The sequence below is a fragment of the Pseudomonas sp. Hz4 genome, from assembly GCF_054898165.1.
The window spans coordinates 1,024,127-1,081,797 of the sequence record NZ_CM142719.1; the positions used below are offsets into that span (position 1 = coordinate 1,024,127).

At 56.0% G+C, this 57,671-nt stretch carries 43 protein-coding genes, 1 other RNA gene and 3 pseudogenes (2 of these 47 running past the window's edge); 19 read left to right on the forward strand and 28 right to left on the reverse strand.

Features of this window, described 5'->3' with window-relative positions:
• On the reverse strand, positions 1-700 hold the 5' portion of the coding sequence (locus ACYZTR_RS04545) for a LysR family transcriptional regulator (protein WP_461976799.1). It extends 206 nt beyond the left edge of the window; only the first 700 of its 906 coding nucleotides appear in the window; it begins with the start codon at positions 698-700; its stop codon lies beyond the left edge, outside the window.
• 227 nt (positions 701-927) lie between these two features.
• On the opposite strand from ACYZTR_RS04545, the gene ACYZTR_RS04550 reads away from it, so the two are divergent.
• The gene (locus ACYZTR_RS04550) at positions 928-2,151 is read left to right on the forward strand and encodes an OprD family porin (protein ID WP_461976801.1); all 1,224 of its coding nucleotides are present in this window, start codon (positions 928-930) and stop codon (positions 2,149-2,151) included.
• Between the two features lie 162 nt (positions 2,152-2,313).
• Here the strand turns inward: ACYZTR_RS04550 and rimJ are convergent, their stop codons facing one another.
• From rimJ to ACYZTR_RS04575, 5 genes and pseudogenes are all read right to left on the reverse strand, one after another.
• Complete coding sequence (gene rimJ / locus ACYZTR_RS04555) at positions 2,314-2,901, reverse strand: ribosomal protein S5-alanine N-acetyltransferase (protein WP_461976803.1); 588 nt, start codon at positions 2,899-2,901, stop codon at positions 2,314-2,316.
• A gap of 57 nt (positions 2,902-2,958) precedes the next feature.
• Positions 2,959-3,981, reverse strand: coding sequence for a sensor histidine kinase (locus tag ACYZTR_RS04560; protein ID WP_461976805.1), 1,023 nt, complete (start codon positions 3,979-3,981; stop codon positions 2,959-2,961).
• Positions 3,982-3,990: 9 nt separating this feature from the next.
• Positions 3,991-5,451, reverse strand: a complete 1,461-nt coding sequence (locus ACYZTR_RS04565; protein ID WP_461976807.1) for an ATPase domain-containing protein — start codon at positions 5,449-5,451, stop codon at positions 3,991-3,993.
• Positions 5,448-6,098, reverse strand: a complete 651-nt coding sequence (locus tag ACYZTR_RS04570) for a hypothetical protein (RefSeq protein WP_461976809.1) — start codon at positions 6,096-6,098, stop codon at positions 5,448-5,450. The genes ACYZTR_RS04565 and ACYZTR_RS04570 overlap by 4 nt, the downstream gene beginning before the upstream one ends.
• 36 nt (positions 6,099-6,134) lie before the next feature.
• Positions 6,135-7,396: pseudogene (locus ACYZTR_RS04575) on the reverse strand (DUF2252 domain-containing protein).
• A gap of 516 nt (positions 7,397-7,912) precedes the next feature.
• Between ACYZTR_RS04575 and ACYZTR_RS04580 the strand changes: the two are divergent.
• The 4 genes and pseudogenes from ACYZTR_RS04580 to ACYZTR_RS04595 all read left to right on the forward strand — a co-directional run.
• Positions 7,913-8,271: pseudogene (locus tag ACYZTR_RS04580) on the forward strand (helicase-related protein); the annotation flags it as partial.
• A gap of 279 nt (positions 8,272-8,550) precedes the next feature.
• Positions 8,551-9,960, forward strand: coding sequence for a DUF262 domain-containing protein (locus tag ACYZTR_RS04585; RefSeq protein WP_461976811.1), 1,410 nt, complete (start codon positions 8,551-8,553; stop codon positions 9,958-9,960).
• Positions 9,953-11,926, forward strand: coding sequence for a GmrSD restriction endonuclease domain-containing protein (locus tag ACYZTR_RS04590; protein ID WP_461976813.1), 1,974 nt, complete (start codon positions 9,953-9,955; stop codon positions 11,924-11,926). Before ACYZTR_RS04585 ends, ACYZTR_RS04590 begins: the two co-directional genes overlap by 8 nt.
• A 618-nt stretch (positions 11,927-12,544) precedes the next feature.
• On the forward strand, positions 12,545-12,754 hold the full coding sequence (locus tag ACYZTR_RS04595; protein WP_080290876.1) for a hypothetical protein: 210 nt from the start codon (positions 12,545-12,547) through the stop codon (positions 12,752-12,754).
• Positions 12,755-12,865: 111 nt separating this feature from the next.
• Here the strand turns inward: ACYZTR_RS04595 and ACYZTR_RS04600 are convergent, their stop codons facing one another.
• Together ACYZTR_RS04600 and ACYZTR_RS04605 are read right to left on the reverse strand one after the other, a co-directional pair.
• Positions 12,866-13,516: a HEPN domain-containing protein gene (locus tag ACYZTR_RS04600; RefSeq protein WP_047579498.1), complete on the reverse strand. Its 651-nt coding sequence runs from the start codon at positions 13,514-13,516 to the stop codon at positions 12,866-12,868.
• Between the two features lie 37 nt (positions 13,517-13,553).
• Positions 13,554-14,567, reverse strand: coding sequence for a helix-turn-helix transcriptional regulator (locus tag ACYZTR_RS04605; RefSeq protein WP_461976816.1), 1,014 nt, complete (start codon positions 14,565-14,567; stop codon positions 13,554-13,556).
• Positions 14,568-14,943: 376 nt separating this feature from the next.
• Between ACYZTR_RS04605 and ACYZTR_RS04610 the strand changes: the two genes are divergently transcribed.
• Both ACYZTR_RS04610 and ACYZTR_RS04615 read left to right on the forward strand, forming a co-directional pair.
• On the forward strand, positions 14,944-16,425 hold the full coding sequence (locus ACYZTR_RS04610; RefSeq protein ID WP_461976818.1) for a hypothetical protein: 1,482 nt from the start codon (positions 14,944-14,946) through the stop codon (positions 16,423-16,425).
• A gap of 63 nt (positions 16,426-16,488) precedes the next feature.
• Complete coding sequence (locus tag ACYZTR_RS04615; protein ID WP_461976820.1) at positions 16,489-19,890, forward strand: TM0106 family RecB-like putative nuclease; 3,402 nt, start codon at positions 16,489-16,491, stop codon at positions 19,888-19,890.
• 140 nt (positions 19,891-20,030) lie between these two features.
• Here the strand turns inward: ACYZTR_RS04615 and ACYZTR_RS04620 are convergent, their stop codons facing one another.
• A complete protein-coding gene (locus ACYZTR_RS04620) occupies positions 20,031-20,906 on the reverse strand; it encodes a WYL domain-containing protein (protein WP_461976821.1) in 876 nt (291 codons plus the stop codon).
• A 119-nt stretch (positions 20,907-21,025) separates the two neighbouring features.
• On the opposite strand from ACYZTR_RS04620, the gene ACYZTR_RS04625 reads away from it, so the two are divergent.
• The 6 genes from ACYZTR_RS04625 to ACYZTR_RS04650 all read left to right on the forward strand — a co-directional run bounded on the left by ACYZTR_RS04625 (position 21,026) and on the right by ACYZTR_RS04650 (position 28,500).
• Complete coding sequence (locus ACYZTR_RS04625) at positions 21,026-21,283, forward strand: hypothetical protein (protein WP_047579489.1); 258 nt, start codon at positions 21,026-21,028, stop codon at positions 21,281-21,283.
• Between the two features lie 10 nt (positions 21,284-21,293).
• On the forward strand, positions 21,294-22,346 hold the full coding sequence (locus ACYZTR_RS04630; RefSeq protein WP_461976823.1) for an ADP-ribosylglycohydrolase family protein: 1,053 nt from the start codon (positions 21,294-21,296) through the stop codon (positions 22,344-22,346).
• Between the two features lie 240 nt (positions 22,347-22,586).
• Positions 22,587-22,856 carry a hypothetical protein gene (locus tag ACYZTR_RS04635; protein WP_047579485.1) on the forward strand — a complete coding sequence of 90 codons (270 nt, stop codon included), beginning with the start codon at positions 22,587-22,589 and terminating at the stop codon, positions 22,854-22,856.
• Positions 22,857-22,878: 22 nt separating this feature from the next.
• Complete coding sequence (locus tag ACYZTR_RS04640; protein ID WP_461976825.1) at positions 22,879-25,914, forward strand: DUF726 domain-containing protein; 3,036 nt, start codon at positions 22,879-22,881, stop codon at positions 25,912-25,914.
• The gene (locus ACYZTR_RS04645) at positions 25,914-27,626 is read left to right on the forward strand and encodes a LeoA/HP0731 family dynamin-like GTPase (protein WP_461976827.1); all 1,713 of its coding nucleotides are present in this window, start codon (positions 25,914-25,916) and stop codon (positions 27,624-27,626) included. The genes ACYZTR_RS04640 and ACYZTR_RS04645 overlap by 1 nt, the downstream gene beginning before the upstream one ends.
• 106 nt (positions 27,627-27,732) lie before the next feature.
• Positions 27,733-28,500 carry a hypothetical protein gene (locus ACYZTR_RS04650; protein ID WP_229635663.1) on the forward strand — a complete coding sequence of 256 codons (768 nt, stop codon included), beginning with the start codon at positions 27,733-27,735 and terminating at the stop codon, positions 28,498-28,500.
• A gap of 95 nt (positions 28,501-28,595) precedes the next feature.
• On the opposite strand, the gene ACYZTR_RS04655 is transcribed toward ACYZTR_RS04650, so the two are convergent.
• From ACYZTR_RS04655 to ACYZTR_RS04675, 5 genes are read right to left on the reverse strand one after another with little or no spacing between them, the layout of a single operon-like run.
• Positions 28,596-28,946 carry a YkgJ family cysteine cluster protein gene (locus ACYZTR_RS04655; RefSeq protein ID WP_080290875.1) on the reverse strand — a complete coding sequence of 117 codons (351 nt, stop codon included), beginning with the start codon at positions 28,944-28,946 and terminating at the stop codon, positions 28,596-28,598.
• Complete coding sequence (locus tag ACYZTR_RS04660; protein WP_461976830.1) at positions 28,939-30,573, reverse strand: dynamin family protein; 1,635 nt, start codon at positions 30,571-30,573, stop codon at positions 28,939-28,941. Before ACYZTR_RS04660 ends, ACYZTR_RS04655 begins: the two co-directional genes overlap by 8 nt.
• Positions 30,570-32,288 (reverse strand): dynamin family protein, encoded by a 1,719-nt coding sequence (locus ACYZTR_RS04665; RefSeq protein WP_461976832.1) that lies wholly within the window; start codon positions 32,286-32,288, stop codon positions 30,570-30,572. Before ACYZTR_RS04665 ends, ACYZTR_RS04660 begins: the two co-directional genes overlap by 4 nt.
• A gap of 52 nt (positions 32,289-32,340) precedes the next feature.
• Entirely contained in the window at positions 32,341-32,934 is a 594-nt protein-coding gene (locus ACYZTR_RS04670) for a hypothetical protein (RefSeq protein WP_461976834.1), read from the reverse strand.
• Between the two features lie 15 nt (positions 32,935-32,949).
• Complete coding sequence (locus ACYZTR_RS04675) at positions 32,950-33,816, reverse strand: GTPase (RefSeq protein WP_461976836.1); 867 nt, start codon at positions 33,814-33,816, stop codon at positions 32,950-32,952.
• Positions 33,817-34,057: 241 nt separating this feature from the next.
• Here ACYZTR_RS04675 and ACYZTR_RS04680 point away from each other — a divergent pair, with 241 nt between their 5' ends.
• From ACYZTR_RS04680 to ACYZTR_RS04690, 3 genes are all read left to right on the forward strand, one after another.
• Complete coding sequence (locus ACYZTR_RS04680; RefSeq protein ID WP_461976838.1) at positions 34,058-34,348, forward strand: hypothetical protein; 291 nt, start codon at positions 34,058-34,060, stop codon at positions 34,346-34,348.
• 728 nt (positions 34,349-35,076) lie between these two features.
• Positions 35,077-35,943 carry a hypothetical protein gene (locus ACYZTR_RS04685; protein ID WP_083350112.1) on the forward strand — a complete coding sequence of 289 codons (867 nt, stop codon included), beginning with the start codon at positions 35,077-35,079 and terminating at the stop codon, positions 35,941-35,943.
• Positions 35,921-36,343 carry a hypothetical protein gene (locus ACYZTR_RS04690; protein ID WP_461976840.1) on the forward strand — a complete coding sequence of 141 codons (423 nt, stop codon included), beginning with the start codon at positions 35,921-35,923 and terminating at the stop codon, positions 36,341-36,343. Before ACYZTR_RS04685 ends, ACYZTR_RS04690 begins: the two co-directional genes overlap by 23 nt.
• Before the next feature lie 3 nt (positions 36,344-36,346).
• On the opposite strand, the gene ACYZTR_RS04695 is transcribed toward ACYZTR_RS04690, so the two are convergent.
• From ACYZTR_RS04695 to ACYZTR_RS04720, 6 genes and pseudogenes are all read right to left on the reverse strand, one after another.
• Positions 36,347-37,234 (reverse strand): hypothetical protein, encoded by an 888-nt coding sequence (locus ACYZTR_RS04695; RefSeq protein WP_461976842.1) that lies wholly within the window; start codon positions 37,232-37,234, stop codon positions 36,347-36,349.
• A 682-nt stretch (positions 37,235-37,916) separates the two neighbouring features.
• The gene (locus tag ACYZTR_RS04700; protein ID WP_047295632.1) at positions 37,917-38,192 is read right to left on the reverse strand and encodes a hypothetical protein; all 276 of its coding nucleotides are present in this window, start codon (positions 38,190-38,192) and stop codon (positions 37,917-37,919) included.
• Positions 38,189-39,169 carry an integrase domain-containing protein gene (locus tag ACYZTR_RS04705; RefSeq protein WP_461979580.1) on the reverse strand — a complete coding sequence of 327 codons (981 nt, stop codon included), beginning with the start codon at positions 39,167-39,169 and terminating at the stop codon, positions 38,189-38,191. Before ACYZTR_RS04705 ends, ACYZTR_RS04700 begins: the two co-directional genes overlap by 4 nt.
• Complete coding sequence (locus tag ACYZTR_RS04710; RefSeq protein WP_169862799.1) at positions 39,147-39,506, reverse strand: hypothetical protein; 360 nt, start codon at positions 39,504-39,506, stop codon at positions 39,147-39,149. The genes ACYZTR_RS04705 and ACYZTR_RS04710 overlap by 23 nt, the downstream gene beginning before the upstream one ends.
• A complete protein-coding gene (locus ACYZTR_RS04715; protein ID WP_461976845.1) occupies positions 39,490-40,890 on the reverse strand; it encodes a YfjI family protein in 1,401 nt (466 codons plus the stop codon). Before ACYZTR_RS04715 ends, ACYZTR_RS04710 begins: the two co-directional genes overlap by 17 nt.
• Before the next feature lie 1,048 nt (positions 40,891-41,938).
• A pseudogene (locus ACYZTR_RS04720) lies at positions 41,939-42,079 on the reverse strand (integrase); the annotation flags it as partial.
• Positions 42,080-42,213: 134 nt separating this feature from the next.
• On the opposite strand from ACYZTR_RS04720, the gene ACYZTR_RS04725 reads away from it, so the two are divergent.
• The 3 genes from ACYZTR_RS04725 to ACYZTR_RS04735 all read left to right on the forward strand — a co-directional run bounded on the left by ACYZTR_RS04725 (position 42,214) and on the right by ACYZTR_RS04735 (position 48,723).
• Positions 42,214-43,698, forward strand: coding sequence for a type I restriction-modification system subunit M (locus ACYZTR_RS04725; RefSeq protein ID WP_461976847.1), 1,485 nt, complete (start codon positions 42,214-42,216; stop codon positions 43,696-43,698).
• A complete protein-coding gene (locus tag ACYZTR_RS04730; RefSeq protein WP_461976849.1) occupies positions 43,695-44,804 on the forward strand; it encodes a restriction endonuclease subunit S in 1,110 nt (369 codons plus the stop codon). Before ACYZTR_RS04725 ends, ACYZTR_RS04730 begins: the two co-directional genes overlap by 4 nt.
• A gap of 442 nt (positions 44,805-45,246) precedes the next feature.
• Positions 45,247-48,723, forward strand: a complete 3,477-nt coding sequence (locus ACYZTR_RS04735) for a DEAD/DEAH box helicase family protein (RefSeq protein ID WP_461976851.1) — start codon at positions 45,247-45,249, stop codon at positions 48,721-48,723.
• A gap of 154 nt (positions 48,724-48,877) precedes the next feature.
• Here the strand turns inward: ACYZTR_RS04735 and ACYZTR_RS04740 are convergent, their stop codons facing one another.
• From ACYZTR_RS04740 to ACYZTR_RS04775, 8 genes are all read right to left on the reverse strand, one after another.
• Positions 48,878-50,134 (reverse strand): integrase domain-containing protein, encoded by a 1,257-nt coding sequence (locus ACYZTR_RS04740; protein WP_461976853.1) that lies wholly within the window; start codon positions 50,132-50,134, stop codon positions 48,878-48,880.
• A 187-nt stretch (positions 50,135-50,321) separates the two neighbouring features.
• Positions 50,322-50,715: a transfer-messenger RNA gene (ssrA, locus tag ACYZTR_RS04745) on the reverse strand.
• A gap of 95 nt (positions 50,716-50,810) precedes the next feature.
• Entirely contained in the window at positions 50,811-51,089 is a 279-nt protein-coding gene (locus tag ACYZTR_RS04750) for a hypothetical protein (RefSeq protein WP_461976855.1), read from the reverse strand.
• A gap of 214 nt (positions 51,090-51,303) precedes the next feature.
• A complete protein-coding gene (locus tag ACYZTR_RS04755; protein WP_461976857.1) occupies positions 51,304-54,114 on the reverse strand; it encodes an FAD-binding and (Fe-S)-binding domain-containing protein in 2,811 nt (936 codons plus the stop codon).
• Positions 54,111-54,782 carry a LutC/YkgG family protein gene (locus tag ACYZTR_RS04760; protein ID WP_461976859.1) on the reverse strand — a complete coding sequence of 224 codons (672 nt, stop codon included), beginning with the start codon at positions 54,780-54,782 and terminating at the stop codon, positions 54,111-54,113. Before ACYZTR_RS04760 ends, ACYZTR_RS04755 begins: the two co-directional genes overlap by 4 nt.
• Positions 54,782-56,236, reverse strand: coding sequence for a LutB/LldF family L-lactate oxidation iron-sulfur protein (locus ACYZTR_RS04765; protein ID WP_461976861.1), 1,455 nt, complete (start codon positions 56,234-56,236; stop codon positions 54,782-54,784). Before ACYZTR_RS04765 ends, ACYZTR_RS04760 begins: the two co-directional genes overlap by 1 nt.
• The gene (locus tag ACYZTR_RS04770) at positions 56,233-57,057 is read right to left on the reverse strand and encodes a (Fe-S)-binding protein (protein ID WP_461976863.1); all 825 of its coding nucleotides are present in this window, start codon (positions 57,055-57,057) and stop codon (positions 56,233-56,235) included. The genes ACYZTR_RS04765 and ACYZTR_RS04770 overlap by 4 nt, the downstream gene beginning before the upstream one ends.
• A gap of 137 nt (positions 57,058-57,194) precedes the next feature.
• A protein-coding gene (locus tag ACYZTR_RS04775; protein ID WP_461976865.1) for a lactate permease LctP family transporter crosses the window boundary here: on the reverse strand, positions 57,195-57,671 show its end. 1,218 nt of this gene lie beyond the right edge of the window; only the last 477 of its 1,695 coding nucleotides appear in the window; its start codon lies beyond the right edge, outside the window; the stop codon is at positions 57,195-57,197.

The following is a 57,671-nucleotide window of genomic DNA, read 5'->3' on the forward strand; positions in this document are numbered from 1 at the left end:
CGACAAAGCTGCATGCGGCACCGACGGAGTGCACTTCGATCCGTACCAGCGGCGTCAGGTTCACTGCGCGAAAGACTTGATTGAGCTCAGCTCTCAGCGCCCGTTGGCGGCCCAGCAGGACCAGCGGCACATCACGTAAATGCTGAACCTCAATGAACGCGTGACGGGCCAGCGGATGGTCCGCCGGCATCACACAAACGCCTTCGGTCTCTAACACCGGCTCGACGTCAAAGTCCGGCAGTTCAGTGGGTAATCGTACGAACCCCAGGTCAGCCGAACGATCAAGCACCGCGCGCTCGATCATGTCGTAAGAGCCTGTCAGCAACTCGATGACAATGTCTTCGTGACTCTTGAGAAACGCGGCAACAATCTTCGGCAGCAATTCTTGGGTCATGCTGGTCGGCACTCCCACTTTGAGCAAACTCTTGCGCGAGCGACCGACTCGCAATTCGTCGGCCAGACGCTGGATACGCTGCATGCCGTCCACCAGTCCTGCGACCTCGGTGAGCAACTCTTCGGCCTCGGGGGTGGCCATCAGGCGACCCTTTTTGCGCAAAAACAAAGCGAATCCCAAGTGTTCTTCGAGCTGCGTCAGCAAGCGGCTGACCGCCGATTGGGACAGGCCCATTCGCGTCGCCGCGCCGATGGTCGAGCCGGTGGACATGATTGCCTTGAAGGCCTCGAGTTGCTTGAGATTCACGCAGGGATTTCCTTGGTTTCCAGAGACGCGACATGCCGCGCCACGAGCTTACGCATAGCCTGATGCGCTTCTCGCATAATGTTGTGGACGCGCCGATGAGTCGTTAGTGTCCGCCCCAATACGCCGCTGAGTCCAGCGCGATACCACATCAACATTGAGACATATCCCGTCAGCGGGACCTTTGCTACTGCCCATAAAATCGACAATACGGCGCTGAGGAAATGGTTATGCGTGATCTGTTCACGAGAGGCGTAATTGTGTCCGCAGGGATACTGGCGAGCCTGTCAGCGGAGCTGATGGCTCAGGGGTTTCTGGAGGATTCGCAAGGCAAACTGTCCCTGCGCAATTACTACTTCAACGACGATTATCGCGAGGGTGGCAATGACCGCAGAGAGTGGGCCCAAGGCTTTCTGCTCAACCTGCAATCGGGCTACACCGAAGGAACCGTGGGCTTTGGTCTGGATGCCTTGGGGCTGGCCGGACTCAAGCTGGATTCAAGTCCAACCCATGCAGGCACTGGCCTGTTACCCGTACACGACGATGGGCATGCAGCGGACGGTTTTTCAAGCCTGGGCGTGACGGCGAAGATGCGCATCGGCGATGTCGTTGTGAAAACCGGCAACTTGCTGCCGAGGATTCCAGTGCTGGTCTACAACGACGGCCGCCTGCTGCCGCAGACCTTTCGCGGCACTCAGGTCGAATACACCGGTATCCGTGACCTGTATTTGCACACTGGGCACTTGGACAAGTTCAAGCAGCGCAACTCCACTGACAGTGTCGACATTTTTCCCCAGGGTTATACGGGTGACAAAGGCACGGATTTCGATTTCGCCGGAGCGACCTACAAATTTACGCCGAACCTCAGTGGCACTTGGTACTACGGCGAAATGCGCGAGTTTTACCGTCAGCAGTTTCTCGGTCTGGTGCACAAGCTGCCAGTGGGCAGCGGCAGCCTGACCAGCGACCTGCGCTACTTCATCAGCAGCGATGCGGGCGAGGCGCGTAATGGTCTGGTCGATGCCGACATGTTCAGTGGTCTGTTTACCTACCGTCTTGGCGCTCAAGCGATCGGTGTCGGGTATCAGAAAGTCACCGGCGACACGGCGCTGCCTTACACCAGCGTCTCTACGGTCTACTCGTTCACTAATGCCGGTGTCGGAAAATTCATCCAGGGCGGTGAGCAAACCTGGATGCTGCGCTACGACTATGACTTCGCGGCCGTACCTCCCGGGTTGAGCTTCATGACTCGCTACTACAAGGGTGAGAACGGTGATTTCAAAGGACGAGAAGCCCGCGAGAGGGAATCGGATACCAACCTGCGCTATGCCATTCAGGACAGCGCCTTCAAAGGGTTGGGGATGGAAGTGCGCAAGGCGACTTACCGTTCGACCTACGCCAGCGATCGGGACAACTGGCGGCTGTACCTGACGTATGACATTGCGTTGTGGTGATACAACCCTGAACCCGTCAATTGACGAAACCCGTAATCCTGGTGGGGATTGCGGGTTTTTGTTGTCCGGGAAATTGCATAGGCTCTGGCTACCGAAGAGGGGATCGGGAAGCCCGAGCATAAGCGGTGAATGCTTAATGAACGGTGAACGGCAGACGATGTATTACGAGAGACGTCTGGACCAGCGCTGTTCCGGTGCTTCAAAGCGATCATTGATCAACGCCGTCAACACATGATCCTGCCAGCGCCCGGCGATACTCAGGTAGGCCTTGGCGTAGCCCTCACGTTCAAATCCCAGATGCTCCAGCAACCGCGCACTGCGTTCGTTGCCAGGGATGTAATTGGCCATGACCCGGTGCAATTTCTGCTCATCGAACATGTAGCCGATTCCCGCTTCCAGTGCTTCCTGCATCAAGCCCTGGCCCTGATGAGATTCGTCGATGTGGTAACCGAGATAGCAGGCCTGAAAAGCTCCGCGAGTGATGCCGCTGAAGTTGCAGGCGCCGATCATTTGGCCGTTGTCCGGATTCAGCAGCGCGAAATGCACCGCCAGGCCGGCCTGGAAAGCACTCGCTTGGACCTCCAGGCGCGGGCGGATGTGTTCAGGGCTGTGGTAATCGGCAGGGCGAATCGGCGACCACCGGGCGAGATGCCTCTGGTTGCGTCGGTAGAAGTCGCTTTCCAGCGTCGCCTGTTCAGGGGCGAGCACCGCCAGCGTCAAGCGTTTACAGGGCAGGGACAACAGCGGCATAGGGCGCTCCGGTTCGCGAGGATCGTCGCGCAAGCATTAGGTGGCCTGCGGAAAAACTCAAACCGCCAGCGGTAACGTCACGATAAAGGTACTGCCGCTGCCGTCACCGTCGCTCATCCCGATGACCGTGCCGCCATGGGCTTCGACCAGCTCGCGAACCACCGTCAGGCCAATACCCAGGCCTGCACCGTTGAAGCCGATCGCGTGAGCATCCTGCACAAACGGCTCGAAGATAAACGGCAGCGCCTTGGCGGAAATACCGATGCCGTCATCGCAAATGCGCATCTGCAGCACGTCCGCTTCAACGGTGACCGACAGCGTGACATTGCCGCCCGATGGCGTGTATTTGGCCGCGTTGCCCAGCAGGTTGCCGAGAATCTGCGTGAGGCGTATCGGGTCACCGTTTACCGCCAACGCGCACTCGGGCAATTCAGCGGTGAAGTGCAAATGGTGAGCGGTCATCACCGGGCTGCATACGTCGATGGTCTGATGGATGATCTGCACCATGTCCACGATGTGGCAATCGAGGCGCCACTTGCCGGTGCTGGCGCGGGAGACGTCGAGCAAATCGTCCACCAGTCGCGACATGTGTTGCACCTGGCTTTCGATCAGTGCCTGCATGCGCGGCAGTTCCTCGCTGGGGACGCGCACTAGGCGCCCGGCGATCATGCTGATGGGTGTCAGCGGATTGCGCAGTTCGTGAGCCACCAGGGTGAGAATGTTGCGTTGTTGTTCGAGGGTATGTTCGGCTGAGGCTTGCAGGTCTTGCGCGCTCAGGGCTGCGATCACCAATTGCGCGTTGGCTTCGCGCATCTCCAGGAACAGTCGTTGTTCTTCTTGCGTGCGTTTTGGTTTTTCTGCTTCGGACTGCGCCAGCAAAATCGCCAGCACCAATTGCTGATTGGCCTCGATCAGTTGCTCGACCTGCTGGCTATCGACCAGCCGGGTGTTGGCTTCGCTCAATTCTTTTTGCAGCGCCGCCAGCACCGCCCGTGCCTCGACAGTTTTCTGGCCGAGCAGGAAAAGTTCGCGAGCGGCAGTGGCCTTCGCTTCTTCGTTCTTGCTATCGGCCGTGCTCATGACCTTGAATCACGCATTGTCGTTTCCAAGGAACCGTTGGGTTGGCCGACCCCCAAGCAAACCTTCCTGCTCCGGTAACATCTCGCCGATCTGCAAACCTTTATTGTCGATGTGGTACTGGCGCAACTCATCGGAATGGGCGCTGGCCCGCACCTTGACCACGGCCATGATGCGCAGCAAACGGCTCTGCACTTCAATGTAGCGCTGAACGATGATTGCGTCGGTGAGAAATGCCGTGCCGTAAGGGCTGAAGCGCAGGTCGGTGTAGCGGTCTTCCAGCTCTGAGGTCATCAACACGCTGACCCCGGCGCTCGTCAAAGCAGTGACCATGCGCGACAGCGACTCGCGAAAGTCTTTGCGGAAGGTCGGTGCGAGCGCCAGTTCGAAACCTGACAGCGAATCGATGACTACGCGGGTCGCTTTCAATCGGGTGATTTCGCTCAACAGCAAATGCACGATTTCATCGATGGACAGGTCCAGGGCGCGGCTGTCCACCAGACCGACCTGTCCGCTCTCGATCAGGGCCGAAAGGGTGGCGTTCTGGTAGTGATTAGGCCTTTGTTCAAATACCGCGATCACACCGGTTTCACCATTGCGCGCGCCTTCGGCGAGGAAGGTCCCCGCCAGAATGCTTTTACCCGAGCCCGACGGCCCGGCCACCAGCAAGGAATAACCACGGGGCAGGCCGCCGCCAAGCATCTCGTCGAGCTGTGGCACGCCCATTTTCAGGCGCTTGATGGGGAACTCCGGGGGAGCTTCAACCGGGTTGAGTACCGCAGGCGCAAAGACCTTGATCCCCGACGTCGAGATGCGGAAGGTGTGCAGCCCTGGCAGCGTTGGCTGGCCGCGCATCTTCATGATTTCCATCTTGCGCACCATGGAGTTGCTCTGAACGCTCTGGCGCAGCCAGATCAGGCCGTCGGCCACGGTGAAAATCGGGTTGGTGTCGGTTTCGGTGAAATATTCGCCAATCAGGAAGGTCGTCGCCTGCCAAGTGGTCATCAACATGCCCAATTGCTGAACGAACTGCGGCAGGTTGTTGTTGGGGTTGTCCTGGGTCTGGCTCGCCAGCACCACCGAACGGAACGAGTCGACAAACACCAGTGACGGGGAGTGAGCCTCCACCTCGCTGACGATGCGCCGCAGCACTTCGTCCAGATTCCCGGCAAGGGTGTCGTCCGCCAGGTTGATGTAGCGGATCGACTGGTTGATCGCTTCGCTGTCGAAAAAATCGAATTGCTGCTGATAACGCAGCATCTTCAGCGGCGGCTCGCCCAGTACGGTAAAGAACAGCGCCGGGCGCTCAGGTGTTGCCAGGGCGAACATCATCTGATGCGCCAGGGTGGTTTTGCCACAGCCAGGCGGGCCGGCGATCAGGTTGAACGAAAACTCCGGCAATCCACCGCCCAGCACCTCGTCCAGTCCTGGCACGCCGGTGGCCAGACGGTTGATAGTCACTTTGGTGCTCATGGCGAAATTTCCTGCGAAGGGGTGTCGCTCAAAGAAGGTTCCCACCTGTCACGAAGCAAACGTTCGGTGAGCGAGGGCCCGATGAGCGTGGTCAGCAGCTCGTAAAAGGTAGTCAGCAACACTTCACCGAAAAACAGCGCATCGGCGTCGCTTTGCTCAACGATTACGGACTTGAGGGCAGTCAAATCCATGCCGGACGGCAAACTGTCATAGGTGCGGGCCAGACGCGGATGAGTGGAGGCGCACAGGCGGAGGCTGCGGCGATAAAGCGCTGCAACCCCTTGGTGGCCGATGATGGGCGTGAGGGCTACATCCATATCCCGCAAGGTCGAAATGATCGCCTGGGCGATCCTTGCGATGTCAGCGTTGGGGCCAACACGGTGCGCCAGAGAAGCTACGATCTGGCGGCTCTCTTCGCTTAGCGTGGACATAGCTAACTGATATCTGATGGACAGAGCCTGATGGTACACCCTATGGGGTCGTTGCGAGTGATTTGCCTCAGAGGGTTGCGGGAGGGCCTGAACATCGATGAAAAAAAGCAGCAGGCAAAAAAAAGCCCGCGGGAGGGGCGGGCAAACCGTAATTTCTTGAATGAGCGAGCGCAATGTACCCGTTGGTGAGAGGTTGTGGGGTGAAGAAAAATTCATGTCGATGAGTTCGCCGCTTCACGCTCTGACACACGCCTAAGGCAAATGATCAGCCGCAAAGTCCGCTTCCGAGCGCGCCCGCAAACGGCCCTTGCGGCAGGCCTGCTGGAATTGTTCGAAGTCGCGCTGATTCTGCGCGGTGTAGCTTTGCGCGTACTTGAATAGCGCGTCGGCCAGCGCATCGCCCTTGCCGATGTAGCCGCTGATCTGCGCGGCGTGGCCGGACGATTTGGCATGGGCGCGGGCCAGAGCGCGGCCACAAACGCGTCCGTAGGCGGCGAAGGGGTCCGCGTCGAACGTCTCGAGCTCAGCCGAGACTTTCATGTCGCGCAACTGACGCACATTGAAGTGTCGACCGCTGGGACCGGTGGTCCAGCCGAGAAACAGGTCACTGGCCGCTTGCATCAACCGCTGTCCATCGACCACGCGCTGACCGTTATGCCGCACACGCGACTTGGTCTTCACGAAACCGGCGAGCACCGAGCGACGTGCCTCCTTGAATTGCAGGAACAGCGGGTTCTCCTGATCATCGGTCAACAGCGCGACCAGACAACGAGTGCCGACACTGCCCACACCGACCACCTTGAACGCCATGTCGTGGGCATGAAAACGCGACAACAGCTCGCGGCGGTCGGCTTGCAGCGTGCCGGGATAGTCGCGCATGAACGCGTCGTAAAGCGGCCGCCAGTCCGACAGGCGCGGCCAGTCGTCGTCGGCATCCAGCAGCGTGGTGTTTTTGTGTAAATGGAAAATTTCCGGCAGATCATCGCTAATGATCAGTCGGCCATGTGCGTCACGTGTACTGATTTTCGGCAGCAGTTTGGCATGGGTGCGGCGTTCGGCTTTTTCGATGGAGCGCTCTACATGCTCCAGGGGCGCTTTGCTCGCCTGCTGCCGCAGGTGGTCGTAACTGATGGACTCGTACCAGTTTCCCAGGGCGCTTTGTTCGGCGCACTCGAGCATGGTCTGTTGGTAGGCGCCGACCACCTGGCGGCAGGCCGTTTCTTCGACCGTGTCGCCATGGAGCTGATCGCGCGCTGCCACCACGAAACTTGCCACCAGGATGTACCGGCCAAGTCGTGAGCTTGCAGCAGCGGGTTGCCGCGATAGAAGGTGACCGGCGACACCAGCATGCGCCCGTAGCGCAACTCGACCAGCGACTTGATCCGGCCTTCACTGGACGATTTGATCAGCGGCAGCGGGTCACGATTTATCTTCCCCATAGACGCCTGCGAACTGCGAGAGCAATTCTTGCGAGCGTCCTTGCCTTGCTTCAAACGGTCTTCGAGGGTGGTTATGGGGCTTGTTTTGGGGGTGTTTTTCGGATGTTTCAGAGATGAGTGTAGAAGGGCTTCGTGTCTTGATCCGAAGTGTTTGGGCATTGACCATAGGGCGAAAAAAAGGCACCTGCGATGGTCTCCTCAGGGCCTTTTTTATTGGAGGGTGCAGCATCGACCTCCGATGCTCGTTTCGTTAGGCCGCCGAAACTTGCATCTGCGCCGCCCCACCATGCGGCGACAGTGGCTTCTGTGGCCGCTGGGGATTTTTGCATTGGTAGGGCTGGTCTCTTCGCGGACAAATCCGCTCCCACAGGGAGGGCGGAGGGGCATGGATTGTCGAACCCCAGATGCAGCGAAACCCGCACTGGGCGGGCTTCGTTGGTGTTTCAAATGGTGGAGCCGGGGTAATTTGAATTGATCGCATATCTATTTGAATTTTATAGAAAATAATCGATTAGTTTTATTTCTGGAATACCCATTGGAATACCACTTCATCAAGGATGCTTTGAAATAGCCACCGATGAATGACATCGGTCCCATAGCCAGCAGCGGCTGATCAACCAATTCCCGGAGCTGCCGGGTTTCGCAGTTATCATTCTGTCGACTATCGCTGTCAGGTTTGGGGTGACGTGCAGGCAGCCAACCACGTCATTCACTTCACCCGTTGCTGGACCCCGGCCAAGGAAGATCAAGCAACTGACAGGGTTTATCGGATTGGGCAGGAGAAGGATGTCTATGTGTACTACCCGACGGTTCGGGATGCGCAGATGCCGACGTTCAAAGCGACACCCGATGAGTTGCTGAGTAAGCGGCGGGCGTTGGCCCGGGACATGTTGAGTGGGGTTTCGGATATTCAGGCTTCGGACTTTGAGGCGCTGCTGAAAACACGCTGAGCCCGACTTGCAGGAAAACGTTGCTCGGCGATATGTCAAATATAAGTACAGGTAAGTTCCTGCTCGGGTTTGCAAATAGGCAAAAACCAGCCAAGTGGCGCTTGCCTGGTGGATTAGTGCCAACATCCTGTGAGCGGATTGCTTACCTGTGCACACGTCCAGTATTGGCGCCGAAAGCTCAGCGGCTTACTGTGCGCGGCATCCGAGTCTGCCGCCCACAACCCGCTCTCCTGAGCAAGGCATGATGCAAGAACTCCTAACCGGAAGAACCCGACTGCTATGACCAATCTGAGCACGGAAGCGATTCACCTGCCGCAACCCACTGAACTGTCCAGCAAGATCGTCAGTGTCTATGAACTGCTTATGGATTCTGCGCTGGATGTTCCCCAGTACCAGCGTCCTTACAAGTGGACCGGGAAGAACATCAACCAACTGTTCTCCGATATCGCCATCCACAAGGACAAGTCCGCCTACCGATTGGGCACTATCGTTTTTCATCAAGAGGGTGGGACAAGGAACATCGTCGATGGCCAGCAGCGGACTGTCAGCCTGCTGCTGGCGGCCCGTGCGTTGATTCAGCGTAACAAAGAAAAAAAGCTCGAACGCAAAGACCTGCAAGAGCGCCTGCTAAACCTTGAGCAAGCGATGGTGAATCCAAGCTTTAGCAGCGAGATCTCGCAGAAGAACATCCACAACAATTACCTTGAGGTGGCCCGCATCGTTTCCCGCGCGGACTTCACCGAGGTGCATATCGACTTCTTCCTGAACAAGTGCCAGGTCGTGGCCGTGGCCTTGAACGATGTGTCGGAAGCTTTCCAATTCTTCGACTCGCAGAATGCGCGGGGCCGGGACCTGGAGCCTCATGATTTGCTCAAGGCTTATCATCTGCGTGAGTTCGGTCCGCATGACGAGCCATTGAAGGCGGCAACTGTAGCGCGTTGGGAGAACAGCGACTCCAAGGAGTTGGCCACACTGTTCTCCCAGTACCTATACCGCATCCGCAACTGGTCGAAAGGGGTTTCGGCTCGTTACTTCAGCAAAGATGACAGCGACTTATTCAAGGGCGTGAACATCGACACGGTGGCCAGCTATCCCTATGTGGAGCAACTGCGCATCGCTCACCATTTTGTCGATAACTACAACGGGCAGTACGAGCGCAAGATCGACTCGCGCGAGCTCGGTTTTCCCTTCCATCTGGATCAGATCATCATCAATGGCCGGCGCTTTTTTGAGCTGATCAGCCACTACCAGAGCAAAGTGGCGCGGATCAGCGCCGAGTCCTGGAACGGGCATGAACTGGCGGGGACTGAGGGGCTCGATGGCTATGCGAAAACTATCATGGATACCCTCAATACTTACCCGGCAAGAACCCGAACCGGCGATTGTTATGTACGGGCGATGTTCGATTGCCTGTTGATCTGTTACATCGACAAGTTTGGTCACGCGGATATCTCCCGCGCCATCGAAAAGGTTTTCGTCTGGGCCTATAGCCTGCGCCTGAAAATGCAGGTAGTGCAGCTGGCAAGCATGGATAACCATGTGCTGGAGAACAATCTCTTCAGGTTGATCAAGGAAGCCACACGTCCTTGCGACTTTATAAACTGCAGCCTGGCGGTATTGAGCGGTACGAAGTCAACCAGGACCGGTGAGATCGAGGCTCTGTTCAAGGCGATGAAATATTATGAGTAATGAAATCAGCCAGCTTTCCATCAAGGCGCTGCTGAGCGGTAGCGTTGAGTATGTTATCCCGATGTATCAGCGTAATTACGCCTGGGAGGAGGGTGAGGTCACTCAGCTCATTCAGGACGTGATCGACTACCTGCCAACGACCTCTGATAAAGCGCGCAATTACTACATTGGCACTCTAGTGGTGTATGAGCGCCCGGATAGCAAAACCCCGGTGTTTGAAACCATTGACGGCCAACAGCGGTTGACGACCCTGTCGTTGTTGACGTCGTATCTGAAAAACACCCGGTTGGTGGATCTCGCCTGGTATTCGACTTTGAGCATTCACTTTGACAGCCGCGAGAATTCGCGCGCGACCTTTGCGGCCATCTTCGAGGGGAAGTTCAACGACGATCCTGCCGAGTTATTAGTCGAGAGGCAGATCAATACCGGCATCCTCAATGGCTATCGGCTGATCCAGAAAGTCTTGCCTCAGAAGCTGAAGGAGAAGGGAATTTCGCCTCAGCAATTCGCCGACTACTTGTTTGACTACGTACAAATCATGCGGGTAAAGGTACCGGCTGATACGGACCTGAACCATTACTTCGAGATTATGAACAACCGCGGTGAGCAGCTGGAAAAGCACGAAGTGCTCAAGGCGCGGATGATGGAGAAGTTGCAGGGTTGCGAGCAGAGTCAGAATTGCTTGCACGCAGTATGGGAAGCCTGCGCCAACATGGAGCGCTATGTGCAAATGGGCTTCACGCCTGGCCAGCGAGGCAGCATTTTTGGCGAAAAAAACTGGGGACAATTTGAACTCGCTGACTTCGATTCGCTTCGGGCTGCGTTGCACAGTACGCAAGAGGTGGCTGCCCAGCAGGACAATCGCTTGACCCTTGATCAGATCATTGTCAAGGCACCAGTCGCTGCGAAGCAGGATGAGCCAAGTGAGGACTCGCCAGAGCGTTTCAACACGATTATCAACTTCCCGAACTTCCTGTTGCATGTGCTGCGCGTCGATATCCAAGCGGACATCCCTCTGGATGACAAGCGCCTGCTCGACACCTTTGAAGAGTACGTATTAAAACAACCCGACCCAGTGGCCGCGGTGAAGCGTTTTACCTTCAGCCTGCTGCGCTGCAAGTATCTGTTTGACCAGTATGTAATCAAGCGCGAGTTCATCAAGGGCGCTGATGGCTGGAGCTTCAAACGCTTCAAGTGGAATGAGGGCGGTGAACGCAGCCGCGCTGGTCGAGGAAGTTATGTGAATACCTTCGGCGAAGAGGACGGTAATGAAGGCATCAACCGTCGCATTCTGATGCTGCTGTCGGCATTTCATGTTTCTACGCCAACGCTGGTCTACAAACACTGGCTGAATGCGGCGCTGCATCACCTGTTTCATGCTGATCAGATTGACGCTCAAGCTTATCTTCAGCACATGGAGTCGGTCGCCAAGGCGTTTGTCTTTGACCGATTTCTCGCTCCAGAGACAGGCCTGGATTACTACGCGATCATTTATCAGAACAAGGGTGGATGTCAGACACGTCGCGAAAGCATTACCGCGGAGAAAATTGAGTCCAGATTGACGTTTGGCAACATCGAAAACAACCTGGTGTTCAACTTTCTGGACTACCTGCTTTGGCTTGAGCACGGCGCAAGCGAGCCGGTTAAATCCTATGAATTCACTTTCCGTAGTTCGGTAGAGCATTACTACCCGCAGCATCCATTAGACGGACAAGTTCAGCTCGACGCTGGCACGCTGAATTCGTTCGGCAATCTCTGCCTGATCAGCCATGACAAGAACTCACGCCTGAGTAATTTCATGCCCACGGCGAAGAAAGAGTTTTATAAGAACAACACCATCGACAGTGTTAAGCAGTATCTGATGATGGAAGCAGAGCCTTGGGAAGCCGGTGCTATATGCACACATTCCCAACACATGAATAACGTGTTGCTCAGGAGCCTCGCCACTAAACACGAAACCGAGTAAACCCTGCAGGATGCATCTGGTTACTCAAGAACCTCGCTCTGAACACCGCATCCGGAATGGCGCTCAGGCCCAGGATGCGGTTCTCAGCGAAAACTGTCGGCTCAACCGTTCACGACACTCCCTGTCGCGAAGGCCCCTCATGCTTGTTTCATCAATAGGAAAAACGATGGTTTTCATCGACCCGAGCCACTGAGATCTGTAACCCCGAGAGGCCGCACCATGAAAAATCTGTTCGCAATTGTTGGCGTCATCGTCGTCGCCAAGAAAGGCTACGAGTTCTTCCGTGAATACATGGAGATGAAACAAGAGCTGGAAAAACGAGCGGCTGAATCGGCCTGACAACTGCGGCACTGTCGACCGCGTTTTTTTCACCACCAGCAGGTTGTTCTCTAATGCCCTGGCCACCACATCCCTTCACATTCACCTGCCCCCAATGCCATTGGCATAAAACAACTGTGCCACCCAGCGATGCGCTGCGTGAGGGCAAAGACTGGTTTTCAGCTTGCCCTGCTTGCCAGCATGTCGACCTGGATGTCCGACCTGCGACGGGGCTAGAAATCTTCAAGGCCAAGCTGGCGCGACCGTTTAGCTAACGTCTCATTCAGTGCGAGGTTTGCGATGTGTAAAGATCAAGCTGAAGGTTACCCGGACACCCCATCACCCTCGGAAGTGGAACCAGAGGGTGAGGTCGAGTACAGCGAGGAATTCGCCGCCATGATCCTCGAACAGGAGCAGAACGGCTGTTTCCAGGAAATTGATGTCGATGACATGCTCGCAATGCTCGACCGCATGATCCTTGAGGCCCAAGGCTTGGGCAGTGTGCATTAGCTCTCCAGGCAGAGCGTCAACGATTGATCCAGCTTGTCGCAACACTTTGACAGGAAAGCGGTGCTTCCCTTGTTAGATGGATGCGGCAATCAGTGGTACTGACTGAGGGCGTCAGACCTGCACCACCGGGTAGCAGGCATCTCCCCAAAGGGTGTCCGGATTATCAAGCATCAACTCAATGATCAACGGGACCAGCTTGCCGAGCAGGCTGCTGCAGTCACGCAGCTGAGGTCGATTGACGCTGCTGTCACAGGTCGCACCGCCGTGCATGATCTGATTGCGCAAGGTGTAGATTCGGTTGAACAGCACCGCGAGTACTTCAGCAGTATCGCGTTGAGCCAGCGCCGCCTGTGCTCTGCGTCGGCCATCGGCAAAACGCTCGGTCCATTGCTGTTCGCTAATCTTGCCATTCTGGTAATCCCAGAAACTCTGAAAAACGTACTGATTGTCCAACAGCACGCGAATGCTTCCGGAAAATTCAGACCACACCAATTTCTCAATCTGCCGCCCCTGGTCCAGGTCGCACAGCTTGCGAAGAAAGGCGCGGAAGGTTTCCTGCTCCGAAAGTCGATAGTTCTCATCGATGTCAGTCGCATAGGCCGCGTTGAAGGCAATCCACAAGAAGACGAAACGGCCGTCGGCGTCGTCTGCCTGCTCTGCCCGCTGCAGCCAGCTCAAGGAGCGGTGTACACGCAAGGTGAGATTGACGTGGTGAGTGTCGCGTTCAAGGCGGTGACGCGCCTTAAGGGTGGGGTAATCCATGAGGGCTGACTCATTAAGACAGATAGATGGTTGTCGTTCAGATCGTGGTGTCGTGCAGTGCCAGGCTTTGGCGCTGACTGTCGATCAAGGCCTGGCGTAGAGTCTTTGGCTCGTCGATACGGATGGCGCCAGCTTGTGACAGCAACCACCATTTCAGCTCCCAGCTGTTGTTTATCGTGGCGGTCAAGAGAGCACCGTCCGGTTGATCAATCAGTTTCATATCCTCCGACAGGGGCGTCTCGCGAAGGCGTTTGGCGAGAGTAGGGTCGACCCATGCGCGTAACTGGATCATCTGGCCTTCGCCAAACTGCATGGCACCACTCCGGACGTAATCGGATAGCTTGAAGTCCGCGGGTCTTCGGCCGGGCTGACTGATAAGGGTGACGGCTTCGAAGCGATGGGCTGCGTACAGTCGAACGTCGTCGAAGACCTCGGCGCAGGCGACCAGGTAGGTGATCTGTCCGCGCTGCACCAAACCCAGTGGACTGAGCGTGAGTTCATGCACGCGATTTTTATTCGCCGACCGGTACTGGCAGTGCAGTTGCAAGTCTTCGAGCAGTGCTCGATGCAACTGGTCCAGATGCTCTGCATTGATTTCCGGGGCAATCAAGTTCAGTGCCGGTTGTACGCTGGCGACCTTGTCGACCCAGCGCGCCGAAGCGCTTTCCTCACCAAGAGCCGTGAGCTTTTGTCGCGCTTGACTGAAGCGAGATTCAAGGCTCTTGAGCATCAGCCCTGGTACCAATGGGCGAATGCTGTCCTCCACCAAACGCAGGGTCAGCGCTTCTCCCACCGTGATTCCAGGCAGGTCGATGGAGCGTCCAGGTTGCCAGTACCAACCATAAGGCGTGCCTTTATCGTTGCAGTGCAATGGAAACAGGCTCGACAGTTCGTTGAGGTCTCGCTCAACCGTACGTTTTGTCGTGCGATGGCCGGCCTCTTCCAACTGTTGGTGGAGTTCGGCGGCGGTCAGGCCTGGGGCACGATTTGGAAGCAGTTTGAGCATTTCCCATTGGCGGGAGATGGTTGTGCGGGTGGAGTGCGTGGGCAACGCTGGTTTCCTTACTCTGGCTCACGAACCGCAGAGCATGGCGTCAAGCGTGAGTAATATCAACTAGCCATAGGTTCGAGGCAAAAAAGTCATCTCAATGTCCGGGGAGCCTCTGCCTTTACCTTTGGATGAAGCACATTGCACTCATGCGCGGCACACCTTGTCGCCGAGTGAGGAACAATGGATGTCGACTGAATTGATGGGTGTGCCTGAATTCTTTACATATGGACGCGGCAAACTCTGCGCGCAAAGGAATAGTGTCTATCCGGGGCTCCGGACTTGTTCCGTTTGTTTACCTGTATGAACAAACAACGTGGACGTAGCTTGGTCTTTTGCTTAGGGTGTGGCCTTTAGACACTATCTGGAAGGCGGCGGGATGAAGCGCAAACAGTTCCTGAATCAACCTGAAGTTCAGTCTTTCATTGCATGGCTGGAAGCGAATTTGCCGGCGCTCACGTTCAAGCTGCGTTTCAAGTCCAGCAAGTTCGTACCTGGCGGTTTGGTGACTGATGTCCAGGGGTTCGAGCAGATCCTTGAGCACTATCGCTGGAAGGCAAGCTGGCTGGACACCCACCCAAGCCCGGTGGATTCACAAACCTGGCCTGAAACCCGGTGCTCTCTCGGGCAGCTTCGCGAGTGGCTGACGAGCGCAGTCAACGCGGGCGATGAACAACAAGCTTTGCAGGCATGCTTGCAAATCCTTTGTTGGGGTGGTGTGCGGGGAGCCATTCCCTTTTTGCATCGTTTGGCCGCAAAAAACGAGTTGTCGCGTTATTTGAAAAAGATGGCCGTACTTGTGTCGCTTGACGGTGGCAATGATCTTGATGATCTCGATACGATTAGCGTCGAGCGTTTCGATGCTGGCCTGACCAAGATTCACGCCTTGTTGGATATCTCGGGATCCCCCATTTATGACAGTCGCGTAGGCGCTGCGATTGCCATGTTGTATTCGATGTTTCGTCAACAATGGTTGGGAGGAGGCAAACCTTTGCTCGCATTCCCGTCCGGGGCCGCTCGCGGCAGCCAGATTCGCAACCCAGGAGCTTTCTTGAACGGGCTGGCGGCGCCGCAGTTTTCGGCGATCGATTATGCAGAATGGGCACGCTGGCAAGTGCGATTGGGCTGGATTATTCGGGACCTGCTTGAACGTACCAAGTGGTTCGCCGAGCAAGGGACGCTGCCTGCGCGTTGCCACGCCTTCGAGGCCAGTCTGTTTATGCTCGGCTACGACCTGCGGTGCTTCGGTGCGATGCTGGCGACTGATCCGAACACAGCATTGCCGGAGATCGAGGTGAAGACGCGGGAAAGTGACGGCAATGGTTGGGTACCTACGGGGCACCCATTCAGTCAGGTCCTCAACGACTATCTGGCCTTCCGTCACAGCGGCGCACTCGACAGTAAAGCGTCCTTCGTTGCCTGGCTGATGGCCGACCGAAACGATGATCAATCTCTCAAGCGTGCTACTGCCCTGGGCTACTGTTTCCCGTTTACGATCCAGGAATTCGACTTGTTCGGTCGGCCGCTCGAAGAGCTGGAGCGAATCGTAGCTGGTGGCAAGGATGGATTGTGTGCGGCACTGGCCACCGAGACATTGGAGCCATTCTCTCTGGGTGATGAACGGGTAAGTGTCTGTTTGGTGGATGTGTTGATCACGGGCAATGCGTATCTGCGTGCGACGACCGAGAAAGAGCGCATCGACTACATCATCAGCGCCGGATATGCAGGTACCGAGAACTCTGCAAGGACACTGATGGCATTGGGGCGTAACGTGGGCAAGCACTTCGGTTTGCTGAATGAACAACATATGCCGACGACTTTGTTCGAGCAATTTTTCTGCGAATGCTCGCTCGACGCCTGACTCCCATACGACATTGAACCAGCGTGAAGCGATCCTGGTCGCTTCACCGGACCGGAAGCGACCATGCAAACCCGAAACGGAATTCAGCTGTACTCCGCCTCAGATATCTGCGGTTTTCTCGAGTGTCAGCACCTGACGGCGCTAGACCTTCAGAACCTTGTCTTGCCCATGGAAAAAGCGGCGGCGAGCGATCAGAACCGACTGATACAGGACAAGGGTTTGGCCCATGAGGCGGCTTTTTTCGAACGGCTCAAAAGCGAATATGCCAACGTAGTCGACATTGCCCAGGGTAATCCGAGTTTCGCGCGTCGGGTGGAACTGACCATCCAGGCCATGAAGGCCGGTGTCGACATCATCTTCCAGGCGTCGCTTCAGGAAGGCGCCTTTATTGGTCATGCCGACTTTCTGCGTAAAGTGCCGCTGGCGTCGGCACTGGGCGACCACAGCTATGAGGTGATCGACACCAAGCTGGCGAAAACGGCCAAGGCCAAGTTCCTTGTGCAGGTTGCGCTTTACTCACGAATGCTGATCTCGATCCAGGATGTACAGCCAGCGTTTATGTATGTCGTACTCGGTGATGCTGCGCGTACCGAACAGGCCTTTCGGGTCGCCGACTACGCCGATTATCTGGAGCATGTGCTTCAGCGTTTCGATGCGTTCGTGAACAGTGCCGAACCCCCAGTCACCTACCCCGAACCGTGCGTATATTGTGGATTCTGCGCCTGGCGTGATCGCTGCGACGAACAACGGCAGCAGGAGGATCACCTCTCGGCGGTAGCGGGTATCAGTCGTTCGCAAATCAAGAAGTTACAGAGTGCCGACGTGACCACATTGCACCAGCTGGCGAACAGTACCAACGACCTGCGCATCCCGAAATTGCAGGCAGAGTCGTTGAGCAAGTTGCGGCATCAAGCGCGTTTGCAGTTCCAGGGGCGTTCTAGTGATGTCCCGTTGTTCGAACATCTGCCTGTCTCCGGTGAGCGGCGTGGCTTCCATCGGATGCCCAAGGCGGTTGAAGGTGATCTGTTCTTTGACATGGAGGGCAATCCGCTGGAGGAGGGTGGCCTGGAATACCTCTTCGGTCTATACATCGACGAGGCTGGGCAGCAAACCTTCAAACCCTTCTGGGCGCATACCCGAGAAGAAGAAAAGGTCGCCTTCGAGCAATTCATCGACTGGGTTATCGGCCATTTCAAGCGTTACCCCAACGCGCATATTTACCATTACGCCAGCTATGAAGAGACGGCCATCAAGCGCCTGATGAGCCAGCATGGGACGCGTGAAGCACAAGTGGACTGGTTGCTGCGCAACGGCAAACTGATCGATCTGTACAAGGTTGTGCGCGAAGCGATCCGGGTTTCGGAGCCCAGTTATTCGATCAAGAATATCGAGCACTTTTACATGGCTCAGCGCGACGGCGATGTCACCAATGCTGGCGCGAGCATCGTGTTTTATGAGCGGTGGAAAGAGACCGGCGAATCAGTGTTGCTTGAGCAGATCGAGCGCTATAACGAAGACGACGTACTATCCACGTACCTTTTGCGCAACTGGCTGCTGAAGATCAAACCGTCAAATTCCGGCGATTTTATCGGGGCTCAGGCCGAAAGCGAGAAGTCGGTCGTAGAGCAAAAGGAAATCGAGACGCTTCTGGAGAGTTATCGCGTTCATCTGCTCGGTGGCCTGCCAGTCGAGGAAGAGGCCATGAGTGACGAGGATCAGGTCACCGTGCTCACTTTCCAGCTACTCGACTTCCACCGCCGCGCAGATAAACCGACGTGGTGGCAGATGTTCAGCCGTCTGGACATGACGACCGAGGAGCTGCTGGAGGATATCGAGAGTCTGGCCGGATTGCAGCGTACAAAAACACCCGCGGAACCGATCAATCGGTCTTATCTGTATGAGTACAGTTTCGAGCCTCAAGAAACCAAAATGCGTACCGGCTCTCAAGGCATCATCACCGAGTCCGTGGCCAGCGCACAGCTGATTAATCTGGACCATGACAACGGTCTGGCGACATTCAAGGCAACCGAGAAAAATGCACCGCCTGATTACTTCGACATGATTCCCGGCAAGCCAATCCCGTCCACTTCGCTGCGCAAGGCGTTGTTCCGTTATGCCGACAGCCTTCTGGCCGGCGAGCAGCGCTTCCAGGCGGTTACAGACTTCCTGCATCGACGCGCCCCACGGGTAAAAGACGTTGAGCCTGGTGCGCCACTGCTTGATCCCGGTCTGCCGACGATAGATGCCATCAAGCAAGTGGTACGCAACCTCGATAACAGCGTGCTGTTTATTCAAGGACCGCCGGGTGCGGGTAAGACCTATACCGGTTCCCATGTCATCGTGGACTTGCTCAAGGCGGGCAAGCGCATAGGCGTGACATCCAATTCGCACCATGCCATCAATAACCTGCTGGCGGCTGTCGAGTCTCGTGCGCAAGAGGAGGAATTCATTTTCAAGGGTTTGAAAAAGTCCACGGAGGGAGAGGGTACGGAATTTACTGGCCGCTGCATTCGTTCTATCGAGGACAAAACCGAGTTTCTCGATGCTTGGGGGCCGAACATTGATTTGACGGCCGGCACTGCGTGGCTGTTTGCCGATCCCGCCTTCACCGAGCAACTGGACTATCTGTTTATCGACGAGGCTGGCCAAGTGAGCGTGGCGAACCTGGTCACGATGGGTATGGTTGCAAGCAACATCGTACTGATGGGCGACCAGATGCAATTGTCACAGCCGGTGCAAGGCGTGCATCCGGGCCGCTCGGGCGATTCCATCCTCGACTATCTGCTGGATGGCACACCCACTATCGCATCTGATCGCGGAGTGTTCCTGGCGCAAACCTGGCGCATGCACCCCAACGTGTGCTCGTTCATTTCGCAGGCTGTGTACGAAGGTCAGCTTTCTTCGGCGCCCGGTTCCGAGCAGCGGGTATTGGTGCTGGATGGCCAGCGACCGGAAGTGCCCAATAGCGGACTGATGTTTTGCTCTGTGGAGCACGATGGCAACAGTCAAAGTTCGGACGAAGAGGCGGCACGGGTCAAAGACCTTTACGCATACTTCTTGCGCCAGCGTTATGTGGATAACAAGGGCGTCGAGCACGCGATCTGCATCGAAAACATCCTGGTAGTAGCCCCCTATAACCTGCAAGTGCAATTGTTGAAACAAGTGCTGCCAGCGGATGCTCGAGTCGGTACTGTGGATAAGTTTCAGGGGCAGGAAGCAGAGATCGTCATCGTGTCGATGGCGACCTCGAATGAGGATTATCTGCCCCGAGACATTGGTTTTCTGTACTCGAAGAACCGCTTGAATGTGGCCGTCAGTCGGGCGAAGTCACTGGCATGTATTGTCGCCAGCTCTGATCTGACAGCCATTCGTTGTCTGACTCCGCACGACATGAGCCTGGTTAACGGATTGTGCATGGCTGTCAGGTATGGAACGGTTGCCAGCGCCCCTGTTCGTCGTGCATAGCAATCCCAAGGGGCTTTTACATCTATCAGGCAAACCTGGCTCGAAGTGTGTTCCTGGCTTGGCAGAACGTGGACTGGCCACAATGACCGCTAGCCCACACTCGACCATGAACGAAGCACATTGGAAAAGGGAGATGCGCGTCAGTCATTCATGAGCCAGGGACGCAACTCCTTGAGGTTGGTTGCCACGATTTGCTGTGCCTCGGGGTTAGTGGCCTGATTTCTCGGGTCGATCTGATAGCGTTGCAATACATACTTCACCAGCGCTCTACGACTGGGCACTACCAGCTGGCCATCAGTCATGCCAAAGTCGGTTTCGATGATTGACTTCTGCGCTGCGTTCAGCCGTCCATCGGCTGCAAAAATGACGGGAATCTCGGTATTCCAGTCTTCATCCAGCTCGCGAGTGTTCTGCGATTCATCGAGCAAATCCGGCTGGCCCCGCAGGCGGCTGAGTACAAAGTCGCGGTACTGGCCGTTCTTCTCGCAGTAAGCCCGCACATGCCAGCGCATACCGGTGTAGACCAGTGTGTGAGGGGCGATCAGTCGAATTTCCACGTTTGGTGTGTTGAGCGATACGTACTCGGTTTCCAGGCGCAGGCCATCGCGACAGGCCTTCAGCAATGGGCGCAGGATTTCCGGCCGAATCGGACGATCCGGGACTTCCAGCACCTTGGTGTGGGCGTAGGCCAGTGCGAGCCCATCGATGTGCGGCGCGCGTTCGTTGTTCTGGTAAAGCAGGTGCAAATAGGCGCTGGCGCTGTCGTCGATGAACAGTGGCGTGAACGCCTTGCCGGGCACATAGCCTTTTATTTTTTTGTCATATGTAAGGTTTTTAGGCGCATGTTCCGTGATGTAGGTGTTGATGTCCTTGGACGCCTGTTGACGGCTGATGCCGAAGCTCTGCATCAAGTGTCCCGTGGTCAGCCGGCCCTCCCACCAGGCAACGGTCTCAATCAAACGATAGCGAAGTGCCAGATCCCAGCGGACCTGTTCGATGGACTGCTTGCGTTTCATATCCTCTCCATGTGCGCGAATTCTTTACCTGTATAAGTCTACATTCTAGACCTGTCGTTTAACACTACATATCGTGTCCCTGTCTTCAAAATGAATTGAAGTCACCAAAGGAAGTGGACATGAGTATGTCGGAAGTGGTTTCGACGGGTGCATTGCTGATGATGGGAGCCATCCTGCTGGTGCTGCTGCATCAGTGTCTGAGATTGCGTGAGCTCTGGCAGATGGCTATGGACTGCAAAAAAAATGCGCGCTGGGTGCGGATCTGGGAGATGGAAAACCGCGAACTGCGTTCGGCGTTGCGAGCCGAGAAAGAGCACGTCCAGCAGTTGCAAAGAAAGCTGGTGATTCTGCAGGAATTGATCCCGGCAGAGGGATAAGGGAAAGGATATGAACAGACTTGAACGGATCAAGGGCTGCCTGCTCGGCGGTGCCGTCGGTGATGCGCTAGGCGCCCCAGTGGAGTTTCTCGAGTGGTCAATCATTGAAGCTAAGTTCGGTCCACAAGGTATCGTTGATTTTGCCCCGGTTTTCGGTACCGCCGGCGCCATCAGCGACGACACGCAGATGATGTTATTCACCGCGGAGGGCTTGCTGCGGGCTTATGTGTGCGGCAGTTCACAAGGACCTTGCCACGTCCCCAGCGTTATTCATCATGCGTTGCTGCGCTGGTTGATGACCCAGGATTATCCTGCGGCGATTGCGGTCAGCGAAGATGGCTGGTTAATCAAGCAACCAGAACTCTGGTCTCGCCGCGCCCCTGGCATTACCTGCGTCGATGCTCTCAAGACCAGTCCGCGGCTAGGGGCTGTGGCCGAAAATAACAGCAAAAGTTGTGGCGCCCTGGTTCGCGTTGCGCCCTGCGCCTTCTTTGCAAACGCCTTTGACTACGCTGCCCAGTCAGGGCGCCTGACCCACGCAAATCCTACAGGCTACCTGGCCGCCGGGTTGTTTGCCGATATTCTCCAGCGCCTTGTCGATCAGCAAGACAGCCTGGAGCATGCGGTTACTCAGAGTCTGGCCCAATACGGTCAAGTTCCCGGTATGGAAGAAACTCGAACCCTCATTGAGCGTGTTCTCTTTTTCTTTTACGAGGGCTACCAGCCCACTCCACAACGAATAGGCGAACTCGGTGGCGGATGGGTCGCCGAAGAAGCGCTGGCTATCGGGTTGTGGTGCGCCCTGGCAGCCTCCTCGTTTGAAGAGGGCGTGATCAGAGCGGTGAATCACGGCGGCGATAGTGACAGTACCGGGCTCATCGCCGGGCACTTGTTGGGTGCGCAGTATGGTGCTGTGGCTATTCCTGCTCGCTGGTTTGAGCAACTGGAATTGCGTGAGGTGATTGTGCAAGTGGCTGAGGATCTTGAGCGCGTGCCGCGTGAGTATTGTGGGGTTGGCGGAGAGTTCGATCAGCAGATTGAATTGGCGTATCCCGCGGGCTGATTAAGACTTGCGCGTGCGCAAATAGCAGGTCTTCGAGCAATGTTCCGCGTTACTCAGTTGGGGAGTTCGGCACCTGCAGGCATTGATGCTCAAGATTGCCGGGGTGCTGTCGATAAGCCATTATCCAGGGATGGCATAACGTGCCTAGCACGCGCAATGCATGCCTTTTTTAGTGCGTCAGGGCGCTGATCGAACGCCCTGCTCGGGGATGTGAGTACGTTAAATGACAGGAAGTGATTTATGGGCGTTGTAGTGGGCGTAGTGGTGTTTTTTATCGTGCTTGGAGCGCTCTCATCGCTGATAGAACGCGGTGCCGCCTCGGGATTGCTGCGCCCCTATTTAGGCCTGTTCCTTATCGCAGCACTGATTGCAGGCATGGGGCTGTTACTGGGTCTTTTGTCCCAGGACGTGCAGGCGTTTTTCTTCATGGCAGCCAAAGTGATGGCGGTGTTAGTCGGCGTAGCGTTGTGCCTGCACCTGATCGTCTCTATTGGCAAACGTTGGCTGTGATAACAAGGACACACAGAACTCCATGAGCAAATTGTTTAGATTCACCAGCCTGCCAAACGCAAGACGCGGATCGAACGAAGCGAATATCTTTATTCACGGTTACAGCGCTGGCCACAATGTTGAAGATCGGCAAACCTTGCTGGCGAGCATTCCTGAATCCATTCGTCACCATACGAATATTTTCGCCTTCTGGCCGTCTAGCCACTTTGCCCGTTTCAATCGCCGGTCCAAATCGCTACTCGAAACTTCAAGTGGTGTGTCGTTGCCGTTAGCTGCAGCAGTGGCTGCTGTGGATCGTGGCGCGCATTTCTGGCAAATACGCACGCGGGCCGAGGAAATGGGCGAGTCGCTGCTCGACCAACTCAGCGAACACCTGCGCCACCATCACCAGGGCATCGATACGATCAACCTGATCGGTCACTCGCTCGGGGGACGGCTTGTTATCAGTTGCCTGAAAAAACTCTCCGCCGGGCGAGGCCATCGGCTTGTGATCAATGATGTGTTGCTGATGGCGGCCGCTGCCACCATCGAGCCGCAGGAGGCGCAGAGCGTTCTTCGTGTGGTCGATGGCCGGCTTATAAACGCCTACTCCAAATCAGACTGGACACTACTGATGAATGCCGGCGAGGTTTGCCTGGGTCGCAATAAGGCCGAGCACTTCGAGAACATCGAGATCACCGACTTCGGCCACAGCGATTACTGGAAAAAGCTACCGCAGGTGCTGACCCATGTACGGTTTAAGGCGGCCCCGCAAGAACAGGAGTTCGAGGTTCTGGATGAGATGGCCAGCGCTTTCGCCCCCGAGCCCTCACCGACACCGCTACAGGAAGTAGGCCCTTTGACGTTCGAACTCAACGCGCCTGACGACATTTACCGGCGAATCAAGGATGAACTGGCGCGAATCGCGCTGTCGCTGAATACCTCGTCGAACGACCCTGCATTGAATCTGGCGCAACAAAACGCGCACGAGCTGCTCAAAGAACAGCAAACCAGGTTGCAGGCGCAGCTTGAGGCACTGCAGGAAAATGCAGAGTGGAAAAAGTTCACCATTGCGGTGTACGGCGAAACCGGTGCCGGCAAGTCAACGCTGATTGAAACCTTGCGCATTCTGTTGCAAGAGCCCACCAAACTGACTCATCAACAGGCGTTCCGCGACCTGCACAAGCAATACAGGCTTGGCGAGGGTAGTCTTCAGCGCATGCAGCAGGCCATTGACCAGGCCGACGTCAAGCTTGGTGAACTTGCCCAACAGCTCCAAGCTACGATTGAACGCCATCACCAGCTGCACAGCGAAGCCTTGAACGCCATTGCCGGCCTCCGGGCGTTGATTGCCGAGCGCAAAGAAACCGCGTCGCTGTGGCAGAAGCTGATTCGTTTGTTCAAGAAGTTACCTGAGGAAGCTCAACTGGTCCTTGCCGAGCAGCAGCTTCTCCATGTGGTGACTGCACGGGATAGCGCCATCGAACCCTTGCGTGTGCAGCACAGTGAGGCAGAGCAGGGCAAAAACGCCCTGGTGCAACAACACGCAGGACAACGGCTCGAGAGTGAAAGCCTCCTGGAGAAAATGCACACCCTGGCCGATGGGGAAATCATTGGCGATGGCCGTGCCGATTTCACACGCAAAACCCAGCGCTACGACATGGTACTGAACGACCAGCCTTTCGCCTTGCTGGATGTTCCCGGTATTGAGGGTAATGAGGGGTTGGTCGTCAGCCAGATCGAGAAAGCCGTGCAAACGGCCCACGCAGTGCTGTATGTCACCAATCAGGCAGCCCCGCCGCAAACGGGTGACGACCAACGTAAAGGCACGCTGGAAAAAATCAAGGAGCATCTGGGCGCACAAACCGAGGTCTGGACGATTTTCAACAAGAAAATCACCAATCCCAAACACTCGCTTACGGACCGTCCATTGATCTCCGAAGACGAGGCCGCGAGTCTGGAGGGACTGAACGAAAAGATGCGCATGCAGCTTGGCGGCCACTACCGCAATGTGTTCTCGCTCTCGGCGCTGCCAGCATTTTTGGCTTCCACCGAGCACTTTGCACCGAACTCGCAAAACGCCACACGGCGCAGCAAGATGCTCGCAGACTTCAAGCCGGAAGAACTGCTGGAAAAAACCCGCTTACGCGGATTTCTCTACCTGCTCAATGCCCATTTGCTTGCTGGCAGCGAAGCCAAGATCAGTCGCGCCAACTTTCATAAGGCCAAGGACGCGGTAGACCACACGGTCTCCGCTCTGGACGCTCTGAAAGCCAGGTTCAGCCAGTTGCTGGAAAATCTCCGCCTGGACGGCCAGAGTGCCCAGGTGCAACTGAAGGGAAGTTTCACATCCTTGAAAAAACGCCTGGAAACGGCCGGTGAAACGGAGATCGAACACTTTGTCTCCGACGTGCGAAGCGTCATGTATGAATGCGTTGATACCGACATCAGCAACGATGAATTCAAGCAAGCCTTCAGGAACGCCATCGATGCCCAGCAAAAAAAGTTGAGTGGTCAACTACCGGTTGCCATTACCAAAGAGGTCGAGCGATTCCAGAAGGAGGCCGCGGACATTCTGTTCCGCTTTGAGGAACAGGCCCGCGAATTGACTGGCATTTACGCCACGCTCGGCAAAACCAATCTGCATACCCAGTTTGATCTCAAGATAGAAGTCGACAACGGCATCAAGGTCGGCAGCTTGCTGATTGGCGTGGTCGGCACCATTGCTGCGATATTCCTTACTGGCGGAACCGGCGTGGTGGTACTGGCGCCGGCGATTGCCGGCCTTGTTTTATCCACGTACAAGGCGGTAAGGAGCGCGTTCAGTTCCGACTACAAGAAGTCCCAGCAACGTGACGCCGTCGATAGCAACCTGCGCGAAGCCGCCGGTCAATTACGCACCTTGCTGTACGACGGTTTGAAATCATGCCTGGCGGATATGAAGAAAAAGATCGACGTGCTGGACAAGGCACTTGAAGCCCCCATCAAACAGACTGCCGGGCTGGTACAACTACTGGGCCATTCGACCGATCATCTCAACACCCTTTCCCGCCAAATCGACAATGCAGGAACCCTGTGATGGAACATACCCTCGATACCTTCAAGGCACAGCAGGCGCACTCGCTAGCGTTGCTCGGCAAATTGCTCAAGTTCCTCGATCAAGGCGAAGCCGTCGGCGTACCGGTGGACCCTGCGTTGAAAAGCAAGCTTCTAACCGCGATCGACAGCGTGGCCGGCGAAAAACTCAAAGTGGCGTTGATTGGTGGCTTCTCCGAAGGCAAGACGTCTATCGCTGCGGCCTGGATGGAAAAGCTTGACGCTTCCAGTATGAAAATCAGCCATCAGGAGTCGTCCAATGAGGTAAAGGTGTACGAAGTGGGTGACGACTTCGTATTGATCGACACCCCGGGGCTGTTCGGCTTCAAGGAACAGGTTAATGCCGAAACCAACGCCGTCGAAAAGTACAAAGACATCACCAGGAAATACGTCAGCGAAGCCCACTTGGTGCTGTACGTAATGAACTCCACCAACCCGATCAAGGAAAGCCACCAGGACGATCTGGCGTGGCTGTTCCGTACCCTGGACCTGCTGCCACGCACGGTATTCGTCCTCAGCCGTTTCGATGAAGTGGCCGACGTCGAAGACGAGCAGGACTATCAGGTCAATCTGGCGGTTAAACGCACCAATGTCACCGGGCGTCTGCGCGAGTTGGTAGGATTGAACGACGCGGAAGTTGCCCAGCTGTCTATCGTTGCAGTGGCGGCCAATCCATTTGATTTGGGGTTTGATCATTGGCTGGCCAATGCAGGACAGTTCAAAACGCTATCCCATATCGCCAGCCTGCAATCGGCAACCACCAGCAAAATCCGGAACAACGGCGGCAGTGCCGCATTGGCCGGCGAAATGCACAACAGCGTGATTCGTGATGTGCTGAACAAGCAACTGCCGGTTGCCATCGAAAACGATCAGAAAATCTCGCAGGAAGTGAGCAAGTTACGCGAGCTGAAAAGCCGCTCTGAAGACCAGCTGGAACAGACCAGGCTTGGGATTGAAGCGGTTCGCAGAAATTTGAGTTCCTTCGTAGAACGCTATTTCACTGACCTGATCATGCAAGCCAAGGGCAGCAGCCTGGAGACTTTTGGCGACTTCTTCGAACGCGAAATTGGCGCCGAAGGCATCGTACTGGCTACGCGTTTGCAGATCGAATTCAGCCGCCAGACCGAGTCCATCGCCCTTGACGTGGCGAAGATGCAGCTTGGCTTCGATACCGAAATCAATCATTTCAACACCAATGTCCGCGCATTTGGCAAACAAGGCGTTAATCACCTTCTAAAAGGTAACGTGATCAACAACGCCACGGTACTGGCCGCGCGCGACACCCTCGTCAGCGCTGGCAAGATGGTGGGTATGGAGCTTGGCTCACTGCTTAAATTCAAGCCTTGGGGCGCAGTGACCTTCGCCAAAGGGGCCAACGGTGCGCTGGCCTTCCTCGGCGTAGCCATTGAAGCCTGGGACAGCTGGGAGCAATACAAGCGGGAAGAGGCGTTCCGTAGCTCAATCGCGAAGATGGTTGAAGACTTCGAGAAACAACGCAAGGAGCTGATCGCTCTGATCAACGCCGAGCAATTCAAAGAGCAATTCTTTGGCAAGTACCTGGAACTGAAAGACAGCGTCGCCATGCTCCAAAACAGCCTCAGAGACAGCAGCGAACGCCAGCAACGCTTCCAGGCCTGGCGTGTTGAAGCAGAAGCCATCGATGAGCAGTTCAAGGTACTGAATCGGGTGCAGTGAGCAGTGAAACCTGTACTGGAAAGGGGCGCTGAAGCTGTTGCCCGCTTTTTAAGACTATTTGCCATTATTGGCGTGGATGATAGGCAGGGCGCTCAAGGAGCGTTGCGTGCCATCAGGAGCCCTCAGGGAGGAAGAAGTGCGAACACAGGTAATTATTGAGGATCATGTTCTACCGCAGTTGCTTACCTCAGCTATCGAAGCTTACGAGGTGTCCCACCGAGCTCATGCGCGCGGGCGAAGCAACAAGAATCTTGAAACGTTCGGCTTGTTGTGGGGGTACGCGTTACCGGTACGTAATGGCCTTCCTGCTCGCCTGGTCGCGGTCGTTGCCACGGTTGAGACCTCGGCGCTGAGGAACTCCGACTGGGTACGGCCCGATTTCGAATCCATCGCGATGAAGCGAGATTTCTTTGGCGAATATTGGCCGCAACTGGAGCTGATCGGCACGTTCCATTCACACCCTTATGAGGACCTGAGCGAGGTCAATGACCTGAAGGGGTGGCGCGCATCGGAGGCGGACATGGCGTTTTGGCCTGCATTTCATGAGTTCGTATGCCCAGACATGGATGAACTGGCACACCTGGTGATTGCAATCACGGCCCTGGGCCGCAAAGGCTCTGCAGAACCTGTGCGCCTGGCGGGCGGTGAGTACACCTCTGGCTATGTAATCAGTGCCGACAAACGCAAATTGTGGATAAAGGGATACACATCGTCGTTGTTCGAGGATATCGATGAGGATGCTCCGTTCGATGAGGAGTTCCTGGCCGGCAATATCGAGATGGTTCGTTCTTACGATGTTTGGGAGGACGAAGATGTGCTGCTGGAAATACCGTCACTGGAAGCGCGTTTCAGGCATGTACTGCTGCGCAAGTAAGGCCGCGAGCCGTCGCCATGCTTGATTCGGCCGAAGCAGCGGGGTTCGTTAAGAAGCCCCGTTGCGTCGCATGGGGATGTCTCGCCCGGGAAATCTCAAGCATTGCCATCCGCCCAATGGATAATCTCAGTAACAGCTGACTCTATTGCAGGCGTTGCTCGCGCTGTTTCGCCGCTGGCGAGCGCCTGCAATTGTTTACACCCGGTCTCATTTTTCCTGACAAACGTTTCCCACGTCATAGCTTGGCGATAGTGGCGTTCGAATTGGCGATCGACTCGGCAAACGTCTGGCCGCTCGTCATAGATTCGACACCCGGCATTCCCCTCATCCAGATGTCGGCACACCCCGTCGCCGCGGTCCATCGCTGCGGTTTCAGGGAGCAAATGAACACGGCGGCAGCATTCCATGCACCGACTGCAGGCAAATGCCTGACGGGTGTCAGGCATACTCAGCCATGGCGGCCAGGCATTGAACCAGGCGCTCACGATCCTCGCTCAGGCGGCGCTGATTCTGGTCGAAGCTGCCACGCAGGTTATGCAGTTTGTCTTTGATCTCCGCGAAGCTGGACTTCAAGTGCGTCTCAACCATTGCGTTCAGTGCACGTGAGAACTCCCACGCGGTCTCTTCACCAAAAGCCCGAATGGCCTGTTCGCGGCGTTCGCGCTCCTGGGCTTCACGTTGGGCCTGCTCGTTCAGGCGCTGTTGCTCAGGGTCGCCGGCAATAGCGGAATACAGTGCGCTCCCCACCTGGAAGGCAATGCCGATCACCGGAATGACCTTGCCGATAATCTGTTCGGCAACCTTCCCCATCGTGACTGGGCCGATACCCTTGAACAGTGTGGGTAACCACTCTTTGCCGACTTTCATTACGCTGACCACGTGTTCAGCTTTGAGCATGCTGCCCGCCTGGCGAACGCCGGATTCGAGCAGTGTCAGATCAATACCGGGCGATGAGGGGGCCTGGGCACCGTTTCCAGCTTCGGCTTCGAGATCCGGCGTAGCCTGGCCACTGAAGGTCTGAGGCTGCACCTGGACTTCCCGGATGACGTCGTCGAGCATTTCGGAGGCGTCGAGGCCCAAGCGTGTGAGCGCATCTTCAAGCTCGGCGCAAACCTGTTGATTGGCCTGGCTGATGAGCAGCTCGATCTTGCCCTGAGCGCTCTCACTGTTCAGGTTCAGAGCGCTGATTGTGCTCTTGCTGATATAAGCGGCCTTGGCTTCGATCAACGATTTCAAGCCTCGCCGTATGTCGATTTCGCGGCGAGCGATCTCTGCGTAGAAGGTGTCGAGAAGTTTTATCGACGCCTGATCCTGCCGTTTATCCAGTTCGTCTACTGTCGCTTCAATGAAACTGCGTAGCTCAGTGGCGACCCGCGCGACGATTTCTTTTTGTTTAACCGATTCGAAGAACGCCGCCAGCTCGCTTTCGAATTTCGGGAAACCCGAACTGTTCAACAGGTTCTGCTTGTTCTCAAGTTTTGCTTTGAGCGCGGAGCGGGCGTTTACCTCGACGATCGGGATATTGCCCAGCACTTGCCGGGTGCCGGCCTTCTGCTGAATGCGCTCACGGAGTTCGTCCTTGATACGTGCCAGGTCGATCGGGTCGAAACGGTCTTTGCAGTTGAGCACCAGGAAGATCATCTTCCCCGCGAGGACCAGTTCCAGCAGTACATCGAGGGTTTTCTCTTCCTCAACGACCCCTAGCGGGTTGACCACGAAAATCACGACATCGGACTGAATCAGCTGTTCGCGAGTGATTTCCTCATGCTCAAGTGGCGCGTCGATTCCGGGCGTATCGAGCACTTCGAAATCGCCCCAACGATAACCCTGAACGCGCGCAGTCTCGGGCACGTCGGCTACAGCGGCCAGTTCCTGGCCTAGCAGGGCGTTAATCAAGGTGCTTTTACCGGCGTTATAAACGCCATACACCATGATGGTTGCGCCGGCCTGGGCTTTTTTGGCCCGGCTCAATTGACGAATGCTGGCGACAGCGTTTGGGTTATAGGTTTCACACAGAGCGTCTACATCGTCATAGAGGGCCAGCAGCTGTGTCATCGGGCCTGGTCGTGTCATTGCGCGGTGCTCGTTTCAAGGGTGTTGAGAGCCTGGCGCAGGCGCTCCATTTCGATGGTCAGTACCTGGCAGTATTCGAGCATGGAATCGCGAAGGGGGTTGTAGATGCCCCGTACCTGCTCGTTCAGGTAGGCCGGCAGAGCGTTCGCATACCGTTCGATTGCAATCTGGCGTTGTTCTTCCAGGTTGTCGCCGACGACCACGTTGTGTTTTGCGAAGATGGCCTCGGCGCTTCGCCCGATCATGCTGGCAGCACTGCCGAGCGAAGCCCCGGCAGCGGCGCCTGCGGGGCCTCCGAGGAAGAAGCCGATGGTGCCACCCAGAATGGCTCCTCCCGTGCCCCAGGCCGTTTTGGTACTACTTCTGGTGCCGCTCATGTATTCCTTTTCGACCGTGACTTCTCGGTACTCGGGTATGGCGCCAAGCCGGCTTGTATCGAACGCACGTTGCAGCGCATTTTGCTGGGTTTCACCAATGGCTTTCATGGCTTCACTGGTCAGTTCGCCGAGGACCTTACTCAACTGTTCAAGCAGCAATGCCTGCACGTCAGCAGGACGGGGGCCGTTAAACAGCCCATTGACGAAACTGCGTAGCTGGGTAGTACCTTTCTGGCCCAATGTCCGCAGCTCTCGCTCCACCGACTGTTCCTGGTCCTGGATTTGCCGCTCGAATGATTCGGTCAGTTCTTTGATGAGGCTCAGATCGACGCTGGTTTCGCCTACGGCCTTGCGCAAGTTGTTCAGCGGGGTGGTCAGTTTGAGCTTGAGGCCTTGGCTTTGAGAGAGGCTCTTGAGTGTCTGGAACAGCGTCCCCAGTCCACTTTCCTGTAAGTGCGAAGGGTGCCGTTCAGCGAAGCGGGTAGACATGGGCAGAATGCGGATTTTCTCGGCAGCATCGTGTTGCATCGCCACCAGATTACCGGTGACTTCATTGATTTGAATGTGCTGAGTTTCCTTGGATTTCATCAGCACTTCGGTGATGACTTCCCCATCGTCGTCTTCATCTTCTTCGGTGATATCGCTTCCGGTCAGCAGAATCATCAGCGAGCGCTGGCCGCTCAGCAGGGTACTGACTTCGCCCATATCGGAGTTGCGCCCAACGGCCTGCGAATTCATGGTGTAGAGGATCAAGTCCGCCTGATCGACATACCGGCGCGCAAGGTCTCCATTTGCAGCATTCGTTGAATGCAATCCAGGCGAATCAACCCACGTGATACCCGGCAACTTGAACCCCTGGATCGAACTGGTGGCTTCCGTGGCACCGACCCTGAACTGTTTTGAGCGGAAAGCCTCGCCTTCCTGGTCGCCGCTGGCGACGTTAGTACGCTCATGGGAGAAGTAAACGGGTTTAAGGGCGACCTGGTCTTTGAGTTGGGTGGTAGGTTCGCTGTGCCCCCATGCCACATAGTTACCCAGTGAGCTTTTGCCCGACTTGACCTTGCCGTACACAAATACCAGCAGGGAGTCGTTGTAGTCTTCGCGAAATTGCGCCCCCGCCGAGCGTACTTTTGCGCGTTCTTCCCATACGCTGAATTGATCCGTCAGGCGCCCGGCCAACTGAGCCGCTCCCTCTTTGAGCGGGTTCCCCTTGCTGACCGTGGACACCATGCGTTCCGTATGCTGAAGCATGTTCTCTACAAATCCCGTGCGCAGTTCATCAAAGCGCTGCTGAGCATCCGCAAGGTTTTGTTTCTGGCTGGAAAACTGGCCCTGCAATTGATGAAAAACGTGCATCAACTCATCGCGAGTAACAGTGCTCATGGATCGATTACTCCTGGGGGATAAGTTGACGTTTCAGCAGCTGCAGTCGCTCGATGCGTGCCTGCGCGTCCTGCGTTTGGGCGAGTGCTGCCTGATCACTGGCAGCCGCATCGGCAGGTGCCGTCACGGTTTCGAGCAGGTTCACGCCTTGCATGAATTGAATGACGCATCCACTTTCCAGCGCTGGGGATGCCTGGAGAATGGATTTAACGGTCTTGCCATAACTTGACGTAGAGGACGCGGTACTGCGGATGCGTTGTTCGAGCTGATCGCCCGTCACCCCCTCGAGCGTTAGTTTGGTCATTTTGCTCAAGCCTTGGGACACGGGATTGTGCGGGTCCGACGGGGACGCCAGCGCCGAGGCGGCTACTCTGAGATGAGCCTTGAGCTGCTCACGCCGTTCTTGTGCAAGCGCCTGGACACGGGCCTTGAGATTTTCGCGCTCGCGTTGGCGCTTGGCTTCCTGCTCTTGCCGGCGCCGCGCGCTATCGTCGTAGGTCGACGTGCTGCTCGAAGAGGAGGGGCTATCGTCAGAAACGGCTTTGACAATGGCAGTTACGGCAGCGACAGCTGCCGCACCGATCAACCAGGGAAGAGGCATTGCAAGTCTCCTTACTTAAAGGCTCTCAAGTTTTGTGCGAGCTTTCTGCATGTCGGACGTATGGGTTTTGAAGGTTTGCCGAGCGCCGTCTATGAGCTCAACGAAGGCTTTGGCTTTCACCACATACGGCTGGGTTACCCGCTCGATCAGCTTGGTTTCCTTTACGATTTGCGCGTCTATACGCTCGCATAGTTCCAATGCACGCCGTGCAAGCCGCTTTTGTCGGGCGTCTTCCAGCGAGCGAGAGAGGCCTTTCGAAAGCGTTTGCAGATGTTGCGCCAAGGGAGGAATACCGCTTTTGATGCATAGCCCTTCTTTGTTTTTCTCAATACCACTTTTGAAACGAGTATTGGATATGACGAAACACTCGGGCGCCGTTCCGAGATGGATCAAGGCCTGACGTTCGATAGTTTCCCGAACCTCGGCCAGGTCCGCGTCCTGAAGCTTGTCCAGTTGGCTGACCACCAACACCACGCGTTCGCCAACATCGTCACCAAAAGTGTTGCGCAGATGATCGAGCAGGGCTACTTCCTCCTCGTCCAATTCGCCTGGGGGGGCATGAACAAAGAGCACGACATCAGCGTTTTCCAGGCCTTCGTTTGCCTGCTGGGTATCATCTTCGTCGATACCCAGGCCCGGGGTATCGATAAGCACGTAGTCGTTCAACTCGAGTGCTTGATTGGTTCGGGTGGTGCGGATGTCACCTGTTTGAAAATGCTGGTCAATGGCATGCCCGCTCAGCATATTAAGCAGAGAGCTTTTCCCTGCTTTTACCAGGCCCCAAGTGGCAATGCGAGGCTTGGTCGGGGTGGTAGTACAGCGCTGACGGGCAAGTTGCTGATACTCCGCCTCCAGTGCCTCGATCTGTTGTGCTTGATCCATCAATCTGCGTCTCCTGTCGCATTACGGGTCCAGCGGAACATCTGCCCGCCACAAGACTTCACCTTGCGGATCAATGATGTCATACCGACATGGTTTGTGCAGTTTGACTTTTTCCGGCGTTCGGAAAAAAGGCCCAACATCCGCAACATTACAGGATGGGGAAGGTGGTTCCTGACTAAAGATCTGAGTAATAGCGCCGATCCCTTAAGGGACGATCACTAATCGGATTTAGGAGATACCAATGGGCTGGCGCGACAAGCTGGATGCAGCTATCCAGAAAAACAAGGAAAAAATCGTTGAAATCGTGACAGTAGAGAACGCAAAAAAGCCATGTCCGCGATTGCTGTTGCGGCTGCAACTGCAGCTGTTGAAAAAGTGCGAGAGGAAATCGGAAAGCAGCGAGAACGACGGGAGCAGTTTGAAAGCGAACCAGATGATGTTCTCCATCGCATCGCAAAATCTGCAGAGGGAGAGTCCGATGCCAGTACCCGGATGGCAGCGGATGTATTGGAAAAGCGTCTTAGGCGTTTAGAATCGAAATCCATTGAAGAGTTGCGAATTATCTCGGCTTCCTTCAGCCACAGTGACGCAGAGCGTGAAAGGGCGTCGGCACTACTTCGGCGAAGGTAAACATCCTTCCGGCTGGCCACGAACCTTCATCAAGAAGGTGGGTGTCTCGAAGGCTCGCTGAGGCGCGAACTGATGAGCCTATTGCGTTGTTGAATGATGAGCCCTCTATTCCTTGAATCTCTGATTTCGTTGAATCGCAGACACAAAAAAAGACGTCCAAGGACGTCTTTGGACCGGGGTAAGTTGAACTGTTATTTCAACTTATTGAAATTATTAATATAAAATTTATTTTCTGTCGTTCTGGAATACCAATTGGAATACCGCCTATCCGGAAAGAGGTGCAGCTCCGTCTAATCAACACTCCCATTCTTTGGGGGCTCATCTGCCTCGAGCCCGCACATTAATGTTTTCTAGTAGTTTCTGCATAGCGCATTCGGAGCCCGCCGGCTGACACACATTGCGGATGAGGTTGAAATGATGGATACTGTTTTTATGTACAGTATTTCATTTTTTGACGACTCGTTGTGCCTAGGCTTGGGGCAGTCGGCAAGGGTGATGCGAGATTTGAGCTTCCCTGACGCTGGTGGGGACATTTTGCCACTATCGGCGGTAGAGGTTATCCTGCCCGACCCGCATGACCGTACTGCCTATTTGGTAGACGTTTGCCCATCTTCAAGGAAGTAGTTAGGAATGCACGAGACGCTGAGAATAAAAATTGACTTTTTGAAGGAGCGTCAACGGCCAGCTGAAATTTTTCAGGCTATGAGTAGTTATATTGAGGCCTACGAAGCGATAGGCCAAGTCATGGTCGGGAGCCTCGGTGCGCAGGGAGAATTCGCTCTTCGGCTTGAAGATGTCGAGACTGGTTCAGTTGCTAGTGTGCTCAAGGCCGTTCCTGGACGCCTCAAGGGATGGTTCGAGACTGCTGTTTTCGAATCAAGCATGAAATTAGCGGAAGACCTAGCGGGTCTCGAAAGTACCACTACTGAAGAAGAGGTTGATCAGCTAGCGTCAGGAGTTGAAGCTGAACTAGCTAAGTTTAATGATGAACAGATGTTTGCCCCAAAAATTGATCGAAAAGCTTTTGCACACGCATTGAATAAATTGTCAGAAGCAAATAAGAGGCTTCTTCCTGAGGAGAGCGCTTCGGCCAGCATCGTTGAGTCGGAAAATGTCACAGCTATCAATACTCACTGGCGTTTTAACGCGAATCCCAAAGAGATGTTTCAAGGGACGACTGAAACTAAAGGCTGCGTGGATAAACTTTACGTCAGAGCGCCAGTCAACATCGGTAAAGGAGCTTGGGCTATGCTCAGCGCCAGTACGAACAATCGCTACAATGCCAAGATCACTGACTTGCCGTGGCTTGAGCAGTACCAGGATGGCTCTATAGCACCTATTGGTCCCAGAGACGTTATGGAGGCTGAGGTTTCAATTGAAATTTACTCTCCGCCTCCGGGGAAAGGTAAACCCTTCATTTCGGGTGCGAAAGTCGTAAGAGTTTTGCAAATTCACCGCGATGTCGGATTACAGCATGAAACAAAACCTCTCTTCTAAAAAACGAAATACGATGTGGGCGGAGCTTTTTTCCGAGTACATCTTCATAGTCACGCCTTTTGTCTTTCTTGTGGCAATCAAACTGTATACATCGTCTTGGAAAGAAATCTTACTAGCGCCTGACTGGTCGTTAGTGTCCTGTATTATTTTTGGCCAGACTGCAGTGAGAATGTCTCGATCTGCAATTAAACATCGCGCCGCGGATGACACGCAGTTTGGGCTGTACTCGGCAAAGCGATTTTTCTTAGTTGCAATGTCTTTGCTATTTTATTTTGGGATGGTGGCGCAGCCCACAATATATCTTGGGTGGGGGCAACTGGTTTTATTTTTAATGGCTAGTTATTTTCATTTTAAAGACGGTCTTGCTGCTCGAATTCTTGAGGGGGGCGTCAAAATTTAGTTTTTATCTTGGATCGCGTCCAGGTGCGGGCTGATGATGGCTAGGGTGAATAGGGCCACAAGCGAATCGTTGGTACTGAATTAACTTTCGTTGGCGCGCATCACCAATTTGGCGAAGCATGTTGGGTCGTTCCCGGTCCAAGTAGGCAGCTGGAAATATTGCCGGGTCGTAGGGGATAGCATCCAGCACGTCGATTCCATATTCCACGTAAACACGCTTTCCGAGCGGTGTCAGGGCTAAAGCCTTAATCCGACGGATATGCTCCGATATGACTCGATATCCCTCATGTACCAGCAGGTCGCGCAGGTAATGGTTTGAAGCGCGCAGTGCAATCTTCACTCGCACGGATTCCCGGTGCGGTCGATCCTGCCAGTAAGCAAATAGATTGAACAGGCGAGACTTTAGACATGTGATGGGGTCGATGACGGCGACCTGCACACCTTCGATATCCAGGACGGATAAATATTTGAAAATCTCTTTTTTGGGCGCGCCCCCGACGCTGTCCATTTCCAGGATATCGACGATAACCTCTTTACCGTCAACCCAATCAATGTACGCTGCGGCAATATTTATCGTGTTGTCGTCCATCTTCGCCTTGCGAAAAGGGACGCCCATCATCTGGGCGCAATAATCAATAGAGTTGGGCTTGCCGATAAAGTCCAAGTCATCGCTAGTGACGAATCCGACATCCTCGCCTGTCATTTCGTCGATGAGGTATTGCCGGGCCCAAAGCGTAAGCGATTGCCCGCCAACGATCACAAGGCCGTAATCGGTGACAGCTGATTGAATTGAGGGACGGTAGACGCGCTGAATTAGATCGAGCAGGAAAGCGAAGAGCTCTGAACGTTCAAGTAGGGCGAACGGAGCGTCTTCGTTTACCGTTTCGGGCATCAGTTGCTTAGCGCAGAGAATCGTTGTGGGCGAGCGATTGAAGCAGAGTTGCCACGAAGGGCGGCTTTGGCACGGGCAGCAGCCATTTCAAGCATCTGAGGGTCAGCTGCATAGACAGCATCAACCTGGCGGTCACGTGAGCTGCTTTTAAGGCTCATCATTTCCGCAAAGCTAAGGTCTTTTGAATGCTGGTGGCCGCTGATCATGGCAAAGTACCCATAAGGGTGGAGATATAGACTTGAATTTGAGGTTAGCACATTCAGTCTGCGCATTTACAGGTGAAGGGCTGTGATTGCAAGGCTTTAACCGACGAAATGCATTACATTGCGACCATTTTGTGTGAAAAAACAGTTGTTTTTCGCTCACTAGGTACCAACAGGAGGGCTGGCGTAGCCAGCCCTCCTGTTGGTACCTAGTGAGCCTTTAACGCATTAAAAGACGATCTTTAAGAATCTAATCAGTTGTCAAGTGAAATGTCAACTGTGGTGTGGGTACTGTAGCGTTAGCTAAGCCTATCAGCTCCGGCATTGAGACACGCTGACCTACATTGGTGATCCATAGTCGAAAAATAGCATGCACCGAAAATAGGTTGCCCGATGACCGTGAAGGTGAGGATCTCGCTGAGCAAGTAGCCCTACGATTTCTGAGGGCGGTCCGGGGGGGGCTATCCACGATTCGAGCGTTAGATCAGCATTTCGCGGTCATTTCCTAAGCGTTTCCAGATCAATAGGGTGGTGAGTCGATAGTAATACTGGGTGGCGTCGGAGTGGTCTTTCAGGTGCTGAGTGAGAAACCAGCGCACATGCTTGAGCTGCCAGGTCCAGGGATTGTCTCGCTGCCATCGTTGTTGAATGGCCGCTTGCATGACTCGGGCTTGCCGTAGGTGTCGTTGCTGGGTGGCCTGCGAGCCATTCAATACGCCGCTCAGGAACAGCGCCATATCGAAGGGTTTGGTCACGCTCGACCTCCAATGTAGGCCGAAACTACATCGATCCGGTAATGCCCGAGTTCAAGGCTGATCTGTTTCCGCGCCTGTTGATCAAGGTCACGGTCAAGGCGATAGCAGTGGCCACCATTGACCGGTGCGGCGTGGCCAGTGAGCTGTTCGTAACGCTCGCAGGCGTAGGCTGCTCGCAGTTCATGAAAGCCCTTCAGCCCGTGTTCATGTAGCGTGTCGCGGGCGGGGAGCACGGTCTGTTGCAGGAACGCGGCGTAGCTTTCGTCTCGGGCCAGCAAGTTGCGACTATGGGGCGGCGACGCATGACGAGCCAACTGCAGCGCCGCCTTCACCGCTTCATTAACCGCGATCCATCGCGGCGCTGAAGCCCCTAAGCGACCGCCTTTGGTGCCGTCCTGAATGTTGATGCGGCCTAAGTGTTCGGCTTCGCGGTGCAAGCGTGGCAGGTCAGCCAGGATCGCTTCGCGCAGGCGCATACCGGTTGTTCGGGCCAAAAGGACAATCGCTGCCACCCGCTCGTGTTGCTGTTCGCCAAGCGCCTCAATCACTCGCCGCACCTGTTGATGGTCTTGGCCATCTGGCGCGCGGGTGCGTACGGTCGAACGCTTCTGTCCCAACGCCTGGCTCGGGCTGGCGATCCTCACGTCCTGATCACCGCGCAGCGCGGCGAGGGTGCGGTTAACGCTGCTCAGGCGGTTCTGTGCGGTAGCGATGCAGAGTTCACCTTGCTGGATCTGCTGGCGCAGGTAAGCGGCGTAGTCTTGCAGCGTCCGTCGATCAATTTGGCGCGCATCGTTGTAACCGGGGCCGTCCTCTGACCGACACCAACGCACGAACGCTTGCCAGCGATCACTATGCGCTTTGACCGTGGCGAAGTGGCCGCCGACAAACAGATCCTTGAGTGCTTGTGGGCCGGCGTAGCTCAGCTGGCGGCCATAGCCAAAGTTGCGACCATCACGCCGACCGACCAAGGCCATCGTCATCACCGTTTTCATTTGTTTGCAGAAAGAGCAGCAGGGCTTTCCAGTGGGGGCTGAGCCTGTCCATCTGCTGCCAGTGTGTCGGGCGGATCAGGAGGGCGTTCTCCTGGTGTTGCAGCAGTGCCCCTTCCTCACGCAGTTGCTCGATCAGCAGGGCGAGGAGGGCAGGCTCCAAGGGTGGTGTGGCGACAGCGGCGACAGCGGCGACAACCCGCGTCGTTTCTGGCTTGGCGCGTGGCGACAGGGTGGCAACAGAGGCGGCGACACACCGTGATTCAGGTTGTGGTTGATGTTGTGCCTGATAGCGGCGCACCGCGTCATTGAGGCGGAACATGGCGCACCTCGAAAGTCTTGCCATCGCGGCTGCTCAGCCAGCGATGAGTGATCAGCACGACCAATAAAGAAGCGGTATGGTCAGCGCTCTTGCGGGCAAAACGAGGGCCGTTTCGATTGACGTCGCGGATGGTGAAGTGGGTCCAGCCTTTCTGCACCAGCCAGCGCAGCAGCCGATCCGCCTCTTCGCGTCGGCTATTGACCGGCTCCTGTTCGGTCAAGCGCTGGATCTCAGCCAGGTAGTAATCCATCAACGTGGAGGCGCGCTGGATGTGTGCTTCCTCCAACTGACTGGCCTCTTCAACCATGGCCAGCACGCCTGCGATGCGCAGCACATTCGCCGCGGCCTTGCCCGCGACAGGCTGGACGCCGGCCAGCTCGCCGAACTCGCCAGACTGGCACTCGATGGTGTCGTGAATATCGATCCAGGCACGACGGGCACGGGGAGTCAGTTCCAGCGTGACGGGATTGAGTGATCCATCCTTGTGAAGCGACCAGGGCTTTTGCAGCAGGGCGGTGATCCGTTGTTGGTAGCGCTGGACTTTGGCATCTCTGGTCAGGTCGATTGCCTTGTAGAGTCGCTGGCCGGCCAGGCGCTCGGGCCAACTGATAAGGCAGCGGCCGAGGATGCCTTGGCCATTGATCACCGGGTCTTTGAACAGCTGGTTGGCCAGGTAGGGCTGCAGCATCAGGTGCATGCTGAGGCGGCGATCATAGGCACGTAGACTTTCCCCTGCCATGGAGCGCGCCCGGTCGATCGGGCTGCCATCCCACAGTGTCGACAAGGTGGTGATCGCCTTGAGCAGATTCTCTTTGCTCATGGTGCTGCTGCCCAAGAACTGGCCGCCCTCATCATTGAACAAGCCCATGCTGGGCAAGCCCTGGCACAGGCTTTTGACCAGGGCCTCAATGGTGGGTTCGGCAATGATCAGTCTCGGTGGTACCGGCTCGGACAGCTCACCGCCTTTCGCCTCAGCACGCTCTGTTGAGGTTTTGGGTTTGGCCATGATGCTGGTAGCGGCGCGATAGGCTTTGAGCTTTTCCACATACAGGGTCCACTGCTGCCGCTCCCAGTCGCGCGCCGCCCTTAATGCCAGGTGATCCACCGCGCTTTTGCGATCACCCGAGGACGCCACCGTCAGTAGGTAGAGGGACAGCGGATAGGTTCGGCCGTCGAGTTGGACATTGGCATGACCCTGGCTCACCAGAGCAGCGCTGGCCAGCACCGATTGCGCGGCCATGGCGCAGGGCACGCCGATCACCTCGGCCAGTCGTTCGACCGCAGGGCCCAACAGATCCCCGAGTGCTTCAACCGGGTAGGACAGTGGTGCCTGCTGGTATTCCAGCAATGGTTGTGGTGGCTCGAATGCTTCGCACAGTTGCATCGCTATTCTCCTGAGATTATCGACTTCGTCCTCACTCATCCCGCCACGGTTGTTGAGTGTTATCAGGGATCAAGGCCCCTGCGACCTGTGAGGTTTGTCCACTCACGCGGGACTGACGGCTCCTTACGACCGGGAACTTGGGCATCTCATGATCTGGCCTCCTGAACACCGATAGCGGTGGGCGGGTGGAGGCTGCACTGGCTGACGAAACCAGTGCCGCGAGATCCTGAGTCAGGTGAAGGCAGTGAGGCGATGACCGGGGCATGCCTGACTGTCAGTCAGGTGCAGTCCATCCCCTGGACTGCGGCACCATCATCGGCATCGCTGTGGCGAGTGAGCATTCGGTGTTTGTCACGCCGATTGTCACGAGGGGGAAAGCCGCAAAGCCCCGTGCGAGCAGGGCTGCAGCAGTGTGAGATGCGCCCGTCTCTTTCGGGGGTAAAGAGACGGGCAATAGGTTGGCGCAAGAAATTGCCAAGCGGATAAGTTGCTGCAGAGCAGCCAGGAGGGGGCATGAGTTGCCGCGGTGGGCATTCTGGAAGATTGGGCATCCATCACATCGCTGTGACCGTGCGAGCCGCCGGACGCTAATCGCACTTGGGGAGAACCGCCACGATGTGGCGTAGCCTCAAAGGTTCTGGCTACCTGGGAGCTGCCAACGGCAGCGCTTTGAGTCTTCTTTCTATCGTCCGCGTATGGTTGGGTCAACCGGACTGCGCGCAGTCGATTGGGCCAGCCAGCGGTACTGGAATGCCTTGGTCGTGAGTGGTGTTGGATGGACGATGAGCCGTTCGTCGTCTATTAAATGTGAGCCCCAGCGCATGGGAATGCGGAGCCTTCCTATGCGCTGGTGCTTGGCCGGAGGAGCGCAGACATGCAGGAGGTTTGGCGACAGTCGCCACTTCTGTCGCCATGCTGCGCGCCACGGATTACGTGGGTTGTCGCCGGTGTCGCCGGTGTCGCCGGTGTCGCCGGTGTCACCGGTGTCACCAACAGAAATGTCACTGCGTTTGAGGCGTTACGTCTACCGGTGCCATCCATTGAGTGCTTAGCATATCGGCACGGCGTTGCGGTCCTGCATTTGATTGATCGCAGATGCCAGAAGGCTGCCAGTGGCAGCCTTCTGGATGTGCTCACTTTACCAAGCCATCATCGGGCGGCGGCGTTCTATGTCGTCCGCGCGGTTGTACCTGACAGCCTCACCCGCTAATCGTTACACTGCGCGCACCTTGTCAGGCTGGCGCTTTCCCGGCTTGGCCTATTGTCCGCCGTGTTGCTTCGCTGGGCATTAAACCCATTATTCAATTCAGGTAGTCATCAGAAGTGATCACAGGCGCAATCAAATCCCAAGTTGACCAGATCTGGAATGCGTTCTGGAGCGGCGGTATTTCCAACCCCATGGAAGTTATCGAGCAGATGACCTATCTGCTGTTTATCAAACGCCTCGACGAGTTGCAGACGGTTAAAGAGCGTAAGGCCGCGCGCACCGGGCAGCCGATGGATAAGCCGATTTTCAGCCCCTACCAGGCGCATTTGCGTTGGGCGGCGTTCAAGGCTCTGGGTGATCCGGCCAGCTTGTACACGCTGATTGCCGATAAGGTGTTCCCTTTTATCAAGTCGCTGGGCGGCGAAGATGGCGAGTCCACCTACGCCGCGCATATGAAGGATGCGCGCTTTACCATTCCGAACCCGGCGTTGCTGGCCAAGGTGGTGGACATGCTCGACGCCATCCCCATGGAAGACCGCGACACTAAGGGTGACCTCTACGAATACATGCTCGGCAAAATCGCCAGTGCTGGGCAGAACGGTCAGTTCCGCACGCCCCGGCACATTATCAAACTGATGGTCGAGATGATGGCCCCCAAACCGTCGGACACAATTTGCGACCCGGCCTGCGGCACCGCTGGTTTTCTGGTGACGGCTGCCGAATACCTCAACACCCACCACAGCCAGGAGCTGTATCAGGACGCGGCCAGCGCCAAACGCTTTAATCACGACACCTTCCATGGCTTCGACTTCGACAGCACCATGCTCCGTGTTGGCTCGATGAACATGCTGCTGCACGGAGTGGAAAACCCGGCGATTGAAAACCGTGATTCCCTCAGCGAAGGCCACGCTGGCGTGGAGGGCCAGTTCAGTCTGATCCTCGCCAACCCGCCGTTTGCCGGCAGCCTGGATTACGAGGCCTGCGCCAAGGATTTGCAGCAAATCGTTAAAACCAAAAAGACCGAGCTGTTGTTTCTCGCCCTGTTCCTGCGCTTGATGAAGGCCGGCGGCCGCGCGGCGGTGATCGTCCCGGACGGCGTAATGTTCGGCTCCAGCAAGGCGCACAAGGCGCTGCGCCAGATGCTGGTGGAAGAGCACAAGCTGGACGGCATTGTTTCAATGCCGTCGGGCGTGTTCCGTCCCTATGCCGGGGTGTCTACCGCGATTTTGCTTTTTACCAAAACCAATTCTGGCGGCACCGACCACGTCTGGTTTTACAACATGCAGGCTGACGGCTTCTCGCTAGATGACAAGCGCAACGAACTTGATGCGAGCAAGCACGAGAGTAACAACCTGCCCGACATTATCGATCGTTGGCACAGGCGTAGCACCATTGTCGGTCTCGACCGTACCGCGCAAAGTTTTCTGGTGCCTAAGACTGAGATCGTCGACAACGACTATGACTTGTCGATCAACCGCTACAAGGAGGTGGTGTACGAGGAAGTGCAGCATGAAGCGCCGCAAATAATCTTGGCTGAGCTAAAAGCGCTGGAGGCGGAAATTGCGCGGGGCATGGATGAGTTGGAGGGGATGTTGTTATGAATTGGCGTATGATGCCACTAGGTGAAGTATCCACACTTCAACGTGGATTTGATTTGCCCATTCAAAATAGGCTTGAAGGTGAGATACCTATTTATGCGGCAAATGGCCCGGTTGGTTTTCATAATGAAATGCGTGTTGCTGGACCGGGGGTTATTACGGGGCGTAGCGGCAGCATTGGAAAAGTACATTATGTTGAAGGCGGATACTGGCCCCTGAACACTTCTTTGTATGTGAAGGACTTTCAAGGAAATGATCCGAAGTATATTTACTGGCTGCTTCGAAACTTACACCTAGATCGCTTTCACCATGGAACTGGCGTGCCGACGCTAAACAGGAATGTCGTACACCGCGAGCTCGTGCCTGTTCCGCCACTCTCCGAACAGCGTCGTATCGCAGAGATTCTAGATAAGGCCGACGCGCTACGCACCAAGCGCCTTGAAGCTATCACCAAGCTTGATGAACTGCTGCAATCCGTATTTCTGGAAATGTTCGGCGACCCTGTGACAAATCCGAAAGGTTGGCCAGCATCTAAGCTTGGAGAGTTTGCTGAGTTCGAAAATGGTGATCGATCATCCAACTACCCTAGCAAAGGTGACATCGTTTCTGGTGGCGTCTTGTTTCTGAGCACAAAAAATATTACGGATCATAGGTTAGATCTTCGTAATACGCAGTTCATTACCGAGAAAAAGCTCGAGTCTCTTTCCAGAGGAAAAATACGAAAAGGAGATTTGGTCATTACCCTTAGAGGAACTCTTGGAGCGTGTTGCATATTTGATGGGGTTTACGATATTGCATTTATCAACGCACAGATGATGATCATGCGTCCTAGGTTGGGAATTAACTCTGTATTCCTGCATTCGGTGATTACGAGTTCCGCTATTCAAGAAAAAATAAAGGGTAGCTTTACGGGAGCTGCGGTTCCTCAGTTAACAAGTGGCGGCATCGCCGAGCTTGGCTTATACAGGCCGCCTACAGACCTTCAAATCCGTTTTTCCGAAATCGCTCTTATGATTCAAGCGCATAGACGAGAGCTATGTAGATCGTCGAGTTTGGTCGACGACCTCTTTCATTCACTTCAACGGAAAGGCTTTTTAGGTGCGGTTTAGTCGAATTGTACTTCAGTCGATCGAGGGCAAATTCCACGGCCTCAATACCCTGAGGTGCTGATCGACGAGGGACATGATCTCCAGCCAGTGTGGTTTAAGCTGGTGGTGCAGATGATCGATCCCTAGAGTAATTCGCTGCTGGTGCTGTATCACACTGCGCAGTCGATTTATCGCGGCAAGGTCGGTAAAAATGACATAGATTCAGCTTCGCCAGCGTTGGTATTCAGGCCCTGGGGCGTACCACCATCCTACGGTTGAATTACCGCAATACCGTGGAGAGGTCGACGAAACGTGGTTGCTGTATGTGGCCAAACTCGCGCGATTGATCGGTTGGTGATGACTTACCGCGAGCCATCCAGCTTTACCCGCAGGATTCAGTATTCAATAGGCAGCGTGCGACAGCACCTGGACGAGATGGACTCACAAAAGGCAGCCGGTTGATATGAGCAACTTTGAATTTCTCATCCCCGAATTTAAAGCGCTGGTTGAGCCGGCCAAGGGGGCGGAACACCTAGTGTATTCTGACCCGCGTGCCTGTTGTATGCGTACCCGTCATGCGTTGGAGCAGACGGTGCATTGGTTGTACGAGCATGATCGCGACCTGCGCATGCCTTACGACAACGGCCTAAATCTGCTGCTGACTCAGGTGGAGTTCGTTCGCCTTCTGCCCCCGCAAATTCATCAAAAGACGCGCTTGATTCAGAAGTTTGGCAATCAGGCAGTGCACTCCAATCAAGCGATTGGCTACAGCGATGCGATGAGGCTGGTACGCGAGCTGTTTCACGTGTTGTTTTGGCTGGCACGCACTTATACCCGCGCCACCGACCCAAAAAATATCGACGCTGCATTTGACGAAAAACGTGTGCCTCAGCTCGTTAGCATGAATGAGGCAGTTGCCTTTACCCGTGCGGAACTGAAAAAGCAGGAAGCCAAATTCCAGGAACAGATCTCAGCCCAACACGGAACCCTTGAAGCCCGCGAGGCGGCGATTGCCGAGCAAGCCGCCAACCTTAGTGAGCGCGAGGCGCTGCTAGCGCGACTGGATGCCGAACTGGTTGCCACCCGTGCCGCACTGGCCCAGGCCAAGGCGACTAATATCGCCGTGCCAGATAACCATGATTACGACGAGGCCGACACCCGTCGTCTGTTTATCGATGTGTTGCTGCGCGAGGCCGGTTGGGAATTGGGCAAAAACGCTGACGCCGAAGTGCCAGTGAGCGGCATGCCCAACGGGCAAGGCGAAGGTTTTGTCGATTACGTGTTGTGGGGGGCCAATGGCAAACCGTTGGCGGTGGTGGAAGCCAAGCGCAGCCTGAAAGACCCGGACGTGGGGCAGCAGCAAGCCAAATTGTACGCCGATTGCCTTGAGGCCGAGAAAGGCCAGCGGCCGCTGATTTTCTATAGCAACGGTAACCACACTTGGCTGTGGGACGACCGCCGTGCGCCACCACGCGAAGTACAGGGTTTTTATACCCGCGATGAACTGGAACTGGCGATTCAGCGGCGCAGCCTGCAAACCGATTTGCGCGAACTGCCGATCAATAGCGAGATTGTTGAGCGGGCATATCAACACCGGGCGATTCGAGCGATGACCGAATCCCTGAGTCAGGGCCGCCGCGCCGGTTTGCTAACCATGGCCACCGGCACAGGCAAGACGCGGATGTCGATTGCCCTGATCGAGCTGTTGATGCGGGGCAACTGGGTCAAGCGCGTGCTGTTTCTGGCTGACCGGGTAGCCCTGGTAAAACAAGCCGCCAATGCCTTTAAGGAGTTCTTGCCGGACTCCAGTCCGGTCAATCTGGTCACCGACAAGAGCGGCCAGGGCCGAGTGTATCTGTGTACCTATCCGACCATGATGGGTTTGATCGAGCAGATGGAGGGTGACCGTCGCAAGTACGGCGTTGGCCACTTTGACCTGATCGTGATCGACGAGGCGCACCGCAGTGTGTACCAGAAGTACGGCGCGATTTTCCGTTACTTCGACAGTTACTTAGTGGGCCTGACCGCCACCCCGCGTGACGAAGTGGATCGCGATACCTATCACCTGTTCGGCCTGGAAACTGGCGTGCCGACCGACGCCTACGGCCTAAATGAGGCAGTGGATGACGGTTATTTGGTGCCGCCCAAGGCGTATTCGGTGCCGATCAAGTTCGTTCGCGAAGGCATCCGTTACGATCAACTCAGCGATGATGAAAAAGCGCACTGGGAGTCGCTGGATTGGGGTGATTACAGTGCTGAAGGTGATGCGCCTACCGAGGTATTGGCGTCGGAAGTCAACAAGCAGCTGTTCAACGAGCCAACCGTTGACCTGATGCTCAAGCACTTGATGCAAAACGGCCTAACGGTGGAGGGCGGTGACAAGCTAGGCAAGACCATTATTTTTGCGGTGAACCAGAAGCACGCCGATTTTATCGCTCGCCGCTTCAATCATCATTACCCGCACTTTAAGGGTGAGTTTGCGCGGGTTATCACCCATGCGGTGAGTTATGCGCAGACCTTGATTGATGACTTCAGCAGCAAGCTTAACAAGCTGCCGCAGATCGCCATTTCGGTGGACATGCTCGATACCGGCATCGATGTGCCACAGGTTTTGAATTTGGTGTTCTTCAAGGCCGTCCGTTCAAAGGTGAAGTTCTTGCAGATGATCGGCCGCGGCACGCGCCTATGCCCGGACCTGTTTGCGCCGGGTGTGCACAAGCGCGAGTTCGCCATCTTCGATTTCTGCGCCAACTTCGAATACTTCAACGAAAACCCCAAAGGCGCTTTGGGCGGTACGGCCGAACCGTTAGGCAAGCGGTTGTTCAAAGCGCGGCTGGATCTGCTGTCGTTGTTAGCGCCGAAGGACGTTCGGAAGCCTGGTGATCTGGCGGAAACCAGAGGCCGGTACGATGCCTTTGTCGAGCTGCGCACGGAGTTGACCGACGAGTTGCACGACGAAGTCGCGGCGATGAATAAAGACAACTTCATCGTGCGTACCGAACTTGAGCACGTAACCCGCTTTACCGAGCGTGAAATTTGGAATGCGCTGGATGATGCAGCGCTGGGTGATCTGCGCAGTCACGTCGCAGGCTTGCCGAGTGAGCGCGCTCCTGAGCACATCACCGCCAAGTTGTTCGATCTCCTGTGCCTTAATTTGCAGCTGGCGTTACTTCGCTCGACCAGCGACTTCGTGACGTATCGTGACAAGGTGGTCGAGCTGGCCAGCCAGTTAGAAGTGATGGACAGCATTCCGGCAGTGCATGCTGAAATTGCGTTGCTTCAGGACGTGCAAACCGACGAGTACTGGCAGGACATCCGCTTGCCGATGCTTGAGCAACTGCGGCGCAAGATGCGTGAGCTGATCAAGTTTATCGAACGCCGCCCGAACAACCCCGTTTATAGCGTGCTGAGCGACGAGATTGGCGAAGCAACTGTAGTCAACCTGAAAGATTTCAATACCGGCATCAACCTGGAGCAGTACAGGAAAAAGGTCGAAGCCTATATCTGTGGCAATGAGAACCATGTGGCCATCGCCAAGCTCAAATTTAACCGGCCGCTGACGCCGAGCGATCTGAGCGAGCTGGAGCATTTTGTCTACGAGTCGGAACCGGTTCAGAGTCGTGAGCAGTTCGAACAGTGCTACGGCACTGACCAACCGCTGACGCTGTTGATCCGATCATTGGTAGGCTTGGATCGCAATGCGGCAAAAGAGGCTTTCGGTCAATTCCTCGACGAGAACCGCTACAGCAGTCAGCAGATTCGTTTTGTTGAAATGATCATCGAGCGTCTAACCCGGCAGGGCGTGATGGAAGCGGGTCAACTATATGAACCGCCTTTTACCGCACTGCACCACGAGGGATTAGACGGTGCGTTTGGCGACGCGGATGCCAACGCGATCATTTCGGTGATTGCTTCAATCAAACGCAGTGCGGCAGCCTGATGGCGACTGACTCAATCGTGGGCGCTGCCCGGTTTGCGCTGGCGTCTGGGTTGTAGCTTTTGGCTAAGCGCTTGGCGACAGTCGCCACTTCTGTCGCCACGCTGCGCGCTACGGATTACGCGGGTTGTCGCCGTTGTCGCCGTCCGGTGAGTCCTCAGCGTATCGACACGACGTTGCGGTCCCTGGTTTGATTGATAGCAGATGCCGACAGGCTGCCGGTGGCCGCCTTCTGGATATGTTCACTCCACCAAGCCATCATCGGACGCCGGCGTTCGATGTAATCCGCCCGGTTGTAGGCGCTTCGAACTTCGTCTTTATCGACATGCGCCAGCGCGACTTCGATTAGCTCCGGATCCCACCCATGCTCGTTCAGGATTGTGCTGGCCATGGAGCGCATGCCGTGGCTGACCAAGCGGTCCTGAAAGCCCATTCGTTTCAACGCCATGTTGGCGGTCTGGCTATTCGCGTGGGTGCGCGGGTTTCTATCTGACGGGAACACATATTCCCTGTGGCCACTATGGGGCTTAAGCGTCTCCAATAACGAGAGAGCATGTTCGGTCAGCGGGATTGTGTGCGGACGACGCTTTTTCATTCGCTCCGGAGGGATGGTCCAGATGAGTTTGTCGAAGTCGATGTCTGCCCATCGAGTGGTGGCCGCCTCGGCAGGGCGGGTCATGGTATGAAGTTGCCATTCGATCAGGCAGCGGGTCGTCCGCTTGATGCTGGCATTCGCGATTTCCATCATGAGCACCGGAAGCTCATCAGGTGGTAGCGCTGCCATGTTCTCTTTCTTAGGTTTCTTGAACACCGCTCGAATTCCGCTGAGAGGGTTGGCAAGGATCATTCCGGAATTGACCCCGTAGGTCATGATCTCGTTAAGGCGCTGGCTCACTCGCTTAACTGTCTCGAGGCTGCCTTTGGCCTCAATCGGACGAAGGAGCTTGATGACCATCGGGGCGCTGACTTCCGAGAGAGGCGTTGATTTCATACTCGGAAAAACATGCAGTTTGAGGGAGCGCCAAATATCTTCGGCATACGCCGGTGTGACGGAATCCTTCTTCAGCTCGAACCAGGCGGTGGCCACGTTCTCGAAGGTGTGTTCCGTTTCCGCTCGTTTGGCTTCCTGCAGCTCATTGCGCTGAGCTTTTGGGTCGATGCCCTGTGCAAGCAGCTGTCTGGCCTCAACGGTTTTCTTCCTCGCTTGCGCAAGAGAAACCTCGGGATAAGAGCCGAGTGCCATGTTGATTCGATTCTTGGTGACGGGATGCCGATAGTTGAAATTCCACTGCATCGAGCGATTGACCCTAACTCGCAGCTGGAGCCCGTCGCCATCCGTGAGGACGTAATCCTTGTCTTTCGGTTTGACCGCCTTGAGCTGGCGGTCGGACAGGCGGGTGGTTTGAGCGCACATGAGAAGTACTCCATGACACCTTTTGGTATTCCCAAGATTAGCGCCGGGGAGTCGGGAATACCATTGGGAATACCAAACCGCCTGGAACTCAAAAAATCTGGAAAGCCCTGAGTAGCCCTGAACCCCCCGTATTTACTGAATTTCAGGCACAAAAAAAGACGTCCGTGGACGTCTTTAGATGATGAAGTGGTGGAGCCGGGGGGATTTGAACCCCCGTCCGCCAGTACTCCGCTGTCGGTACTACATGCGTAGCCGTGTCTATTAAGTTAACCCTCAGCGACCCGACGGGCAGGGTGCTTTGGGCGAGTTGTGTAAGTTTTAGCCGCTTCGTCCACAACGTACTGCACGGCGATTCTGTTCTATATGACAATCACTTTGGGTTTACAGACATCCCCTGATGATTGCTGGACCCGAAGGTACCAGGAGGGAAGGGCTAAGGCTGCTTACGCAGCGAGAGCGTATTCCCCGTAGGTTTCGTCATTGGCAACTATAGAAAGTTGCAACAGTGGATTTACGAGTTCTGTTACCAACTCGGCATGCACCTAAAGTTTCGCAACCGGCGTCGAATCCTAAACGGCCCCGAGCTCATTGCTCTGTGAATCAAAGTGAGCAACAAGCCTGCGCAGTGTACGCCAACGTGGCTCAGAAGGCCAACCCGAAGGTTGGCCTGCCCGGGTTACTTGGCTGGCTCGCTGCCCATTTTGTCCACACGGGACAACGCTTGAGTGGCTGAAGCGACGCATTTATCGTCATCACCGGCCTTTTGCGCCATTTCGGCATCCGCCTGCATGCGCTTGATATCCATCGTGGCGTTTTCGGACGTGGCCGGGAGCGTAGTGACTTTGTTCTTCAGTTCCTGAAGCTTCACTGTGCACAGATTGGTGTCGGCTGCGAAAACGGGAGAGGCCAGCATTGCAACAGAAATAAACAAACCAGCAAGAGCGGTACGTTTCATGGGGTATCTCCTTGAACTGATGGTCTCGGTGTTGCCGTATGAGCTGGCGGCTCGGCCGAGTCTTAATAAGCCACGTTCGTTGAGGCCTAATTAAATGACTACGGCGTTGCGCAGGAATTCGGTTTTTTCTTGAAAGGCTAAGAAAAACTTGCTCGACGGCTGAAGGGCGCACTAAAAAGGGGCGCGAGTGCCCCTTTTCGCTGGGGAAAATGCGTCAGGGCAACTTGGCTTGGGTGACCCGATCGACCAGATAGACCAGCCCGTGATAGTCAATTCCACCGTGTTGCGTCAGACCTATCTCACAGGTGCGACTGGTAGAAATCCCTTCGCTGCACTGCTGCACCGCATCCTTGAGCGTGCGCAGCGAATGAGCATTCAGCTCCGGCGTGGTGAAACCCTTGTCTCCAGCAAAACCACAGCAGTGAATACCTTCAGGAATGACCACGTTTTTACTGCACTTGCGGGCCAGATCGATCAACGCCTGGCTCTCGCCAAGGTGTTGAGTACTGCAGGTGACATGTACCGCGATCGGCGCTTCCTGCGGCGTGAAATCCAGACGATCCATCAAATGCGTACGAATGAAACGCACGGGGTCGTACAAGTCCAGTCGCACTTCACCCAGGTCTTGAACCAGCCGTAACGTACACGGGCTGGTGTCGCAGTAGATCGGGTCGAGCCCACCGCGACTGGCGTGCAGCAACGCGCCGATCAGTTCCTGGCGTTTGTGTTCGGCCTGTTTGGCATAGCCCTTGGAGGCGAACGGCTGACCACAGCAGAGGTTGTCCAGATTGTCCGGGAAGACCACTTGGTAGCCGGCCTTTTCCAGCAGCCCACGGGTTTTGTCGTACAGCGATATTTGCTCTTTATCACCCGCCGCCGGGCCCATTGCCCGCGACACGCAGGCCGCCAGGTACACCACTCGAGGGCGTTCGTCCGACACGGTCGGGCTGAAGCGAATGGCTTTTTCCGGTTGCGGCATGGCATTGGTCCATTGCGGGACCTGACCTTTGGATAAGCGCGTCAACGTTGCCGAAAGCTTCGCCAATCGTGGCGCCCCCAACAGCATCCGCGCGCCGTTGGCCACGTGCAGGGTGAAACGTGCACCCTGCAGCGCAGTGGCGAAATTACCTTCCAGCCAATGGGCAGTTTTCGTATGAGTTGCCTTCCGGCCACGGAGCTTTTTCACCAGCTCGCCGGTGTTGATTCCTACAGGGCAACGCTGCGCACAGAGGCCGGTGGCGGCGCAGGTTTCGATACCTTGGTATTCGTAAGCGGCTTCGAGCTCGGCGGTGTCCACGCCTGCACGTTTCTTCGCCTGAATATCACGCCAGATCACGATGCGCTGGCGCGGGCTCAGCGTAAGACCTTTCGACGGGCAAACCGGTTCGCAGAAACCGCACTCAATGCACTTATCCACAATCTCGTCGGCGGCCGGCAACGGTTTCAGGTGCTTGAGGTGGATCTGCGGATCCTCGCTGAGCACCACGTCCGGGTTGAGAATGCCGTTCGGGTCGAGCAGGCGCTTGAGCTGCCACATCAACTGGTAGGCATCGCTGCCCCACTCCAGTTCGACGAAGGGCGCCATGTTGCGACCGGTGCCGTGTTCAGCCTTCAGCGAACCACCGAACTCCACTGCCACCAACTGCGCGACGTCCTCCATGAACGCCTGATAGCGTGCGACTTCTTCCGGGTTGTTGAAGCCTTGGGTGAAGACGAAGTGCAGATTGCCTTCCAGGGCGTGTCCGAAAAGGATCGCTTCGTCGTAGTGATGTTTGTCGAACAACTCGATCAGCCGATTCACGCCGAAGGCCAGCTGTTCAACCGGGAAGGTCACATCTTCGATGATCACCGTGGTGCCGGTTTTACGCACGGCGCCGACGGCGGGGAAGGTGTCCTTGCGGATCGCCCAGAGGCGGGCGTTTTCCACCGGGTCTTCGGTGAAATCGATTTGTTTTTCCACCGGAAACGAGGTCAACGACGTCATGATGTGCGCCAGTTGTTCGCGCAGTAAAGTGGACGATGCGGCGCGGGATTCGATCAGCAAGGCGCAGGCATTGTTCGACAGATGCTGTACGAAAGCCGGCATGCCGGGTTTGTTCTGCACCGAGCGCAGGCTGCGGCGGTCCAGCAGTTCCACGGCCGACACCGGTTGGCTTTTCAGCACGGTGACGGCGTTGCAGCAGGTTTCCACATCCGCGAACACGATCAACGCCGAGGCTTTGTTCGGGTGATCGATCACCGTGTCGTAAGTCACCGCGCTGATGAACCCGAGGGTGCCTTCGGAGCCCACCAGCAGGTGGCTCAAGATATCCACAGGTTCGTCGAAATCCACCAGGGCGTTGAGAGATAGTCCGGTGGTATTTTTCAGACGGTATTTGTGGCGAATTTTTGCTGCCAGTTCGGCGTTGGCGCGAGTTTCGCGACCCAGGCTCGCCAGACGTTCGAGCAGCGAAGCGTGGCTCTCACGAAACGCTGCAACACTCGCCGCATCTTCGGTATCAAGACGGCTGCCATCGGCCAACACCAGACGAATGCCAGCCAACGTGTGATAAGTGTTTTGCGCCGTGCCGCAGCACATGCCGCTGGCATTGTTGGCGACGATGCCGCCGATCTTGCAGGCATTGATCGAGGCCGGGTCCGGACCGATCTTACGTCCGAACGGTGCCAGCCACGCGTTGGCTTGCGCGCCGATAACGCCTGGTTGCAGACGAATTTGTGTGCCTTGCCCGCGAATCTCGCGACCGTTCCAGTTATCCCCGAGGACGATCAATACCGAATCGCTGATGGCTTGGCCGGACAGGCTGGTGCCGGCGGCGCGGAACGTTACCGGGACTTGATCCCGTAGCGCCAGTTTCAACAGCGCCACCACTTCATCTTCGGACTCGACACGAATCACCAGTTTCGGAATCAGCCGGTAGAAACTGGCGTCGGTGCCGAAGGCCAAGGTCGACAGCGGATCATCGAAACGTCGTTCTTGGGGAATCAGTTGATGTGCATCTCTCAGAAAAGCCGCCGGTAGAGTCATTGGTCCTCCAGAATCAGAACCACCAGGTCTTTTGGACCGTGTGCGCCGTAAGCCAGGACTTGCTCGATGTCAGCGGTTTTCGACGGGCCGGACACCAGCAGGGCGTTGGTCGGCAGGCCTTGGGCCCACTCGAATTCTTGCTGCACCTGATAGAAGTTGTCGCGGATGTCACTCGCCTTGAGCAGGGCGAAATGCACCGGCGGTACCAGACTCATCAGGCGCGGTTCTTCTCGCGTCGGCCAGAGAATCAGACTGCCCGTGGCGGCGATTGCACCGAGGGTGGTGGTGAGGCTCGCCGGGGTGTCGTTGAACAGCTCGGCTTTCCATTCTTCAACCGGACGGTCGTAGGCTTTGAGCGTGGGCAGGTCAGGATTTTTCGCCCAATGCTGAGTGACACGTTGACCGTGAGGTGTAGTCGGTGCGATCAACAGGCTCGGTATCTGGCGATCCCGCAGTAAATGGGCCAGCAACTCGGGCCAACCTTCGCCTGACGTCAGATGTATTTCGGTGTGCACCGCTTCCATCAATTTGCGCAGTTGCGGGATGCGTTGCTCAGCGGTGTAGGTGTACGGCACTGTCACCAGTTCGACATCGAATTCGTCAGGCACCGGTGTGGTGCCGGTCAGACTTTTGCGCAACTTGGTGAGGATATTTTGCTTGGCGCTCATCAGCGATCTCCCTGTTTGGCCAGATGCTCGCGGGCCATGTCATGCAGTGAGCGGGCAGCGGGTTTCGGTGCGCTGTGGTTTTGCGTCCAAGGACCAACGTTACTCGGTGCTAGGGCACGCAGGCGAGTGGCGAAGAAGCCGAACAGGCGATAGAGCGTCGGCGAGCTGTTGAGCTTGGCCCAGGCGTTCCAGATAAAGCGTTCCTTGCGCGAATATTTGCTGCCTTGGCCGCGCATGACTTGATGCGGACTGTCCGGAGCCTTGACGTTCTCCTCCCGCAGGCGACGCAGCAGTGCCGGAATAGGAATTTTTACCGGACAGACTTCGCCGCAAGCGCCGCACAACGACGAGGCGCTCGGGTGGTCCGGGACTTTCGCCAGACCGACCATGTGTGGGGTGACGATTTTTCCGATAGGCCCAGGGTAAACCTCCCCATAGGCGTGGCCGCCGATTCGGGTGTAGACCGGGCAATGATTCATACACGCGCCGCAACGGATGCAGTTCAGGGTCTGACGCAATTCGCTGTCGGCAAAGGCCTGGCTGCGACCGTTGTCGAGCAATACCAGGTGCACTTCCTGAGGGCCGTCGAGTTCATGCTCCTTGCGCGGGCCGGAGATCATGTTGACGTAGGTGGTGATCGGCTGGCCGAGTGCCGAGCGGGTCAGCAGAGACAAAAGCGGCACCACGTCGCGCAGGTTTTCCACGACTTTTTCGATGCCGGTGACGGCGATGTGCACGGGCGGCACCGTGGTGGTCATCCGTCCGTTGCCTTCGTTTTCCACCAGCAGCAAGGTGCCGGTTTCGGCCACGGCGAAGTTGACGCCGGAGACGCCGATGTCCGCTTCGAAGAATTTCTGCCGCAAGACTTTGCGACCGATCTGAATGAGTTGGTCAACGTCCTTGGTGTACTCCACGCCAAGTTTGTCGTGGAACAAGGACGCGACCTGACCGGCATTCTTGTGGATCGCCGGCATAATAATGTGTGAAGGCTTCTCGTGGTCGAGCTGGACGATGTATTCACCCATGTCCGACTCCAGGCATTCAATGCCTTGAGCCTCGAGGACATGGTTCATCTCCATCTCTTCGCTGACCATCGATTTGCCCTTGATCACTTGCCGCCCCTCGTGAGCGCGGATGATCGAGAGGACGATGCCATTGGCCTCGTCCACCGTTTCCGCCCAGTGCACTGTCACACCGTTGCGGGTCAGGTTTTGTTCAAGCTGCTCGAGCAGGTCGGGCAACTTGGATAACGCACGGGCGCGGACAGCATTACCCAGCGCTCGCAAATGTTCTCGTTCGTGGGCATCGCTGAAGGACGCTGCCCGTTTTGTCATCAGTGAATCCATCGCAGTGCGAAAGTTGTTTCGCAGTTGCTTGTCACCCAAGGCCTTGTGAGCCCGGGTGCGAAAATCTTCTTCCACGGCAACCGTAGGAATAATCGCGGAAGCGTTCATAGAACACCTCCGGTTCGCTGCCAAAGGAAACTGGCCAGGTGTTGGCCGCGCAACGCTTCCTTCTGTTTCTCCAGCGAGCCGTTGATGTTCATCAGGCAACCACAGTCGGCACTCAGTACCTGGTGCGCGCCGGATTCCTTCAACGATCGGGTCTTGTCAGCCACCATCGCGCCGGAAATGTCTGGCATACGGACGCTGAAAGTCCCACCGAAGCCACAGCATTCACTTTCATGGCTGTGGTCGACTCGCTCCACGTTGCTCAGCTGCGCCAATAACTCACGGCCGTGCAGGTGGGTGTTCATCTCACGACGTGCCGAACACGAAGTGTGCAACGCCACTTTTACCGGTGTGCCGCTGTCCTTGAGCTGCACCTTGCAGACAAACAACAGGAACTCGGCCAACTCGTAGGTCCGTGCCGCCAGTGCCTGAACCTGTTTCAGTGTTTGCGGCTCATCCTTGAACAAGTCGGCATAGTGTTCGCGCAACATGCCGGCACACGATCCTGACGGCACCACCACTGGATAGTCCCCGGCAAACAGCGCCAGTTGCGAGCGCGCCACAGTCCTTGCCTGCTCGGTGTAACCCGAGGTGTAGGCCGGTTGCCCGCAGCAGCTTTGTCCTTGCGGGTACTCGACACGTATGCCTTCGCGTTCCAGCAGATGAATCGCATCCATCCCGGCTTCCGGGTAGAACAAATCCACCACGCAAGTTCCGAACAGGTAAACCCGAGACGGCTTTTTGCTGGGGTATTGCCGAGGCTCGGGCAGTGGCGGGGCGACACGGGTCGCGTTCGGCACAGCGTTGTAAAAAAGCTCGCTCATCAGGCGTGTCTCTCGGCCGGTTATCCGTCCGTTGAGGCTGCTGAATATAGAGAGGGAAGCTTTCAGTAGCCTTACAGACTGGGTGGTGAATAGCTGACGCCGGATTAGTGGTTCGGCGTCGGTTTTTCTTATAGTTCTTAGTGCACCAGCATGCCGGTGAACCAGTAGGCCTGAGCCAGGGTGATCAGGCCGACGATCGTTGCAAAGAATAGGCTGTGCTTGAGGGTGAAGCGGAACAGATCCGATTCCTTACCCACCAGACCAGTCGCGGCACAGGCCACGGCGATCGACTGGGGCGAGATCATCTTGCCGGTCACGCCGCCGCTGGTGTTTGCCGCTACCAGCAAGGTGTCGCTGACACCGATCTGATGCGCAGTGGTCGCTTGCAACGAACCGAACAGCGCGTTGGACGATGTATCGGAACCGGTCAGGAATACGCCCAGCCAGCCGAGGAACGGCGAGAAGAACGGGAACGCTGCGCCGGTGCCTGCCAGCACCAGGGCCATGGTCGATGACATGCCCGAGAAGTTGGTGACGAAGGCAAACGCCAAGACCATGCCGATGGACAAAATCGGCCAGCGCAGTTCGTAGAAGGTCTCTTTCAAAGTGGTCAG

Coding starts and splice junctions, on each gene's coding strand:
- ACYZTR_RS04550 (WP_461976801.1), top strand. CDS start 928: ATGCGTGATCTGTTCACGAGAGGCGTAATTGTGTCCGCAGGGATACTG.
- rimJ (WP_461976803.1), bottom strand. CDS start 2,901: ATGCCGCTGTTGTCCCTGCCCTGTAAACGCTTGACGCTGGCGGTGCTC.
- ACYZTR_RS04560 (WP_461976805.1), bottom strand. CDS start 3,981: ATGAGCACGGCCGATAGCAAGAACGAAGAAGCGAAGGCCACTGCCGCT.
- ACYZTR_RS04565 (WP_461976807.1), bottom strand. CDS start 5,451: ATGAGCACCAAAGTGACTATCAACCGTCTGGCCACCGGCGTGCCAGGA.
- ACYZTR_RS04570 (WP_461976809.1), bottom strand. CDS start 6,098: ATGAATTTTTCTTCACCCCACAACCTCTCACCAACGGGTACATTGCGC.
- ACYZTR_RS04585 (WP_461976811.1), top strand. CDS start 8,551: ATGACCAATCTGAGCACGGAAGCGATTCACCTGCCGCAACCCACTGAA.
- ACYZTR_RS04590 (WP_461976813.1), top strand. CDS start 9,953: ATGAGTAATGAAATCAGCCAGCTTTCCATCAAGGCGCTGCTGAGCGGT.
- ACYZTR_RS04595 (WP_080290876.1), top strand. CDS start 12,545: ATGTGTAAAGATCAAGCTGAAGGTTACCCGGACACCCCATCACCCTCG.
- ACYZTR_RS04600 (WP_047579498.1), bottom strand. CDS start 13,516: ATGGATTACCCCACCCTTAAGGCGCGTCACCGCCTTGAACGCGACACT.
- ACYZTR_RS04610 (WP_461976818.1), top strand. CDS start 14,944: ATGAAGCGCAAACAGTTCCTGAATCAACCTGAAGTTCAGTCTTTCATT.
- ACYZTR_RS04615 (WP_461976820.1), top strand. CDS start 16,489: ATGCAAACCCGAAACGGAATTCAGCTGTACTCCGCCTCAGATATCTGC.
- ACYZTR_RS04620 (WP_461976821.1), bottom strand. CDS start 20,906: ATGAAACGCAAGCAGTCCATCGAACAGGTCCGCTGGGATCTGGCACTT.
- ACYZTR_RS04625 (WP_047579489.1), top strand. CDS start 21,026: ATGAGTATGTCGGAAGTGGTTTCGACGGGTGCATTGCTGATGATGGGA.
- ACYZTR_RS04630 (WP_461976823.1), top strand. CDS start 21,294: ATGAACAGACTTGAACGGATCAAGGGCTGCCTGCTCGGCGGTGCCGTC.
- ACYZTR_RS04635 (WP_047579485.1), top strand. CDS start 22,587: ATGGGCGTTGTAGTGGGCGTAGTGGTGTTTTTTATCGTGCTTGGAGCG.
- ACYZTR_RS04640 (WP_461976825.1), top strand. CDS start 22,879: ATGAGCAAATTGTTTAGATTCACCAGCCTGCCAAACGCAAGACGCGGA.
- ACYZTR_RS04645 (WP_461976827.1), top strand. CDS start 25,914: ATGGAACATACCCTCGATACCTTCAAGGCACAGCAGGCGCACTCGCTA.
- ACYZTR_RS04655 (WP_080290875.1), bottom strand. CDS start 28,946: ATGCCTGACACCCGTCAGGCATTTGCCTGCAGTCGGTGCATGGAATGC.
- ACYZTR_RS04660 (WP_461976830.1), bottom strand. CDS start 30,573: ATGACACGACCAGGCCCGATGACACAGCTGCTGGCCCTCTATGACGAT.
- ACYZTR_RS04670 (WP_461976834.1), bottom strand. CDS start 32,934: ATGCCTCTTCCCTGGTTGATCGGTGCGGCAGCTGTCGCTGCCGTAACT.
- ACYZTR_RS04675 (WP_461976836.1), bottom strand. CDS start 33,816: ATGGATCAAGCACAACAGATCGAGGCACTGGAGGCGGAGTATCAGCAA.
- ACYZTR_RS04680 (WP_461976838.1), top strand. CDS start 34,058: ATGGGCTGGCGCGACAAGCTGGATGCAGCTATCCAGAAAAACAAGGAA.
- ACYZTR_RS04685 (WP_083350112.1), top strand. CDS start 35,077: ATGCACGAGACGCTGAGAATAAAAATTGACTTTTTGAAGGAGCGTCAA.
- ACYZTR_RS04690 (WP_461976840.1), top strand. CDS start 35,921: ATGAAACAAAACCTCTCTTCTAAAAAACGAAATACGATGTGGGCGGAG.
- ACYZTR_RS04695 (WP_461976842.1), bottom strand. CDS start 37,234: ATGCCCGAAACGGTAAACGAAGACGCTCCGTTCGCCCTACTTGAACGT.
- ACYZTR_RS04705 (WP_461979580.1), bottom strand. CDS start 39,169: ATGGCCTTGGTCGGTCGGCGTGATGGTCGCAACTTTGGCTATGGCCGC.
- ACYZTR_RS04710 (WP_169862799.1), bottom strand. CDS start 39,506: ATGTTCCGCCTCAATGACGCGGTGCGCCGCTATCAGGCACAACATCAA.
- ACYZTR_RS04715 (WP_461976845.1), bottom strand. CDS start 40,890: ATGCAACTGTGCGAAGCATTCGAGCCACCACAACCATTGCTGGAATAC.
- ACYZTR_RS04730 (WP_461976849.1), top strand. CDS start 43,695: ATGAATTGGCGTATGATGCCACTAGGTGAAGTATCCACACTTCAACGT.
- ACYZTR_RS04735 (WP_461976851.1), top strand. CDS start 45,247: ATGAGCAACTTTGAATTTCTCATCCCCGAATTTAAAGCGCTGGTTGAG.
- ACYZTR_RS04740 (WP_461976853.1), bottom strand. CDS start 50,134: ATGTGCGCTCAAACCACCCGCCTGTCCGACCGCCAGCTCAAGGCGGTC.
- ACYZTR_RS04750 (WP_461976855.1), bottom strand. CDS start 51,089: ATGAAACGTACCGCTCTTGCTGGTTTGTTTATTTCTGTTGCAATGCTG.
- ACYZTR_RS04755 (WP_461976857.1), bottom strand. CDS start 54,114: ATGACTCTACCGGCGGCTTTTCTGAGAGATGCACATCAACTGATTCCC.
- ACYZTR_RS04760 (WP_461976859.1), bottom strand. CDS start 54,782: ATGAGCGCCAAGCAAAATATCCTCACCAAGTTGCGCAAAAGTCTGACC.
- ACYZTR_RS04765 (WP_461976861.1), bottom strand. CDS start 56,236: ATGAACGCTTCCGCGATTATTCCTACGGTTGCCGTGGAAGAAGATTTT.
- ACYZTR_RS04770 (WP_461976863.1), bottom strand. CDS start 57,057: ATGAGCGAGCTTTTTTACAACGCTGTGCCGAACGCGACCCGTGTCGCC.